The sequence below is a fragment of the Arthrobacter sp. ok362 genome (assembly GCF_900102785.1).
In the GTDB taxonomy this organism is placed as follows: domain Bacteria; phylum Actinomycetota; class Actinomycetes; order Actinomycetales; family Micrococcaceae; genus Arthrobacter.
Genome location: NZ_FNGC01000007.1, coordinates 1 through 57,201, shown reverse-complemented (window position 1 = coordinate 57,201; position 57,201 = coordinate 1). Strand labels below are relative to the sequence as shown.

Genomic DNA, 57,201 nt, shown 5'->3' with positions numbered 1-57,201 from the left:
CGTCTTCGCCCTGCACGAGGACGAGCTCGAGGCCGCCGTCCAGGTCTTCCACGTCCGCGGCGGCCGGATCCGCGGCCAGCGCGGCTGGGTCGTGGAAAAAGTCGAGGACTCCACCACCCCGGAACTGGTCGAACATCTGCTCCAGCAGGTCTACGGCGAGGAAGCCGGGCTGCAGGGCAGGCTGCCCCGGGAAGTCCTTGTGCCCACCGAACCCAGCAACGCCACGGAGCTCGCGCAGTGGCTCAGCGGCCTGCGCGGGGCCCGGGTGGACGTCCGCGTGCCCCAGCGCGGAGACAAGGCAGCCCTCATGTCCACGGTCCGCGAGAACGCCGAGCACGCCCTCAAGCTCCACAAGTCCCGGCGCGCCGGCGACCTCACCATGCGCTCCCAGGCCCTGCAGGAAATCCAGGAAGCCCTTGAGCTTCCCGTGGCGCTGCTGCGGATCGAGTGCTTCGACATCTCGCACGTCCAGGGCACCAACGTGGTCGGCTCCATGGTGGTGGTGGAGGACGGCCTGCCGAAGAAGTCCGAGTACCGGAAGTTCGCGGTAACCGGAGCCGCCGCCACCGACGACACCGCGGCCATGCACGACGTGCTGACCCGCCGGTTCCGGCACTACCTCGAAGAGAAATCGGAGAAAAGCGAGCAGGCAGCGGCAGCGGCCAAACCGGCACACCAGGCCGCGCTGGACGCGGCAACCGCCGCGGCGGTCTCTGACTCCACCACCCCGGCGCCGCGAAGCAAGTTCGCTTACCCGCCCAACCTCGTCGTCGTCGACGGCGGCAAACCGCAGGTCAATGCCGCTGCCCGGGCGCTGGCGGAGCTGGGCATCGAGGACGTGTATGTGGTCGGCCTGGCCAAACGGCTCGAGGAAGTGTGGCTGCCGGAGAGCGATTTCCCAGTGATCCTGCCGCGCGCCTCCGCCGGCCTGTATCTGCTGCAGCGGATCCGCGACGAGGCCCACCGCTTCGCCATCACCTTCCACCGGCAAAAGCGCGGCAAGGCCATGACAGCCTCCGCGCTGGACAGTGTGCCCGGGCTGGGTGAGTCGAAACGCAAGGCCCTCCTGGCCGAGTTCGGCTCCGTGAAGAGCATCAAGGCTGCAACGCAGGAAGAACTCACTGGTGCCAAGGGGATCGGTCCGTCCTTGGCCGCCGCAATCGTCCGGCACTTCAACACCGACGGCGGCGAGGAGGCCGCCACGGTTCCTGCCGTCAACATGACCACCGGCGAAATCCTCGACGCTTAGCTAGCGCCGCCAAACTTAGCTAGGGTAAGGACTTGGGTATCGGCATGGCCGCGGCATCACCGCGGCCCGCGCGCAAACCTGATCGGAACAGCAAATCGCACAGGCAGAGATGGGGCTTCACTGATGGCAGAGTCGACGGCAGGATCCGAGAGGGATGCGGACGGCATGACGCCGGTTAAACCCATCGAGGCGGAACTGCTCGTAGTGACCGGAATGTCGGGAGCCGGCCGGAGCACCGCCTCGGACGCCCTTGAGGACCATGGCTGGTACGTCGTGGAAAACCTGCCGCCGCAGATGCTCGGCACGCTCGCCGAACTCGTGTCGCGGACACCGCACTCGATGTCCAAGCTCGCCGTCGTGATGGACGTCCGGAGCAAGGAACTGTTCGTGGACATGCGCGCGGCCCTCCGCGCCCTGGAAGCCACCGGCGTGAGCTTCCGCGTGCTGTTCCTCGACGCCAGCGACGACGTCCTGGTGCGCCGCTTCGAGCAGGGCCGCAGGCCCCACCCGCTTCAGGGCGGCGGCCGGATCCTCGACGGCATAGCGGCCGAACGCGAACTTGTCCGTGAATTGAAGGAAACCGCCGACATCGTCCTGGACACCTCCTCCCTCAACGTCCACGGTCTCGCCACCGCGATCACGGAACTTTTCAGCGAGACCGGGCCGGTGGCGCTTCGCCTGAATGTCATGAGCTTTGGCTTCAAGTACGGGTTGCCGGTGGACGCCAACTTCGTGGCCGACGCCCGCTTCATCCCCAACCCGCACTGGGTGCCGCAGTTGCGCCCGCACACTGGGCTGGATAAGGACGTCAGCGACTACGTGCTGGAGGCCCAGGGCGTCGGCGACTTCGTGGAACGCTACGTACTGGCCCTCGAACCGGTCCTGGACGGCTACCGGCGGGAGAACAAGCACTACGCCACCATCGCCGTGGGCTGCACCGGCGGCAAGCACCGCTCCGTGGCGGTCGCCGTCGAGCTCTCACGGAGGCTGGCGCAATATCCGCGCGTCACCGTGACCACGACGCACCGGGACCTGGGCCGCGAGTAATGGCGCTGCTGACCGGCCCGCTGCCCCTTGTGCCGCCCGCCAGCGCGGCATTTGCCAGCCAGCAGGACAAAGGCCCCTCCGTCGTCGCGCTCGGCGGCGGCCACGGCCTCTCCGCCTCACTGTCTGCCCTGCGCCTGCTGACCTCCGAGCTCACCGCGATCGTCACGGTCGCGGACGACGGCGGTTCCTCCGGCCGGCTCCGTGAAGAGTACGGCGTCCTGCCGCCGGGCGATCTCCGCATGGCCTTGTCCGCGCTGTGCGACGACACCGACTGGGGCCGCACGTGGCGCGACGTCATGCAGCACCGCTTCGCCCCCGGCCAGGGCCGCGGCGGGTCCCTCGATGAGCACGCCATGGGCAACCTCCTGATTGTCACGCTCTGGGAGCTCCTGGGCGACACCGTTGCGGGCCTCAAATGGGCCGGCGCCCTGCTCGGCGCGCGCGGCGAAGTCCTGCCGATGTCCAGCGTCCCGCTGACCATCGAGGGTCAGATCCGGGTCACCGCCCCGGACGGCACCACGGCACTGCAGACCATCACCGGCCAGGCCAAGTGCGCCGTGGCAGGGTCCCTGGAGCACGTCCGGCTCCTGCCCGAGAACGCACCGGCATGCACGGAAGCACTGACGGCGATCGAGCTGGCCGACTGGGTGATCCTCGGGCCGGGCTCCTGGTACACGTCCGTGCTGCCGCACCTTCTGCTGCCCGAAATGCGTGAGGCCCTCTGCAACACGGCCGCCCGCCGCTGCCTGACGATGAACCTCGCCACGGACACCAAAGAGACCGCCGGCATGACCGCCGCCGACCACCTCCGCGTGCTGCGCGAGTACGCGCCGGACTTCACAATCGACGTCATCCTGGCCGACCCGGCGTCGGTCCAGGACCTGCCCGACTTCGAGGCGGCGGCAGGAATGCTCGGTGCCGAGGTGGTCTTGGGTAAAGTGGGGGCGTCTGGTCGCCGTCCGGTCCACGATCCGTTGCGGCTGGCGACGGCGTACCACGATATTTTCGGGAACAGTTAGGAAAGGTGCCATGGCACTGACAGCATCAGTCAAGGAAGAACTTTCCCGTCTGGACATAAAGAAGTCCTCGGTCCGCAAGGCCGAGGTATCGGCCATGCTCCGCTTCGCCGGCGGGCTGCACATCATCTCGGGCCGGATTGTGATCGAGGCCGAAGTCGACCTCGCCTCGACCGCCCGGCGGCTGCGCGCCGCAATCGCCGAGGTGTACGGCCACCAGAGCGAGATCATCGTCGTCTCGGGCGGCGGCCTGCGCCGCGGCAGCCGCTACGTGGTGCGCGTGGTGCGCGACGGTGAGGCCCTGGCCCGCCAGACCGGACTGCTGGACGCCCGCGGTCGCCCCGTGCGCGGCCTTCCGTCAGTTGTGGTGAACGGCTCCGCCTCGGACGCCGAGGCTGTCTGGCGCGGCGCCTTCCTGGCGCACGGCTCGCTCACCGAGCCCGGCCGCTCCTCGGCCATGGAAGTCACCTGCCCCGGCCCCGAATCGGCCCTGGCCCTCGTCGGCGCCGCCCGCCGCCTCGGCATCCAGGCCAAGGCCCGCGAGGTCAGGGGAGTGGACCGTGTGGTGATCCGCGACGGCGACACGATCGCCGCGCTGCTGACCCGGATGGGCGCCCACGACGCGCTCATGGTCTGGGAGGAGCGCCGCATGCGCAAGGAAGTCCGCGCCACGGCCAACCGGCTCGCCAACTTCGATGACGCCAACTTGCGCCGTTCCGCGCAGGCCGCCGTGGCCGCCGGTGCCCGGGTGGACCGTGCCCTGGAAATCCTGGGCGACGACGTCCCGGACCACCTCAAGTACGCCGGCGAGCTCCGGGTCGCGCACAAGCAGGCCAGCCTGGACGAACTGGGCCGCCTGGCCGACCCCATCATGACCAAGGACGCCATCGCCGGCCGGATCCGCCGGCTCCTGGCCATGGCGGACAAGCGGGCCCAGGACCTCGGCATCCCGGGCACGGAAGCCAATGTGACACCGGAAATGCTCGACGACTAGCCCGCCCCTAGAATCAACACAGGTAAATGCCGGGAATGGAAATACCCGGGAGCCGCGGCGGGTTGTTGCCGTTGGATCCCACCGCAATCTTCCGGATGCCCCGCATCCGGATGCACAATCCGAGAGTTACCGAACCGGACAACCCGTCCACGACATTGGAGGATTTTGTGACCGAGTACGTACTGCCCCAGCTCGACTACGACTACGCAGCGCTGGAACCGCACATCTCCGCGAAGATCATGGAGCTGCACCACAGCAAGCACCACGCCGCCTATGTAACCGGCGCCAACAACGCCCTCGCCCAGCTGGCCGAGGCGCGCGAAAAGGGCGACTTCGCCAACATCAACCGCCTCTCCAAGGACCTCGCGTTCCACACCGGCGGCCACATCAACCACTCCGTCTTCTGGAAGAACCTCTCCCCGGACGGTGGCGACAAGCCCGAGGGCGAGCTCGCTGCGGCCATCGACGACGCCTTCGGCTCGTTCGACGCATTCCGTGCCCAGTTCAGCGCCGCGGCGCTGGGCCTGCAGGGCTCCGGCTGGGGCTTCCTGGCCTACGAGCCCATCGGCGGCAACCTCGTCATCGAGCAGCTCTACGATCAGCAGGGCAACGTCGCACTCGGCACCACCCCGCTGCTGATGCTGGACATGTGGGAGCACGCCTTCTACCTGGACTACGTCAACGTCAAGGCCGACTACGTCAAGGCCTTCTGGAACATCGTGAACTGGGCCGACGTCGCCAAGCGCTTCGACGCCGCCCGCAAGAACGCGACGGGTCTCATTACCCCCTAAGGGGTGACGGGATCGACTTCCGTCTGTAACAAACCTCACATTACGGGCCGTTCGGCCCGAAATGTGGACGGACTGCCCCTGCACTTGCGGGGGCAGTCCCGGTTAAACGTAAGATGGATCACGGAAGGCGGTTAGCCTTCAGCAATGTGGCTGGTCGCCCTCCGATCTGGTAATTATCTCTGCCCAATGGCGTGCGGGATCTGTTAGATGGCTTGAACGCCTTCTCAACTAGTCGTGCTCGCAAGAGCACCAAGGAGACTGAAAACGTGACGACCCGTATTGGTATCAACGGCTTTGGCCGTATCGGCCGCAACTACTTCCGCGCCGCCCTCGCACAGGGCGCTGACCTCGAGATCGTTGCGGTCAACGACCTCACCAGCCCGGAAGCCCTCGCTCACCTCTTCAAGTACGACTCCGTGGGCGGCCGCCTGGCCGAAACCATTGAGGTCAAGGACGGCAACATCGTCGTCGACGGCAACATCATCAAGGTCCTCGCCGAACGCGATCCCGCGAAGCTGCCCTGGGGCGAGCTCGGCGTCGACATCGTCATCGAGTCCACCGGCTTCTTCACCAAGGCCGCCGATGCGCAGAAGCACATCGACGCAGGCGCCAAGAAGGTTCTGATTTCCGCCCCCGCCTCGGATGAGGACATCACGATCGTGATGGGCGTCAACGACGGCCTGTACGACAGCGCCACGCACCACATCATCTCCAACGCTTCCTGCACCACCAACTGCCTCGGCCCGCTGGCCAAGGTCATCAACGACGCCTTCGGCATCGAGCGTGGCCTGATGACCACCATCCACGCGTACACGGCCGACCAGAACCTGCAGGACGGCCCGCACAAGGACCTCCGCCGCGCCCGCGCCGCCGCCATCAACATGGTGCCCACCTCCACGGGTGCCGCCAAGGCAATCGGCCTGGTCCTGCCGGAGCTCAAGGGCAAGCTCGACGGCTACGCCATCCGCGTGCCCGTCCCCACCGGCTCCGCCACTGACCTGACCGTCACGGTCTCCCGCGAAACCACCGTCGCTGAAGTCAACGCCGCCCTCAAGGCAGCATCCGAGACCGACGAGCTCAGGGGCCTGCTGACCTACACCGACGAGCCGATCGTCTCCTCGGACATCGTCGGCGACCCGGCGTCGTCCATCTTCGATTCGGGACTGACCAAGGTGATCGGCGACCAGGTCAAGGTTGTGTCCTGGTATGACAATGAATGGGGCTACTCCAACCGCCTCGTGGACCTCACGGAGCTTGTCGCGTCCAAGCTGGGCTAGGGTAAGACTCATGACATTCCACACCCTCAACGAACTGATCGCTGATGGTGTCCGCGGGCGGTACGTTCTGGTCAGAAGTGACCTGAACGTGCCGCTCGACGGCTCTACAGTGACTGACGACGGCCGCATCAAGGCCTCCCTGCCAGTGCTGGCGAAGCTCACGGACGCCGGTGCCCGCGTGCTGGTCACAGCACACCTGGGCCGCCCCAAGGGCGCCCCCGACGAGAAGTACTCACTCAAGCCCGCGGCCACGCGGCTGGCCGAGCTTGCCGGGTTCAAGGTCTCACTTGCCGGCGACACTGTCGGCGAGTCGGCCAAGGAGCTTTCCGCCGCGCTGCAGGACGGCGAAGCGCTGGTCCTGGAGAACGTGCGCTTCGACGCGCGCGAGACCTCCAAGGCCGACGCCGAACGCGGCGCCTTCGCGGACGAGCTCGTCGCCCTCACCGGTGACGACGGCGCCTTCGTCGATGACGCCTTCGGGGCCGTGCACCGCAGGCACGCCAGCGTGTACGACGTCGCCACGAGGCTGCCGTCCTACCAGGGCGACCTCGTCCGCACGGAGGTCGAGGTGCTGCGAAAGCTCACCACCGACACCCAGCGGCCCTACGTCGTTGTCCTCGGCGGTTCCAAGGTCTCCGACAAGCTCGCTGTCATCGACAACCTCCTCGGCAAGGCGGACACGATCCTGGTGGGCGGCGGCATGCTGTTCACCTTCCTCGCCGCCGCGGGCCACAAGGTCGCGGGCAGCCTGCTCGAAGAGGACCAGATCCCGGTCGTCCAGGACTACCTGAAGCGGGCCGCGGACGCCGGTACCGAGTTCGTCGTGCCCACTGATGTTGTGGTGGCCGCCAAGTTCGCCGCCGACGCCGAGCACGAGACCGTCGCTGCCGAGGCCATCGAGTCAAGCAGCTTCGGAGCCCAAGGCATCGGGCTGGACATCGGGCCGGTATCGGCAGCGGCGTTCGCGGAACGGATCAAGGGCGCCAAGACGGTGTTCTGGAACGGGCCCATGGGCGTGTTCGAATTCGCGGCCTTCGCCGGCGGTACCCGGGCCATCGCCCAGGCGCTGACCGAGACGGACGCGTTCACGGTGGTTGGCGGCGGCGACTCCGCGGCAGCGGTCCGGACACTCGGCTTCGCCGATGACCAGTTCGGCCACATCTCCACCGGCGGCGGCGCCAGCCTGGAGTACCTTGAAGGCAAGGAACTCCCGGGCCTGAGCGTCCTCGACCGTTAGAAGCACTGACCGGTAGAAGCAACAGCGGCTACCAGGCCATCGAGCCGGCAGGGTGCCTTCCGCAAGGAACCGGGCGCCCTGCCGGCTGCTCTCATACATCAAGCACTCTTGGAGATCACGTGACCACGTCAACCAACGGTAAATTCGACCGCAAGCCCTTCATCGCCGGCAACTGGAAGATGAACATGGACCACGTCCAGGGCATCACCCTCCTGCAGAAGCTCGCGTGGACCCTGTCCGACGCCAAGCACGACTACAGCCGGGTGGAGGTCGCCGTCTTCCCGCCGTTCACGGATCTCCGCGGCGTCCAGACCCTGGTCCAGGGCGACGAGCTCGCCGTCGCCTATGGCGGCCAGGACCTCTCCCAGTTCGACTCCGGCGCCTACACCGGCGATATTTCCGGACAGTTCCTGGCCAAGCTCGGCTGCAGTTACGCCCTGGTCGGCCACAGCGAACGCCGCACCATCCACAATGAGTCCGACACCGTGCTCAACGCCAAGACCAAAGCCGCCTTCCGGCACGGCGTCACCCCCGTCCTGTGCGTCGGGGAAGGCCTTGAGGTCCGGCAGGCCGGCACCCACGTGGACCACACGCTCGCCCAGCTCCGCGCCGGCGTCGAAGGCCTCACCCCGGAGCAGGCTGCCGAGCTCGTTGTTGCCTACGAGCCCGTCTGGGCCATCGGCACCGGTGAGGTTGCCGGTCCGGAGGACGCGCAGGAAATGTGCGCAGCCATCCGTGCCGAACTGTCCACCCTCTTCGGAGCCGACGTCGCCGCCAAGACCCGCCTGCTCTACGGCGGCTCGGTCAAGGCCAACAACGCGGCCTCGATCCTGAAGGAACGTGACGTGGACGGCTTGCTGGTCGGCGGTGCCAGCTTGGACGCTGCCGAGTTTGCTAATATTGTCAGGTTCGAGAGTCACCTGCTGACGGATTAGTCCGGACACAGCCTGACCCCCGCAATCCAATCCTTCTGAAAGGCCGTCGTGGACGTTCTTCATGTCATTCTGCAGGTCCTCCTGGGCATCACGAGCCTCCTGCTGACGTTGCTCATCCTGCTCCATAAGGGACGCGGAGGCGGCCTGTCCGACATGTTCGGCGGCGGCATGAGTTCGGGCCTGAGCTCCTCCGGTGTCGCCGAGCGGAACCTCAACCGGTTCACGGTCATCCTGGGCATCACCTGGGGGGTCGTGATCATCGCCTTGGGCCTGCTCATGCGGTTCAGCACGGGCGCCGATTCCTAGGACGCCCGTCCGAAAACTCCATAAGGGGTCCTTAAGGCCCTCCCGGCATCGGGAACTCCCAACCTAAACTGGCGTCTTGCACACGTCCGCCAGCCAAGTAGCCAGGAGTTCCCGATGCTGCATTCTGCTTCCGGATTCAAGGGAATCCGTGTGGGCGCCACCGAAGGGGCATCTCCCCGCCATGAGCCACTGAACGGGGCCGGCGTACGCCAGCCCCGTATTCGTGTTTCCTTCCGGTGCGCCAAGGGCCATGAAACCGCGCTCGTGTTCGCCCAGCTGCCGGAGGAGCAGATCCCCGGCGTCTGGGACTGCCGGCGCTGTGGCGGGACCGCAACCCGCGACGAGACAAAGTTTGCCCTGGAGGAAGCGCCGACGGAGGGCTTCAAGACGCACCTGGAATACGTTAAAGAGCGGCGCTCCAGCCAGGACGCCGAAGACGTGCTGGCCGGAGCGCTGGAACGGCTACGCGCCCGACGGGCCCTTCCGGACGAGCTGCTCCGGGACCCGTGACGCGGCGTTTTCGTCAATCAGCCACAGGGTTTCCCGCCGGCCGCGCGGCCCAGCCGCGGGAACCTGCACGGGATTGGCGCCGGCCAGCGCCAGCCCCACGGCGCCGGCCTTGTCGTCGCCGGCCACCACCATCCACACCTCTGATGCCGTATTGATCGCCGGCAACGTCAGCGACACCCGCGCCGGCGGCGGCTTGGGGGAGTTGTGGACCCCTACGACGGTCAGTTCCTTCTCCCGGATACCGGCCTGCTCAGGGAAGAGGGACGCGACGTGCGCGTCCGGCCCGACTCCGAGCAGGACGATGTCCAGGCGGGGAAGCCGCGCCGGATGTTCCGGCCTGTCATCGGACATGTCCGCGGCGTGCTCGGCGGCCGCCGCCTCGGCGAGGCGGCGCGCATAGTCCGCCGCGGCTTCATCCGGGCTGTCGAAGTCATCGGTGGAACCGGGCACATGGACGCGCGCCGGATCAACACTGATATGGGACAGGAGCGCGGCCTGGGCCTGACGGGCGTTGCGCTCGGCGTCGTCGGCCGACACGAAGCGCTCGTCACCCCACCAGAAGTTCACCTTCGACCAGTCGACGGCCGGCGCCGCCGGTGACTCGGCCACAGCCTTGAGGGAGCCGATGCCCATTGTGCCCCCGGTAAGCACCACCGTGGCCTCGCCGTGCCGGTCCTGGATATCCACGAGCTTGGTGATGAGGCGGGCTGCGATCGCAGCCATCAGGACGGTCGAGTCAGGATGGATGCTTACTCTCGGGTCAGCGCTCACTGGGACGGACACTCCTTAGATTGGTACGTGGCAGTCCCATAGTAATCACTTCGCCGAAAACTTCGTCCGGATCCAGGCGGCGGAGTTCTTCGGCCAGGCAGTCCTTGAGGCTGCGTCGCGGCAGTGAGATCCGCTGCGCGGGCTGGCCGGGCTGCGTCAGTTCCGCGATGGTGAGTCCGGGCCGGAAGAGCTGGACGTCGCCGCCGGGCCGGGTCAGCCGGACGCGGCGGATCCCGGTTCCGGCCGGGTCCGCCACGATCGTCACGGGGACATCCAGGGCGAGGGTGAGCCAGGCCGCGAGCAGCACGGTGCTGGGGGAGTCCGAGGCGCCCTCGACGGCGACGGCCGTCACCGGCGAGTCGTCCACCTGGTCCAGGACCGCGGCCAGCTGGATGCGCCAGTTGGTCAGGCGGGTCCAGGCGAGGTCGGTGTCGCCGGCCTTGTAGGTGCGGCGGATGTTTTCCAGCGCCGCGACCGGGTCGGTCTCATTGGCCGAGTCGGTGATCCGGCGGTGCGCGATGCCCCCGATCGAGGTCTGGCACGCATTCCTGGGAGCGCCGTGCGGCCACCAGGCCACGATCGGTGCGTCCGGGAGCAACAGGGCCGCGACGAGGGATTCGCTTTCCTCGGCGAGTTCGCCGTAGCCGCGCAGCAGGATGACCTCCGAGGCCCCGGCGTCGCCGCCGACGCGGATCTGGGCGTCCAGCCGGGTCGGGGCCGAGGCCCCGGCGTCAGCCAGGACGATAATCCGGCACGGGTGTTCCCGGCTGGCCTCGTTGGCGGCCTCGATGGCCTCCTCCTCGAGCCCGGAGCGGGTGACCACCACAAGGGTCAGCACCCGGCCCAGGGCGATCACGCCGCCCTGCTCGCGCAGGGCCATGATCTTCTTGGAGATCTTGGAGGTGGTGGTGTCGGGAAGATCTACGATCATGGCCTTCTCCAGGTTCGTCCGTCGCGGGCAAGGAGCTCGTCGGCCGAGGCGGGGCCCCAGCTGCCGGGAGCATAGGGCTGGGGCTGTTCATCGAGGCCGGCCCAGTACTCCTCGAACGGGTCCAGGATCTTCCAGGAGAGCTCGACTTCCTGGTGCCGGGGAAACAGCGGCGGCTCGCCGAGGAGCACGTCCAGGATGAGGCGTTCGTAGGCTTCGGGGCTGGACTCGGTGAAGGAGTGGCCGTAGCCGAAGTCCATGGTGACGTCGCGGACCTCCATCTGGGTGCCCGGGACCTTGGACCCGAACCGGATCGTGGCGCCTTCGTCGGGCTGAACCCGGATCACCACGGCGTTCTGGCCGAAGTCGTCCTCGCCGTGGTCGGTGAACAGCAGGTTCGGCGCGCGTTTGAACACGACGGCGATCTCCGTCACCCGGCGGCCCAGCCGTTTGCCGGCGCGCAGGTAGAACGGCGCTCCGGACCAGCGACGGGTGTTGATGTCCACCCGGATCGCGGCGAACGTCTCGGTCTTGGAATCGGCCGGGATGCCCTCTTCCTCCAGGTAGCCCAGGACCTCCTCGCCGCCCTGCCAGCCGCCCGTGAACTGCCCGCGGGCGGAGTGGGTGGAGAGGTCCTCCGGGAGCCGGACGGCGGAGAGGACCTTTTCCTTCTCGGCCCGCAGGTCATCGGCGTTGAAGGAGATCGGCTCCTCCATGGCCGTCAGGGCCAGGAGCTGGAGCAGGTGGTTCTGGATGACGTCGCGGGCCGCGCCCACGCCGTCGTAATAGCCTGCCCGGCCGCCGGTGCCGATGTCCTCGGCCATGGTGATCTGGACGTGGTCAACATAGTTGGCGTTCCAGAGCGGTTCAAAGAGCTGGTTCGCGAAGCGCAGCGCCAGGATGTTCTGCACCGTCTCCTTGCCCAGGTAGTGATCGATCCGGAAGACCGCGTCCGGCGGGAACACCGACTCGACGATGTCGTTGAGCTGGCGGGCCGACTCGAGGTCGTGCCCGAACGGTTTTTCGATCACGACGCGGCGCCAGTTGTCACCCGCAGCCTGGGCCAGGCCGTGCTTGGAGAGCTGGCGGCAGACCTGCTCGAAGGCCTTTGGCGGGATTGAGAGGTAGAACGCGTGGTTGCCCCGCGTCCCGCGCTGCTCGTCGAGCTCATCGATCGTTTCGCTGAGCCGCTTGAACGCCTCGTCGTCGTCGAACTCGCCCTGCACGAAGCGGATGCCCTCGGAGAGCTGCTTCCAGACCGTTTCATCGAACGGGGTGCGGGCGTAGGCCTTGACGGACTCCTTGACCTCCGCGGCGAAGTCCTCGTTCTCCCACTGCCGGCGGGCAAAGCCCACCAGGGCAAAGCTCGGCGGCAGGAGCCCGCGGTTGGCGAGGTCGTACACGGCCGGCATGAGCTTCTTGCGGGCGAGGTCCCCGGTTACCCCGAACAGGACCAGCGACGCCGGCCCGGCAATACGGTTCAGACGGCGGTCACGGGGGTCCCGGAGCGGATTGCGCCGCCGGCCGGCCGTGTTCCTGCCGCCATTGTAGGTTTCTGGCATGGTTGCGTGGGTGCCTTAGCTTTCAGTGGAGGATGCGGCCTGGCCGGCAAGGGAGGTGACGAGCTCCTGGAGCTGCTTCACACCCGCAGGGCGGTCGGTCAGGTGCAGTCGGAGGACCGGGCGGCCGTGCTCGGACAGAACCTGGGCGTCGCCTGCGGCCTGCGCCGAGATCAGCTCGCCGAACGTAAAAGGCCGGTCCGGGATGGCGAGGTCCGTGGCTGAAGCGGCGGTGACCTGCAGGAAGACGCCGATCGCGGGGCCGCCCTTATGGAACTGGCCGGTGGAGTGCAGGAACCGCGGGCCCCAGCCGAACGTGACCGGGCGCCCGCTGACTGCTGCCAGCTCGTCCCGGACACCCTCGAGGTTCGCGTAGGCGAGCCGGTCGAAATAGGCCTGGACGCTGAGGTAGCTGTCCGGGCCGAGTTCGCCGAGGAGGGCGCTGACGGCTTCTGCCGCGGTGGCGGCGCCGCCGAGCCATTCCCCGCCGCGCACCTCGATGGCGCCGTCGGTAAAGTTCGCCGGCGTCGGCTCGGGCTGTGCGTCCAGCAGGCCGCGGGCCGCGATCTTGGCTGCCTCGACGTCGGGCTGGTCGAACGGGTTGATGCCCAGCAGCCGGCCGGCCACGGCGGTGGCGAACTCCCACACCATCATCTGGGTGGCCAGGCCACCGGCAATGGCGACCTCGTTCTCGCCAAGCTGCACGTCGGCATCCGCCGCGACGAGCCGGACGACGAGGACATCGGGAGCGCCAAGGATGGCTTCCGGGGAGGCCGGACCGGCCACGACCGGGAGCACGCCGGTGCCGAGCTTGCCGGTGGATTCGGCGATGAGCTGTTCGGCCCAGTCGGCGAAGCCCACGATCCCGGATCCGTCCTCCGCGATGACGATCTTGTTGCGCAGCGGGTTGGTGCCGCCCAGGGCGGTACCGAGGGCGAGGCCGATGTTGTCCTCCGAGTCCTCATTGAGGATCTCGGCTGCTTCTTCCGCTTCGACCAGGAAGCCCTGGATGTCCACGCCGGCCAGCCCGCAGGGGACCAGCCCGAAGGCGGTCAGGGCTGAGAAACGGCCGCCGACGTTGGGGTCGGCGTTGAAGACGGCGCGGTAGCCGGCTTCCCTGGAGGCCTTGTCCAGCGGCGAACCCGGGTCGGTGACGATGATGATGCGGCTCTTCGCGTCGATCCCGGCATCGGTGAACGCCTGCTCGAAGATCCGGCGCTGGGAATCGGTTTCCACGGTGGATCCGGACTTGGACGAAACGACGATGGCCGTTTCGGTCAGCCGGTCCGCCAACGCGGCACTGACCTGTTCGGGGTCAGTGCTGTCAAGCACAGTCAGCTCGACGCCAGCGGTGCCCGCGATGACTTCAGGCGCCAGTGAGGAGCCGCCCATGCCGCAGAGGACGATCCGCGTAACGCCCTCGGCCTTCAGCGCATCGCGGAGTTCCAGGATGTCGCTGACCACCGGCTGGGAGACGGTAGCCGCCTCGACCCAGCCCAGCCGGACAGCGGATTCCTGCTCTGCGTCCGGGCCCCACAGGGTGTGGTCCTTCGCGAAGATACGGGTGGCAATGCGGTCCTCCAGCAGTGCCGGGAGGTGCTGCTCATGTGCCTGGCGGGCTGCGCCGGTGGCGTCGTAGCTGAGTGTGCTCATGGTGGGTTAGGAAGCCTTCCGTGCAGAGGCCAGGGCGCCTTCGACGTCACCCAGCAGTTCCTTCCAGCTGGCCACGAACTTGTCCAGGCCTTCGGATTCGAGCAGTGCGACAACTTCGTTGTAGGAGATCCCGAGCGCATCGAGGGAGTTCAGTGTGGCGTTGGCGTCGTCGTAGCCGCGGGAGACGGTGTCGCCCGTGACGGTGCCGTGGTCGAACGTCGCGTCGAGGGTCTTCTCCGGCATGGTGTTCACCACGCCGGGGGCGACGAGTTCGGTGACGTAGAGGGTGTCCGGGTAGGCCGGGTCCTTCACGCCGGTGGAGGCCCAGAGCGGGCGCTGCGGCAGGGCGCCGGCCTCGGCCAGGAGGGCCCAGCGTTCGGTGGAGAAGAGCTCTTCGTAGACCTGGTAGGCCAGGCGGGCGTTGGCCAGGCCGGCCTTGCCCTTCAGCGCCTTGGCTTCGTCGGTGCCGATGGCGTTGAGGCGCTTGTCGATTTCGGCATCGACGCGGGAGACGAAGAAGGACGCGACCGAGTGGATCTTGGACAGGTCGTGTCCGTTGTCCTTGGCCTGCTCGAGGCCGGACTGGAAGGCGTTGATCACGGCGCGGTAGCGTTCCAGGGAGAAGATCAGGGTCACGTTGACGCTGATGCCCTCGGCCAGGGTGGCCGTGATGGCCTCGAGGCCTTCGAGGGTTGCCGGGATCTTGATCAGGACGTTGTCCTTGTTGACCTTCTTGTACAGGTGCTTCGCTTCGGCGATGGTGCCGGCGGTGTCCCAGGCCAGACGGGGGTCAACCTCGATGGAGACACGGCCGTCGACTCCCTTGGTGGCTGCGGCGACGGGGGCGAACAGGTCGCAGGCGTCAGCCACGTCGGTGGTGGTGATTTCGAAGACGGTCTCTTCAACGGTGGCGCCGGCGGCGGCCTGGGCGGCGATGACGGCGTCGTAGTCGTGGCCGGTGGTGATGGCGGCGTGGAAGATGGACGGGTTGGTGGTGACGCCAACGACGTTCTTCTCTTCGATGAGCTTGCGCAGGGTGCCGGTCTGCAGGCGGCCGCGGGAGAGGTCATCGAGCCAGATCGAAACGCCGGCGTCGGAGAGCTGCTGTGTGGGGGTAGTCATGTCATAACTCCTGGAAATCATGGGTTCCGGGGGACAGGGCCCCCGGAACCGCGGTGTTGGATCAGTTTGTGAGGCCGGCCAGGGATTCCTTGGCGGCGGCGGCGACTGCTTCAGCCGTAATGCCGAATTCCTGGAAGAGGCGCTTGTAATCGGCGGACGCGCCGAAGTGCTCCAGGGAGACGGAACGGCCGGCGTCGCCGACGAATTCCTTCCAGCCCAGGGCCAGTCCGGCCTCGACCGAGACGCGTGCCTTCACGGCCGGGGGCAGCACGGCGTCGCGGTAGGCGGCGTCCTGCTTGTTGAACCACTCCACGCAGGGCATCGACACCACCCGGGTGGGGATGCCCTCGGCCTGCAGGGCTTCGCGGGCGTTGACGGCCAGCTGGACCTCGGAGCCGGTGCCGATCAGGATGACCTGGGCTTCGACGGTGTCGCCGTCCTTGGATGCCTCGGCCAGGACGTAGCCGCCCTTTTCGACGCCGGCGGTGGAGCCGAAGGTGTCGCCGTCGGCCTGGCCCGTGCCGCGGGCCCAGGTGGGGATGTTCTGCCGGGTCAGGACGATCCCGGCGGGGTTTTCGTGGTTTTCCAGCATGGCCTTCCACGCCGCGGCGACCTCGTTCGCATCTCCCGGGCGGACGACGTCCAGGCCCGGGATGGCCCGCAGGGATGCGAGCTGCTCGACGGGCTGGTGCGTGGGGCCGTCCTCGCCCAGGCCGATCGAGTCGTGCGTCCAGACATACAGCGACGGCACGCCCATGAGGGCGCCGAGCCGGATCGCGGGGCGCTGGTAGTCGGAGAAGATCAGGAACGTGCCGGAGAACGCCCGGGTCCGCCCGTGCAGGGAAATGCCGTTCACGATCGACGCGGCCGCGTGCTCGCGGATGCCGAAGTGCAGGACCCGGCCGTAGGGGTTGCCCTTCCACGCCGCGGTGGACCGGGACGTGGGGATGAACGACGGCGAGCCTTCGATCGTGGTGTTGTTCGACTCCGCGAGGTCCGCGGAGCCGCCCCAGAGTTCGGGCATGACCGGGCCGATCGCGTTCAGGACCTTCCCGGATGCGGCCCGGGTAGAGACGTCCTTGCCCGCTTCGAAGACCGGCAGGGCGGCCTCGAACTCGCCCGGGAGCTTCTTGGCTTCGACGCGTTCCAGCAGGGCCGCGGCCTCGGGGTTAGCCGCCTGCCACGCCTCGAACGAGGCCTGCCAGTCGGTGCGGGCAGCGGCGCCGCGGTCCTGAACGGCCCGGGCGTGTGCCAGGACGTCCTCGTCGACCTGGAAGGCGCGTTCCGGGTCGAAGCCCAGGACCTTCTTCAGGGCCGCGACTTCCTCCGCGCCCAGGGCCGAGCCGTGGATCTTGCCGGTGTTCTGCTTCTTCGGCGCCGGGTACCCGATGATGGTCCGCAGCGAGATGATGGAGGGCTTGCCGGTTTCGGTCTTCGCGGCGAGCAGCGCGGCGTGCAGCTCGGCCACGTCCTCTTTGTATTCGCCGGTCCGGGTCCAGTCGACGCGCTGGGTGTGCCAGCCGTAGGCCTCGTAGCGGGCCAGGACGTCTTCGGTGAACGCCACATCGGTGTCGTCCTCGATCGAGATGTGGTTCTCGTCGTAAATCACCACGAGGTTTCCCAGTTCCTGGTGTCCGGCGAGTGACGATGCCTCGGAGGTCACGCCTTCCTGCAGGTCGCCGTCGGAGGCGATCACCCAGATGGTGTGGTCGAACGGGCTCGTGCCGGCGGGAGCGTCGGCATCGAAAAGACCGCGCATCCGGCGCTGGGAATACGCGAAGCCGACCGCGGACGCCAGGCCCTGGCCCAGCGGGCCGGTGGTGATCTCCACACCCTTGGTGTGCTTGTATTCCGGGTGGCCCGGGGTCAACGAGCCCCAGGTCCGCAGCGCCTCCAGGTCCTTCAGTTCCAGCCCGTAGCCGGAGAGGAACAGCTGGATGTAAAGGGTCAGGGACGTGTGACCCGGGGACAGGACGAACCGGTCACGGCCCAGCCAGTCCGGGTTCGCCGGGTCATGGCGCATCAGCTTCTGGAACAACAAGTACGCGGCCGGAGCCAGACTCATTGCCGTCCCCGGGTGGCCGTTCCCGACCTTCTCCACCGCATCCGCGGCCAGCACCCGGACCGTGTCCACGGCGCGCTGGTCCAAGGTAGTCCATGACAGTTCTTGCTCTTCCAAATGTGGCACGAAAACCGGGCCCCTCTCTGTGCTGACGGCCGGAGGTACGCTCTCTTTCCCGCCCGGGCACAGTTCGGTGCCCGCTGCGGTTCGTACCAGCCGTTCACCATCGAAACGTTGATCTATCATTCAGACGCAGATGCAGAGCCGCCTGTTCCGGCAATTGCCTGTAGGCGTGCCCGTGTGCGCTGACCTAATGACAGCCTAGTCCCATTCCACTTGGTGGTCAGCGTATATCTCACCAATTGGACGGGATTTCGCTTATATGAATCACCGTCCGCGGTTGCGCCGGTGAGCAGGCGTTAACGCGCCGGAATCATGGGCGCTGCCCGGCGGTCCTGTTGCCCGGAGCACCACGGTATGATGGGTGGTGGCCTTCGACTGGGGCAAAGACACGGGCGTGCGCCGAGCGCGGAGCCCGATCCGCAGCAAAGCGCGTTGCGAAATCCACCCGGGGCTGCCCAGCCAGACAGAACTGCACAGCCAGACAGAACAGAGTGACTGCCACCGTGAGCACAACTAATACGCCGCTGAACGCCTCCCCGGCCTCGGGAAGAATGGGCTTCGGCCGCAAAGCCAGGGCCTATCTGGCGCTCACGAAACCCCGCGTCATCGAGCTCCTGCTCGTCAGCACGCTGCCCACCATGATCTACGCCGAACGGGGCTTCCCGTCGATCGGCCTGATCCTGGCGACGCTTGTGGGAGGGGCATTCGCGGCAGGCTCCGCAGGCGCCTTCAACTGTTACATCGACCGCGACATCGACAAGCTCATGCACCGGACGGAGAACCGGCCGCTGGTCACCGGTGAGGTCACGCCCAGGGAAGCACTCATCTTCTCCTGGCTGCTGGGCGCGGCGGCGATCGCCATCCTCTGGTTCGGGGCCAACCCGCTCTCCGCGTGGCTGGGACTGGGCGCCATCGTCTTCTACGTGGTTATCTACACCATGATCCTCAAACGACGCACGGCCCAGAACATTGTCTGGGGCGGCGCCGCCGGGTGCTTCCCGGTCCTGATTGCCTGGGCCGCCGTCACCAACACCGTCGGGTGGCCCGCCGTCGTGCTGTTCATGGTGATCTTCCTCTGGACTCCGCCGCACTACTGGCCGCTGTCGATGCGCTACGGCGAGGACTACCGCAACGCCAACGTGCCCATGCTGGGCGCCATCGCCGGTGCGAAGGTGGTCTCGGTGCAGGTGGTCCTCTACGCGTGGGCCATGGTGGCGTGTTCGCTGCTGATGATTCCCGCCGGTGGCGCCGGCTGGGTCTACACGGTGACCGCCGTCGCGGCCGGTGCCTGGTTCCTGTACGAGTCGCACGCCCTGTACAACCGTGCCCAGGCTGGCGACGTCTCCAACAAGGGGGCCATGAAGGTCTTCCACGGCTCCATCAGCTACCTGACCCTGCTCTTCATTGCCCTGGCCGTCGACCCGTTTGTCGGTTCGGCCGTCATGGGCGGCTAGGGCCTCGGAGCCAGTGATCGACCGCAGCGATGTACTTCAGGCAGAGAGCCGCATCAGCGGCTACGTGCGGCGCACGCCTTTGCTCCGCGGAGGAACCGCTGCGGCTCCTCTCTGGTTCAAATGCGAGTTCCTGCAGCACACCGGCGTTTTCAAAGCCCGGGGCGCCTTCAACCGGCTCCTCGCTGCCCGGGAGCGCGGGGAACTCGACCCCGGCGTCGGCGTGGTGGCGGCGTCGGGCGGTAATGCAGGCCTGGCGAACGCCTTTGCTGCCGCTGCACTCGGCGTTCCGGCGACTGTGTTCGTGCCGGAGAACGCCCCGCGCGTGAAGGTCGAGCGTCTTCTCGGGTACAACGCAACGGTCCGCCAGGTCGGCGCCGAGTACGCGGAAGCCTTCGCCGCCGCAACGGACTACGTGGAAGAAACCGGCGCCCTCTTCTGCCATGCGTACGACCAACTCGACATCGCAGCCGGCGCAGGCACCGTCGCCGAAGAGATCCTCCAGGACGAGCCCAGCATCGACACGATTGTGGTCGCCGTCGGCGGCGGAGGCCTGTATGCAGGAGTCGCCGCGGCGGCCGAGGGCCGGGCGCGCGTCGTCGCGGTTGAACCCTTCAACATCCCCACGCTGCACGCGGCCCTGGCCGCCGGCCACCCGGTCGATGTGGCCGTTTCGGGAGTCGCCGCGGATTCCCTCGGTGCCCGGCGGGTGGGCGAGATCGCCTTCGACATCGCGTCGCGCGTCCCTCCGACCTCCGTGCTGGTGGACGATGCAGCCATCGTCGCCGCCCGGTCGAAGTTGTGGAGCGATTACCGGATCCCCGCCGAATACGGCGCGGCGGCGGCGTTTGCTGCTCTCACGTCCGGGGCATACACGCCCGGCGACGGGGAACGCGTGGCAGTGATCGTCTGCGGGGCGAACACAGATGTTTGCACGCTGGAGGACCATCCCGACGCCGGCACCACAGGTGAACCTGCCTAGTCCGCGGATGTCTCCCGGCCAGGCCCAGTTGAAGTCTGCCGGGAAACGGCGGCGCTGCCGGCCTTGCGCGCATCCCGCTGGTCCCGGTGGTCCCTGTCGGAGTAACGCTGGTCGAAGCGTTCCCGCGCCATCCGTCCCAACCTTTCGACAGTGTGCCAGCTGATGACCGCGATGAGCAGGGTCAACGCGATGGCCGACACCGCCACGAGCGGCGGCAGATCGGCCGTCGAACCGCCATTGAGCCAGAGAATGACGACGTAGTTCCACAGGTACGCGGCGTACGACACGGTGCCCAGCATCTGCACCGGCCGCGTCCATTTCGGCATCACTGCGGCGCGGGAGGCGGCCAGGGCGACCAAAACGGCTGAGGCAGCCATAGCCAGCGGGCCGCCAATGAAGATGAAGACCGGCGTTTCGTTGGCCTTGGGGAAGAAGACCAGCGACGCCAGGACGGCGACGGAACTGAGCAAGGCCACACACCTGAGGAGGCGGCCGGCGAACCAGCTGAACACGTGGACCCTGTACAGCCGCAGGGCCGATCCGACGATCAGTCCCAGGCCCCACGTTGTCGGCAGCGCGTAGACAAGTGAGTGGAGTTGCGGGGCCAGGTTCACCATTGCCAGCACGCTGGCCGACATGAGAAACAGGACGACGGCGGCAGAGCAGCCAATCAGCCGGCCCTGCCGGTTGCGCCGGAGGGCGAGCACGAGCAACGCCGGCCAGATCAGGTAGAACTGTTCTTCCACCGCCAGCGTCCACAGCGGTCCGATCGCCATGCTGACGTCGAAAGGCAGGGGCAGGTCTTTGAGGTAGCCAAGGCCGGCGAGGACGGTGTACCCCACGATTCCCTTGGACCGGTCCCCGAGGACGTCGGTGGCCATTTCGACGATCGCGTACACGCCCAAGAGGGAGATCAGTGCCGGCATCAACCGAAAGGCCCTGTGCGCATAGAAACGGCCGTACCGAATTTTTCTGTGCCGTTCGATGTCCCGGACCAGCACATTTGTGATCAAGTAACCGCTCAGCACGAAGAAGGCAATGACACCAACGATGCCGGCGCCTTCAAATTTGCCCGGCCAGGCATGTCCCAGCAGCACGGCGCCAACGGCCGCACCGCGAAGCACGTCCAGGCCGTCCAGGCGTGGGCGCGGTGCCGTTTGTTGGGCCGCCTTTGCAGACCTTTCGCCGACTGGTATCGCCACTTATCCTCCGGTGCCTCTATCTGGCCAGTTCCGATTCCAGCTGCATCAAGGCAAAACCGGGCCATCCTACTTTCCATGAATGCGATTGCCGCGCCAGTCCTGCGCCGTCTTCAAGTATCCCCGACTGGGCCGGACGAAACCTGACCCCGACCGCCAACCTGACCCGTCCACCGTCCGCGTACCCGGCGATCGGCTGCGATTCCAGGCCCTTAGGGCCGGGGGGTACAAGGTCCAGTATTCCCAAAGTTCCACCCACCCGACAAGTGACCGGGCAGTAACTAAGCGTGTTCCACCGCCCGCCGGCGGCTTCTGCTGTGCGATCAGAGGTTGTGGGCCAGCACTTCGAGCCCGATCACCAGAAGGCTCAGCACAACCTCGGCGAACATGATGGCGGCCTTGTGATGGAGCGGGATCTCGAGGCGCCGGATCGCGAGGAACCCGACGACGGCCAACGAGACAACGAGGACTACCACTGCCCACCCGAGAGCAACCGCCGTCGTCAGGAGCCCAAAGCCGGCCGCCGCCAGCAGAAGCAGGGGAGTCACCAGAACGCCGAGACCGTCCGCGCTGACCGCGATCATATGGTGCAGTTCGTCACCGGTGGGGAGCTTCGAATGAACGGTCAGGTGGCTCAGGAGATCGGCGACGAAAATCCCCAGCAGGGAGCCGACCACCACGATGCTGAGGGTGGCCGCCGCGGCTGCGGGCGTGGTCTCGTCCGCGTGACTCCGAAGCGCCAACACCACAGCCAGGCTCGTGAAGATGATGTAGACGCGTTCTTTGAGGCTCGCCGCGCGTTGGGTGGCTGAGGGTGAAGGAGGCACGGTCGGTTCTGTGGCTTGCATTTGAGAAGGCCTTCCGGTCAGCGTCACGGGGACGAACGAAAAGAGCCCACCGCCGCGACGATCCATGTCCATGCCATCTCATAGTCCACCCGGAAATCCCGTCAAGGCCAGCCCCCGAGCGGTGGATGCGGTACTGACGTTCGTTGCCGCAGCGCCCGGACCGCCGCGCGGACAGCAAACGCGGGGCCACTCACGGCCCATTCCTTTCGACATTTTCGGATGGGCGGTAAATGACCCCGCGTTGCTTTGTTGAGGGGCGCCTCGACTGGTTAATCCACCGGGCTGGAGCGGGCGAGGTCCGCGGCGTTGGTGGCCGCGCTCATCAGCAGGGCCGCCGCCAGCATGTGCGCGCCGACGAGCAGCGCCGGGATGCCGTTGTAGTACTGCGTGAAGCCGATGACGGCCTGCAACACTGTGACGCCCAGGAGCATGAACACCGCTGAGCGGAACGGCCCCGGAATCCGCCCGCGGACCACAAGGAACAACGCGAACAGCGCGCCGGCGGTCACCAGATAGGCGGGCACTGCGTGGATGTGCGCGAACAGGTCCCAGTCGAGATCGTTGCGCGGGGCGTTCGCGTCGCCGGCGTGCGGGCCGGCACCGGTCACCACCACGCCGAGGCAGACGGCCACGGCGGAGAGAAGCGCGACGGCGGTCATCACCGGGCGCGCGGCGCCCGGCAAGGCGGGAAGCTGCACGGTCCTGGCCTTGCCGGTTCGGCCGTAGGCCCGGTTCACCAACAGGGTCGCGAGGACCACGAGCGCCATGGAAACGAGGAAGTGCAGGCCCACAACCCACGGGTTCAGCTGGGTCAGCACCGTGATGCCGCCGATGACGGCCTGGGCCGGGATGCTCGCGAGCAGGCCGAGGGCCAGCAGGAAGAGGTCCCGGCGTTCCTTGCGCAGGTTCCACAGGTAGACGAGCATCATCACAGCGACGGCTGCCAGCGCGAACGTCAGGAGCCGGTTGCCGAATTCAATGATTCCGTGGAGCCCCATTTCCGGGGTGGTCGCCAGGGATGCTTCCGTGCAGCGCGGCCACGTGGGGCAGCCGAGGCCCGAGGCGGTCAGCCGCACGGCGCCGCCGGTCACCACCAGAAGGATCTGGCCGATCAGGGACAACACCGCCAGCCGCTTGATCCTGTTGTCTACGCGGACGGGCAGCCGGGAGGTGAACCCGGAGACGATCCGGGGAGTTCGTGACGCCGTGCTCACAGTTTTCTCAATTCCACTTGAACCAACGGGTTGCTGCGCCGCCGGCGATCGCCGTCCAGAGCAGCAGGACAAGCACGGCAGCACCATTGACGCTGCCGTACAGGAAAGCATCCCTCAGCGCCTGGCCCAGCGCGCCGGAGGGGAGGAAGTGTACGACGGCCTGCGACAGTGCAGGGAGCCGTTCGGCCGGGATGACGATCCCGCCCAGCGCGCCGAGGAGGATCCAGAGCAGGTTGGTGATAGCCAGGGTCGCCTCTGGCCGGACCGTCCCTGCGACCAGCAGCCCGAGTGCGGTGAAAGCGGCTGCCCCGAGCACCAGGATGGCCAGACCGGGCAGCCAGCCGGCGGGGTTGGGCTGCCAGCCCAGCATGAGGGCCACCGCCGTCACGATGAGCACCTGCAGGAACAGCACGGCCAGGACGGCCAGGACCTTCCCCGCAATCAGTCCGGTGCGGCCCAGGGGAGTAGTGGAAAGAAAGCGCAGGACGCCGTAGCGGCGGTCGAAGCCGGTGGAGATGCCCTGCCCCGTGAAGGCGGTGGACATGGCGCACAGGGCCAGGATGCCAGGCACAGCGACGTTGATGCGGCTCGAACCGAGTCCGTCCAGTAGCGGCGTCACGGTCAGGCCGACCATGGCCAGTAGCGGCAGCACGATCGCGAGGATCAGCTGCTCGCCGTTTCTGAGCATGGTGATGGTTTCGTACTGCCCCTGCAGCAGGATGCGGCGCAACAAGGAAGCGGGGGCGCTGCCATGTGCGGTACGGGGCGCGCTGCCGCGGTGTGCGCTCTCCAGAGGGGCGCCACCTGTTACGCGGGTCATCGGATCTCCCTTCCGGAGATGTCCAAAAAGACGTCCTCGAGGCTGCGGGCTTCAAGGCTCAGGGAGCTGGGCATGATCCCGCGAGCGGCCCACCATGCGGTGATCGCGGCGAGGTCCGCGGGGCTCAGGGCGCCGGTCGCGGCGTAACTGCCGGCCCGCGCCTCGGTGACGTCGACGCCGTCGGGCAGCACGCCGGTGAAGTCCAGGCCGGGTTCGGTTTCGAACAGCAAAGTGCGGATGTGCTCGGATGCGTCGCCGGCGGGCAGCTGGTGCCGCAGGAGCTGCGCGACGGTGCCCTCGGCGACGTTGCGGCCGGCGTCGATGATGTAGACATAGTCCGCGAGGCGTTGCGCGTCGTCCATGAGGTGTGTCGTCAGGACGATGCCCATGCCGCTGTTCCGCAGTTCGGAGATGAGATCGAAGACCATTTGGCGGGACTGCGGGTCCAGGCCCGCGCTCGGCTCGTCGAGGAAAAGAACCTCCGGATTGCCGACGAGCGCCGCGGCGAGGGCGAGGCGCTGTTTCTGCCCGCCGGAGAGGCGCCGCACATTGGTGCGGCTGAAGGAGTCGATCCCCAGGCGTCCGATGAGCTCATCTACCGGCCACGGGTCCTGGTACATGCCGGCGATGTGCCGCAGCAAGGGGATGGGCCGGGCCGACGGCGGCAGTCCGCCGTCCTGCAGCATGACCCCCACGCGGGCGCGGAGCCCCGCGCCCGCCGAATCCGGGTCCTGGCCCAGTAGGCTGATGGCGCCGGCGGTGCGCTTTTGCAGCCCCTGGGCGCATTCGATGGTGGTGGTTTTGCCGGCGCCGTTGGCACCAAGCAGGGCCGTGACCTGGCCGCGTTCGGCAATGAGGGAAAGACCGCTGACCACGCGCAGCATCTTGCCGTCGAGGGTGGGCAGTGGACCAACATCCTTGACAAGCCCGCTGATGGTCAGAACGGGGGATTCGGGAGATCGCACCAAAACATTCTACGCGATGTAGTACGTCGCCTCCCCAGCGGGGCGGCATCCGCAGGCAAGCCATGCCTTACTGGAACACGGGAGTAAATTACGACATGATTGTGTTGTGTATTCCATGAGTTTATCTGCGTCCGCAGCCCCGTCCGGGCGCGGCGCCGCGCGCGTCGGGTCCGCCCGGGCACACGTGGCGCCCGTTCCCGACGTCGTTCCCGCGGCCGCCGGCAGCCACACCCACGACGCCGAAGAACGCACGCGTGACCGCGTCCTGAACGCGGTGCTGGAGCATGGGCCCATCAGCGCAGCCGAACTCGGCGACCTCCTGGGCTTTACCCCGGCTGCCGTGCGCCGCCACCTCGACCACCTCGCGCGCAGCGGAGTGATTGAGGTCAAACGGGTTGCCCGCGCCGGCGCCGGTGCCGGACGGCCTGCCCGCCGCTACGTCCTGAGCTCTCAGGGCCAATCGACGCTGGGCAACGACTACCTCGACATCGCCTCCGTCGCGTTGCGCCGCCTGGGTGAGGCCGCCGGGCCCGAGGCAGTACGGCAGTTCGCCGTCGAGCGCTTTGCCGACATGGAGCGCCGGTACGCACCCGAGATCGAGCAGGCCGGACCGGACATCACGGCCCGGGCCCAGGCTCTCTCCGAGGCGCTGAGCCGCGACGGTTTCGTGGCGTCGGCGCAGTCACTTGTTGCGAAGGCGCCGCTTCCGGCCGCGCTCTCCAGCGTCCAGCTGTGCCAGGGGCACTGCCCCATCCAGCATCTGGCCGCCCAGTTCCCCGTGTTCTGCGACGTGGAGACCGAAGTGTTCGCCCGGCTGGTCGGCGTCGATGTGCGCCGGCTGTCCACACTGGCGCGCGGCGGGCATGTCTGCACCACCCACATACCTACGGGCCGACCGGCCGCCGTCGGGACTCCCAGTCCCGCAGCCCCGGTCAGCCCGGACGAAGTATCCAACCATCTCCAAGAAAGGCCGTGATGACGGACCAACTATCAGAGAAGAAGGTTGCTGGCTCTACTGTGATTTCGGAGATTCTGGAAAAGAATCCCGAGCTCCACGGAATCGGCACTTATGAGTACGGCTGGGCCGACAAGAACGACGTCGGCGCCAACGCCCGCCGCGGCATCGATGAAGACGTTGTCCGCGACATTTCGGCCAAGAAGAACGAGCCGGAATGGATGCTCGACCTCCGCCTCAAGGGCCTGAAGTACTTCGACCGCAAGCCCATGCCCACCTGGGGCGCGGACCTGTCCGGCATCGACTTCGACAACATCAAGTACTTCGTGCGGTCCACCGAGAAGCAGGCCGCAACGTGGGAAGACCTCCCAGAGGACATCCGGAACACGTACGAGAAGCTCGGCATCCCGGAAGCCGAGCGCAGCCGCCTCGTCTCCGGCGTCGCTGCCCAGTACGAATCTGAGGTCGTCTACCACCAGATCCGCGAGGACCTGGAAGCCCAGGGCGTCATCTTCCTGGACACGGACACTGCGCTGCGCGAACACCCGGAGATCTTCCAGGAGTACTTCGGCACCATCATCCCGGTGGGCGACAACAAATTCGCCTCGCTGAACACGGCCGTGTGGTCCGGCGGCTCCTTCGTGTACGTGCCCAAGGGCGTCCACGTGGACATCCCGCTGCAGGCCTACTTCCGCATCAACACGGAAAACATGGGCCAGTTCGAGCGCACGCTGATCATCGCGGACGAGGACTCCTACGTCCACTACATCGAAGGCTGCACCGCGCCGATCTACACCTCGGACTCGCTGCACTCCGCCGTCGTGGAAATCGTCGTGAAGAAGGGCGCCCGCGTCCGCTACACGACCATCCAGAACTGGTCCACCAACGTGTACAACCTGGTCACCAAGCGCGCCATCTGCGAAGAGGGCGCCACGATGGAGTGGATCGATGGCAACATCGGCTCCAAGGTCACCATGAAGTACCCGGCCGTCTACCTCGTGGGCGAAGGCGCCAAGGGCGAGACCCTGTCCATCGCGTTCGCCGGCGAAGGCCAGCACCAGGACACCGGCTCCAAGATGGTCCACATCGCGCCCAACACCAAGAGCTCGATCATCTCCAAGTCCGTGGCCCGCGGCGGCGGCCGCGCCGCCTACCGCGGCCTGGTCCAGGTCCGCGAAGGCGCCAAGCACTCGGCCAACACGGTCCGCTGTGACGCCCTGCTGGTGGACACCATCAGCCGGTCGGACACATACCCGTACATTGACATCCGCGAGGACGACGTCACCATGGGCCACGAGGCCACGGTCTCGCGCGTCAGCGAAGAGCAGCTGTTCTACCTGATGTCCCGCGGCATGCGCGAAGACGAGGCCATGGCGATGATCGTCCGCGGCTTCATCGAGCCGATTGCCCGCGAACTGCCGATGGAATACGCCCTCGAGCTGAACCGACTGATTGAACTGCAGATGGAAGGATCGGTCGGTTAATGACTGACATCACTACTGAAAAGGCCCGCATCGGCGCGCCCTCAGCCCAGCCGTTCATCAACGGTTTCACCGAGGAAGGCGAAAGCCTTTCACCGCTGAACGCAGCGGAGTCCAAATCGCCGCTGGCCGGCGAAGCCGTCAAGCGCCACTCGCACGGCGGCGGCGTCGGCGTTCCGGACAGCTCACGCGCCGGCCGCCTGACCTCCTACAAGCTGGCGGACTTCAAGGCGCTGACCGGCATGGAAGAGGACTGGCGGTTCACCCCGCTCAAGCGCCTCCGCGGCCTGCACACCGAGGTCCTCAATGGGGCCGCGCCGTCCGTGAGCGTCACCGCCCCGGACAGCGTCAAGGTTGAGACCGTCGGCCGCGACGACCGCCGGATCGGCTCCGCCGCCATCCCCGAGGACCGCGTCTCCGCGAACGCCTGGGAGAACTTCGCCGAGGCCACCGTCATCACGGTTCCGTCCGAGGTCCAGGTGGAGGGTGAGGTCAGCGTACTGCTGGCCGGCCAGGGCACCGAGGCTTCCGCGCAGCACATCGTGATCGTCGCGGAAAAGTTCTCCAAGTCCGTCGTCGTCCTGGACCACCAGGGCACCGCCGTCGTCTCGGAAAACGTCGAAATCCTCGTTGAGGACGGCGCGCAGCTGACCGTCATCTCGCTCCAGGAATGGAACGACGACGCCGTGCACGCCTCCTCCCAGCAGATCAAGCTGGGCCGCGACGCCAAGTTCAAGCACATCGTTGTCAGCCTCGGCGGCGACCTCGTGCGAGTCACGCCCTCGGCACGCTTCACCGCCCCGGGCGCCGAAGTGGAACTGTTCGGCCTGTACTTCGCCGACGCCGGCCAGCACCTCGAGCAGCGCCTCTTCGTGGACCATGCGGTGGCCAACTGCAAGTCCAACGTCCTGTACAAGGGCGCCCTGCAGGGCCGCAACGCGCATACCGTGTGGGTGGGTGACGTTCTGATCCGCAAGGAAGCAGAAGGCACCGACACCTACGAGGCCAACCGCAACCTGGTCCTGACCGACGGTGCCCGCGCCGATTCCGTGCCGAACCTGGAAATCGAAACCGGCCTGATCGCCGGCGCCGGCCACGCCAGCGCCACCGGACGTTTCGACGACCAGCACCTGTTCTACCTGATGGCCCGTGGCATCCCGGAAGACGTGGCCCGCCGCTTGGTGGTCCGCGGCTTCCTGAACGAGATCATCCAGAAGATCAACGTCCCGGCCATCGAGGAGCGGCTCACGGAAGCCGTCGAGCGCGAACTCGCGGCAACGAACCACTAGCGCGCAGCACTAGAGAACACGGAATACATCAATGACTGAACAGCCAAAAGGCGAGCTAGTCTGCAACGCCAGCGAGATCCAACTCAAGCAGGCGCTGCGGATCCTGATCGATGACTACCCCGTAGCCATCGTGAAGGACTCGATGGGGGAGATCCACGCCATCGGCGACACTTGCTCGCACGCGGACATCTCCCTCTCCGAAGGAGAAGTTGAAGGCTGCAAGATCGAGTGCTGGGGCCACGGTTCCCAGTTCGACCTGCGCACCGGCGAGCCGCTCCAGCTGCCAGCCTATGATCCTGTGCCCGTGTTTGCCGTGACCGTCCTGGATGACGAGGTCTACGTGGACTTCACCAACGTCCTGAACGGCGCCGAGGCTCCAACCTTCAGCTAGCTGCCTGCAGCTGGCAACTCGCACAAGAAAACTTATCGCCAAGAAAACGCACAGTGCCGGAGGGCACCGTGCAGAGGAGAACAAGACATATGTCGACTCTTGAGATCAAGGACCTGCACGTCAGCATTGACACCGAGCAGGGCACAAAGGAAATCCTGAAGGGCGTCAGCCTGATTATCCGGACCGGCGAAACGCACGCCATCATGGGCCCGAACGGTTCCGGCAAGTCCACGCTGGCGTCCACCATCGCCGGGCACCCGCGCTACAACGTCACCTCCGGCACCATCACGCTGGACGGCGAGGATGTCCTCGCAATGAGCGTGGACCAGCGCGCCCGCGCCGGCGTGTTCCTGGCCATGCAGTACCCGGTCGAGGTCCCGGGCGTGAGCATGACCAACTTCCTGCGCACCGCCAAGACCGCGATCGACGGCGAAGCACCCAAGCTGCGCACCTGGACCAAGGACGTCAAGGCTGCCATGGCGCAGCTGCGCATCGACGCCGACTTCACCCAGCGCAACGTCAACGAGGGCTTCTCCGGCGGCGAGAAGAAGCGCGTGGAGATCCTCCAGTTGGAACTCTTCAAGCCGAAGTTCGCCATCCTCGACGAGACCGACTCCGGCCTCGACGTCGACGCGCTCAAGGTTGTCTCCGAGGGCGTCAACCGCGCCCACGGCGAAGGCAACATGGGCACCCTGCTCATCACGCACTACACCCGGATCCTGCGCTACATCAAGCCCGACTTCGTACACGTGTTCGTTGATGGCCAGGTTGTGGAAGAGGGCGGCCCGGAGCTCGCCGACCGCCTCGAAGAAGAAGGCTACGACCGCTACGCCACCGGCGCGGGGGCGGTCACCATCGCTGCTGCTGACGCTGCAGCCCAGGCGTAGTTAGGACTCTGCGATGACCGAACTCAATGTGGCCCGCACGGGCCTCGAGGATGTCGAAGAAGCGCTCAAGGATGTGATCGACCCGGAGCTCGGGGTCAACATCGTTGACCTGGGCCTGCTGTACGGTCTGAAGTACTCAGACGACGACGGCGCCCTGCTGATCGACATGACGCTCACCACCGCCGCCTGCCCGCTCACCGATGTCATCGAGGAGCAGGTCGGCAAGGCCCTGGACGGGATCGTCGATGAATGGCGGCTCAACTGGGTGTGGATGCCGCCATGGGGTCCGGAACGGATCACCGAGGACGGGCGCGATCAGATGCGCGCCCTGGGCTTCAACATCTAGATCCCCACGCATAGCTCCAAGCACCGACGGGCCGGCACGGCCCGGGCAGTGAACGACGGCGGCCCCACCTCACCGAGGCGGGGCCGCCGTCGTCTTCCCATCCGGCGTTCCCGTCTGGCCGTTCCCTTATCGCCTTGGCGGTGGTCTGATAAAGACAACAAGTCCACGCGGCTTCGGACCCGGCACACTGTCGAACAGGGGGCACACCGGAATGGATGCCACTGCACCACCGCGGCCGTCCGGTGCGGGCGGGGACTTTGTGGTTGTTGAGGACAGTGGCGAGTTCTCCTACTACCGCTCCAAAGAAGCCCTTCTGGCCGACTTTGAGTACGTCGGCGAGGCTCGGTGCATCATTGACCGCAGCGCCACCACGTACCGGCTCGAGATGGACGAAAACCGCCACATGCGCATGGGACCGCCCCTGGGATCCGTGGAATTCCATTGGCTGCGCCAGTCCCTGGCCGACGCCCGCGACGTGCATCCCGAGGGGCACCGGCTCCAGCGTGCCGACGCCGCCGGGCTCGCCGGGCTCGTGGCCGGACTGTTCGAGACCCTGCAGCTGGAGCGCGGAACGGATGCCGAGCTGGGGCTTTGGAGCCTGGACCTCGACGGACTTGCGACGCGCCGAAATGCACTGGCCGACGTCGACCACCTCCTGGCCGGGAACGACCGGCTGGAGACAGTCCGGGTGACCGACCCGTTCGGGCACGAGTACCGCCCGGTGTGGCACCCCAAGCACCGGCACCTGGGCCACGCCGGATTCCTCAGCTACGTCGAAGTCCCGGTCCGACGCCGGACGCGAGGCGGATGAGGCCACGCCCGATGGGGCTAGGGCTCTGGGACTGAGGCTTTGGGGCTAGGGCTGTGCCACCGCAAACGTGTCGCACTTGTTGATGTCCCCGGTGGTGTAGCCCTGGTAGAACCACTTCTGCCGCTGCGCACTGGACCCGTGGGTCCATGCCTCCGGTGAGACGCGGCCCGTGGCGGCCTTCTGGATGCGGTCGTCGCCCACGGCCGACGCGGCCGACAGGGCATCCTTCACGTCCTGGTCCTTGAAGGGTTCGAGGTAGGGCTGGCCAGTTTTGGGGTCCGGCTGCGTCGTTGCATAGTGGGCCCACAGCCCTGCGTAGCAGTCGGCCTGGAGCTCAACCCGGACACCCCCGGAGCCGGGGCCCTGGGGATCCCGCTGCGCTTGGTCCAGGTTGCCGAGCAGGTTCTGGACGTGGTGGCCAAATTCGTGGGCCACCACGTATTCCTGGGCCAGCGGTCCGCCGGAGGAGCCGAACCGGTCCACGAGCTCCTGGAAGAAGCCGGGATCAAAGTACGCCGTGGTGTCAGTAGGGCAGTAAAACGGTCCTACTTCTGAAGTGGCGGCGCCGCAGCCGGTGTTGGTTGCGCCGGTGAAGATCACGGCCTTGGGTCGCGGGTATTTCGTGTTGTACTGGGCGAGATACGCCGGCCAGAACGTGTTCAGGCTGTTGACGGTGCCGGTGATCCTGCAGTCGAGGCGGGCGTCGGCGTCGGCACCGGTCCGGCAGGCGGGGGCAGAGCCTTGGCTTTGCGACTGGGGGTCCTGGGTGGTACCGGACAGGCCCTCGAGAAGTTGGGGATTGATGCCGAAGAGGGCAGCGAGCAGCAGGATGATGCCGCCGCCGATCCCGCCGCCAATCATGGGGCCGCGGCCCATCCCGCGGCGGTCCTGGACCTGTGACGGATCCAGCGGGGCGTTGTCGTTAAAGCTCATGAAGTCACAATATCCCGCACAGGCCGCGGGGGCGCCCGGCAACGCTAAAGTTGGTTCGATGCCTTTTCTCGACAGACTCCAGCGCTGGGCCGATGACCGTCCCGACGAGACAGCCGTCGTCGTGGCCGGAGAGCACCTCAGCTGGTCCGGCCTGCGGGATAAAGCGGCGGCGCTGGTGCCATCGGCGCCTGCCATCACCGTGCTGTCGGAGCAAAATTCAACCCGCTTCGCCGTAGCGTTTGCGGCGGCTGTCGCTGGTGAGCGGCAGTGCGCCGTGTTGGACCCGGCCTGGCCGCAGCAACTGCAGGACGGCATCACCGTCCGCATCGCCAGCACGGAAACGGGTTTGGCGGAAGCCCCGGGGCCTGCCCCGGCGGGGACCGAGCTGGGCACCGGGCTCGTTGACGGGCCGCCTGACACCTCGTTCCTGATCGGCCTGACCTCCGGCACCACCTCGGTGCCCAAGGCGTTCACCCGCTCGCGGCGGTCCTGGCAGGAATCATTCGAGGCCTCGATTGAATTCTTCGGGCTGACGCAGGACGACAAATCCCTGGCCCCCGGCCCGCTCGCGGCAAGTCTGAACCTCTACGCCCTCGCCGAATGCCTGTACGCCGGCGCGGAATTCCACAGCCTGGACCACTTCGACGTCGGCGCCGCCCACGCGGCGGTCAGCCACGACGGCATCACCCGCCTGGTCCTGGTGCCCACCATGCTCCGGCTGCTGAGCGAGCGCGGCCTGGCCGGCGGGGTCGATGCCTCCGGTATCCGCAGCATCATCTGCGCCGGTTCCAAGCTGGACGCCCGCACACTGGAAGCGGCCCGGCGCTGGGCCCCCAATGCCACCATTTTCGAATACTACGGAGCGTCCGAGCTCAGCTTCGTCTCGGGCGCCGGGTTACGTCCGGGTGAACCCGTTGAGTCGGGCGGGACCGGCATCGGGAAGCCGTTTCCCGGCGTCGATATCCGCATCCTGGACGATCGCGGCGCCGAACTCCAGGACGGCAGCGACGGCAACATCTGCGTCCGCAGCGGCATGGTCAGCAACGGCTATCTATGGGGTGACGACGGCCAGGCGCTGCGCTGTTTCAACGGCTGGTACACCGTCGGGGACCAGGGGTACCTCTCCGGCGGGACCCTGCACATGCTGGGCCGCCGCTCCGACATGATCATCACCGCCGGCACCAACGTCTACCCGCACGAGGTCGAGCTGGCGCTGGCCTCCGTCCCCGGCGTTGCGGCGGCCGTGGCCGCCGGCATGACCGACGACCTTCGCGGCCAGCGCGTGGTGGCCGGTGTGGTGCCCTCGCACGGGGCGGTTACCGCCACCCAGCTGCGGTCCGGGATCGACGACGTGCTGGCCCGAAACAAGCGCCCCCTGGAGTACTTCGCGCTGACGGAGCTGCCCCTGACGGACCGGGGCAAGATCAGCCGGCAGCTGCTGCTCGACTGGGTAGCCCGGAACGATCCTAGAATTCGGCGCCTTGGCTGAGCCGCGCGGGGGCACAGGGCCGTCTCCACTCGGGCTGCCATTCCAAGGACCGTCGTTCCCCGGGCTGCTGCCGGAGGACCGGCAGCCGGTGATCATCGCTGCGCGCCGGACGCCGCTCTGCCGGGCCAACGGGGCCCTGAAGAAGCTGCGCGCCCACGAACTCCTGGCTCCGGTGCTCCGCAGCCTGCTCGCCGGCGCCGGCACCGGTGCCGGCCCCGCCCCGGAGTCGGTGGCCGACGTCGTGATCGGCAACGCTGTGGGCGGCGGGGGGAACGTGGCCCGGCTCGCCGCGCTGGAGGCCGGACTGCCCGTCACTGTCCCCGGCGTCACTGTGGACCGGCAATGCGGCTCCGGTCTCGACGCGATCGTCCTGGCCTCCCGGCTGGTCGCGGCGGGCGGCGGCGGCCTGTATCTTGCAGGCGGCGTGGAGAGCATCAGCACGGCTCCGCTCCGGGCCCACCGTAACGACGACGGCAGCCCGGACTATTACAGCCGGGCCCAGTTCGCCCCTCTCAGCCTCGGCGATCCCGACATGGGCGTGGCGGCCGAGAACGTCGCCGCCCACTTCGGCGTCAGCCGGGAACGCCAGGACGCCTTCGCGCTCCGCAGCCACCACCGTGCCCTGGCCGCCGCCGCTGCCGGGAGGTTCGACGGTGAAATCGTGCCCCTCGCTGCGGGCTCCGAGGCGGTCGCGGAAGCCGACGACGGTCCCCGGCCGAGTCTTGGCCCGGCCCTGATGGCCCGTTTCCCGCCCGTTTTTGCCAGCGGCGGAACGGTAACGGCCGGGAACTCGTGCTTCGACGCTGACGGCGCAGCCGCCGTGGCCATGACGTCCGTGGAACATGCCCGGCGCCTGGGCGCCGCGGACGGGTTGCTGGTGCTGGGAATCGACACCGCCGGGGTGTCGCCGCAGCTCCTGGGCATCGGCGCGGCCGCAGCAGCCGAAAGGCTCCTAGGGGCACACGGCCTGACGGCCGCGGACCTGGGCCTGGTGGAATTCAATGAGGCCTTCGCCGCCCAGACGCTCGCCTGCTTTGACCAGTTGGGCATCGACCCGGAGCAGGCCAACCTCGACGGCGGGGCACTGGCTCTTGGTCACGCCTATGGGGCCTCGGGCGCGGTGCTGGTCACCCGGCTGCTGGCACAGGCGCGCAGGTCCGAGCAGCCGGGCCAGCTAGCCCTGGCAATGATCAGCATCGCAGGCGGCATGGGCACGGCCGCGCTGCTGGGGTACTCGCGCTTCACCTAGCCCCCGGGGGGACATGCCCATTCTTCGCCGCGTCCGATGGACATATGGGCCACATGTCCACTGGCTGCGGGCAGGGGAGGACATGTCCATCTGCCCGGTGCGCACATGCCCTGCCCTGGCAATGCCGAAGGGACATGTCCATGCTTGGGCGCGAGGAGTGGGCATGCGGCCATATGTCCACTCGGTGCTGCCAGGGGAGGGCATGTCCATCTGCCCGGTGCGCACATGCCCTGCCCTGGCGCTGGGGACGGGACATGCCCATTTTTGGGCGCTAGGAGTAAGCATGCAGCCATATGTCCACTCGGTGCTGCCACGGGAGGGCATGCCCACTGACCAACCCCACGCGGCAGCCAGTCCGCGGGCAACCAGAGCAGGACATGTCCATTCTTGGGCGCGGGGAGTGGACATTAGGGCCGTATGTCCAGCGGCTGCGGCCACGGGAGGGCATGCCCATTTTCCGAACCTGCGGCGCAGCTCCTCAGCGGGCAGCCTGATTGGGACATGCCCATTCTTCGGCGCGAGGAGCGGGCAACCAGAGCAGGACATGTCCATTCTTGGGCGCGGGGAGTGGACATTAGGGCCGTATGTCCAGCGGCTGCGGCCACGGGAGGGCATGTCCATTGGCCAACCCCACGCGGCAGCCAGTCCGCGGGCACCGAGGGCCTAGTCCTCCGGGTCCTCCGGCTCACCCAGTCCCCGGGCGGCGAGGGCTTCGCCGGTCTGCCGGGCGAAGGCCACCGTGCTGATGAAGACGGGCAACACAAGAGCCCTCGGGTTGCGTTCGAGCCCGCGGGCCCGGGCTGAGTCGCGCACGTCCATGTAGGCCCCGGCAACGAACGGGATGCTGCGGAGCATGATCGCAATGGTCAGGGCGAAGCGTTCGGGATCCGCACCGAAGCGCCGGAACGGCCGGGCCAGGGACGCCACCCCGTCGAGCAGCGCCTGCACCGGGGTGGTGGCGGTCAGGATTGAGGCCGCGACAACGCAGACCAGGACGTTCAGCACGATCCGGGCGGCCGTGGGCGCGCCCAGCTGCCACCACTGGAAGAGGCCGATCGCCAGGAGTACCGGTAGGACAGGGCGCACTGCGCGAAGCAGCCTGGCCGGGCCTGCCCCGCTGAGCAGGAACAGCCCGCACAGCAGTGTCATTACGACGGCCGACACGGCCCAGTCGGCGATCAGGAACGACGCCATTCCGCAACCAACGACCAGCAGGAACTTCAGCCACAGCGGCGCCCGGTGGATCAGGGACGAGCCCGGCACGTACGCTGCGAGGAGGAGGCCGTGGCTGCTCACGCCTTCTCCAGTCCGGCCCGCTCAGGCCGCCCGCCGGCCTGCTCCGGCACGGCCAGCTCGCCACCGAGCCCGCCGAGCCCGCTACCGGCCGGCCCGCCACCAGGTGCAGGCAGGCCCGCAGCGCTCAGGTCACGGTAGTGCGCGACGGCGGCCGCCGCTCTGCCGTCGAACACCACCTTCCCGTCGTCCACTACCAGGACGCGGTCCATGTCCCGGGCCAGCTCGAGGTCGTGGGTGGACAGAATCACCTGCTGGCGGAGCCCGGCGAGCGTGCGTCGCAGGAGTTCGCGGTTGCGGAGATCCAGCAGTGTGGACGGCTCGTCCAGGACCAGCACCTGAGGATCGACCGCCAGGACCGCGGCCAGCGCCAGGAGCTGGCGTTCGCCGCCGGAGAGCTCGTAGATGCTCTGGTCCGCCAGCGGCAGGAGGCCGAACCGGTCCAGGACTGACTCCGCGTGGGCCCGGCGCGCCGCGGCGTTGCGGATGGAGCGGCGCAGGGACAGTTCCACATCCTCGCGCCCGGTCGGCATGACGAGCTGGGAGAGCGGATCCGTGAAGACAAAACCCACGCGCCGGCGGACCTCCCGGACCGCGCGGACGGTATCGGCGCCGTCGACCCGCACCGTGCCATCACTGGGCGGCACGAGCCCGTTGAGGAGGCGCAAGAGGGTGGACTTGCCGGAGCCGTTGGCCCCGATCACCCCGATCCGCCGTTCCGTGAGGTTCAGCGAAAGCTCCTCGAGCAGCGTCTTGGGCGCGGGGCGGCCATCAACCGATACCCGCACCGTCACGCGGTCCAGCACGATGCCGCTCACGGGCGGGTGTCGGCCGTCCGGACGCGGCGGAGCAGCAGATCCGGGAAGGCCTTGTGCAGCGCCAGGGCGATGCTGACGGCCAGGACGTTCTTGATGATGTCGCCGGGATAGAACGCAAGATCGGCGAGAAAGGCTTTGGAGAAGTCCAGCTTGGCGTTGACCATCATGCCCAGGATGCCCAGGCCGTGGATGAAGATGATGCTGCTCACCATGGCGGCGGCGAACAGGAGGATGGGGCGCAGTTTGCCGGTGCGTTTGGCGGTGCGGGCCAGCACGACGACGGCCAGCCAGCCTACGGCCGTGGCGGCCAGCAGGAAGCCGATGATGTAGCCGGCGGAGGGGCCGGCGAGGACGCCCAGCCCGCTGCGGCCGCCGCTGAAGATCGGCAGGCCCGCGAAACCCAGGAGCAGGTAGAGGCCGACGGCGGCGAAGGCCCGGGCCGGGCCGAGGGCCAGCCCCGTGAGCATGACGGCAAGGGTCTGCAGCGTGATGGGCACGCCTAGCCCGCCCACGGGAATGGCGGCGATCAGCGCCGAACCGGCCACAAGGGCGGCGAAGACCGCGATGAGGCCAAGGTCGGTGGCATTCCAGCGGCTCCGGCGGCGCGGTGCCCTGGCTTTTGTGGGATTCTCGGTTTGCGTCATGGTGTTCCTGTCGGGTGCTGCTGCGGACATCGGACTCGTAATATCGACTGTACGGTCGCGGCGGGGCGGGTTTTTTGTAGGCGCCCCACTAACCGGCGGCCCGGATGCTGGAGGGCACCGCCAATGACGACAGCCAGGGCATCGCGCCGGCGGCTGGCTCCCGCCATATCAGCCCATGTCAGCGAGACAGGGTGGTGCCGGTAGACTTGTAGAGGCCGTGCTCTCGCACCGCCCTGCCCCGGCCCCGCCCAGACTCCACCCGTTGTGCCGCGGCATTCCCTGTTGTGAAAGGCCTTAGCTGCATTGATTACCGTCCAGGATCTCGAACTGCGCGCCGGCGCCCGCCTCCTCATGGACCAGGTGAGCTTCCGGATCGACAAGGGAGACAAGATCGGTCTGGTCGGCCGTAACGGTGCAGGCAAGACGACGCTGACCCGGGTGCTCGCGGGCGAGGGCCTGCCCGCCGCGGGCAAGGTAACCCGCACCGGCGAAATCGGCTACCTGCCGCAGGATCCGCGCACCCCGGACATGGAGCAGCTCGCGCGGGACCGGATCCTGTCCGTCCGCGGCCTGGACATTGCCGTGGGCAAGCTCCGCCTGGCCCACGAAGAGATGGCCAGCGAGGACGCCGCGGTCCAGCGCAAGGCGATGAACCGCTATGACCGGCTGGAATCCGAGTTCCTGGCCGCCGGCGGCTATGCGGCCGAAGCCGAGGCGGCAGCGATCTGCTCGAACCTCGCCCTGCCGGACCGGCTGCTGAACCAGCCGCTCAAAACCCTGTCCGGTGGGCAGCGGCGCCGTGTGGAGCTCGCCCGCATCCTGTACTCGGATGCCGAAACCATGCTCCTTGATGAGCCCACCAACCACCTCGACGCCGACTCCATCTCCTGGCTCCGTGAGTTCCTCAAGAACCACCAGGGCGGCCTGATTGTGATCAGCCACGACACCGAACTGCTGGAAGCGACTGTTAACAAGGTCTTCCTGCTGGATCCCAACCGCGCCCAGATCGACTTCTACAACATGGACTGGAAGCGTTACCTCACCCAGCGCGAAACGGACGAGCGTGCCCGCAAGCGTGAGCGGGCCAACGCGGAGAAGAAAGCCCAGGTCCTCATCGACCAGGCCAACAAGATGCGCGCCAAGGCCACCAAGGCCGTCGCCGCGCAGAACATGGCCAAGCGTGCCGAGCGTCTGCTGGGCGGCCTTGAAGCCGTGCGCGCGACCGACCGCGTGGCAGCCCTCCGCTTCCCGGATCCGTCACCCTGCGGCAAGACCCCGCTCACCGCGGATGGCCTCAGCAAGTCCTACGGCTCGCTGGAGATCTTCACAGACGTCGATCTCGCGATCGACCGCGGCTCCAAGGTGGTCATCCTGGGCCTCAACGGCGCCGGCAAGACCACCCTGCTGCGCATGCTCGCCGGCGTCGACAAGCCGGACACCGGCGAAGTCGTGGCGGGCCACGGCCTGAAAGTGGGCTACTACGCCCAGGAGCACGAGACGCTCGACGTGGACCGCAGCGTCCTGCAGAACATGCGCTCGTCCGCCCCGGACATGAACGACGCGGAAGTACGCAACATCCTGGGCTCGTTCCTGTTCTCCGGCGACGACGTCGACAAGCCCGCCGGTGTGCTCTCCGGCGGCGAGAAGACCCGACTGGCGCTGGCCACCATCGTGGCCTCGAGTGCGAACGTGCTGCTGCTCGATGAGCCCACCAACAACCTCGACCCCGCCAGCCGCGCCGAAATCCTCGGGGCCCTGAGCAACTACACCGGCGCCGTCGTCCTCGTGAGCCACGATGAGGGCGCCGTCGAGGCCCTCAACCCGGAGCGCGTCGTCCTGCTGCCCGACGGCATCGAGGACCACTGGAACGAAGACTACCTGGACCTGATCACGCTGGCGTAGGGCGCCGGGGCCGCCCATCAGGGCGCCCGGGTCAACGCCCAAAACGGCCCACAACTGGGGGTCAGTTGACCTAACGGACCGGCATTTCTTCCGCGCCCGTGATCCTGTGCAGGTCTTCGTAGCTGATGGAGAACATCGAGTTGTGATCGCCTGCCCCTGCCCAGAGCACGCGGTGGACTGACAGGGACTCGTCCAACAGGGTCCGGATCTTTTCCGGGTGGCCTACCGGGGCTACGCCGCCTACCTCCTGGCCGGTGTGTTCCAGGACGAACTCGGGGGAGGCGCGGCGGATCTTGCCCGTGCCCAGCTGCTCGGCGACCTTGCGGACGTCCACCTTGGCCACGCCGCTGGCCAGGATCAGCAGCGGAGCGCCCCCAAGATCGAACACCAGGCTGTTGGTGATCGCCGCGACGTCGCAGCCCAGCGCCGCGGCCGCGGCGGCCGCCGTCGGGACTTTTGAATCGAACACTGTCACGGTGTCTTTGGCACCCAGGGCGGTGAGGGCACGCTGCACGTTAGCCACCGGTCCGGGAAAGGCATCAGGGCGCACCGCTTAGAACCCCTGGGCGTCGAGGATGGCGTCTTCCTCTTCTTCCGCCGTCGCGTTCTTGCGCTTGCGCGGAGCGGGACGGCGCCGCACGGCCGGGCCGCTGGAGTGCAGGAACACGCCGCCGGCGGCATCGGCTTCGGCGTCCTCCGCGTCAATCGCGGCGTTGCGGGCCTGCTGCCGGGCCGCGTAGCCGAACCCGACGAACATCAGCACGCCGAACGCGAACCACTGCAGGGAGTAGGAAAGGTGGGTACCTTCATCGGTGGAAGGCTTGGGGAACGGGAACGGCATGTCCTGCACCGCCGGCGACTCGGAGGCCAGCTGACCGTAGGCGCCCGTGAGCAGCGGATAGCCGAGCTGCGCGGAATAGGCGGCGAGGTCGATCGAGGCCAGTTGGCCGTCAGGGGCGCCGCGCTGCAGCTCAGGCTCGGCCGGCTTGAGGCGGGCAACCACTGTCACCGGACCCCGGGGCGGCGCTGGCACTGAGTCGGGCCGGCCGGGGGTGTTGTTGCCGATGGGCAGCCAGCCGCGGTCAACCACCACGGTTTCGCCGGACTCGAGCTTGAACGGAACCACCACCTCGTAGCCGGGCTGGCCGTTGAGCGGGCGGTTGCGGACGATGCGCTGGCCGTCGGCGTCGTAGCTGCCCTTGAGTTCCACCTGGGTCCATTCCCGCTCCGGGTTCAGCCGGCTGAATTGGTCCCGGACACTGGCGAACGGCACGGGGTCGGCCGAGTAGTTGGAGACCACCCGGTTGATTTCGGCCAGGGTTTCGGCGCGACGGTCCATCTGCCACCGGCCCAGTCCGACGCAGCCCGCAGCGAAGATCGCGGCCAGCAACAAGTACCCCAGCCATTTACTGGAGAAGAGAAAGCGGTACATTCAGCCGATCCTGCCTGACGGGTCGATTGGCGCGGTCTCTGCGGAGAGGTGGACGGTCTCTGCGCCGAGGGCCACCGTCTCTTTCCACAGTCCGCGTGTCTGGAGATAGTCCTCAAGCCAGACGCGGTGCTCACCGCAGGCCAGCCAGATCTTGCGCCGCTCCGCGGTGTGGATCTTGGGGTTGTTCCACAGCAGCTGCCATTCCGCCGCCGTGCGGCAGGCTTTCCGGGAGCAGACGGTGCCGGGGGCCGCAGCGGGGTCGCCGCCGGTCCCGGCCAGGTCAAAGAGGTTCATGAAGCGGCCCGTCCGTGGTCGTCGTCGTCGTTCTCATCATCCATCAGCTCGCCCTGCAGCAGCCTCTCCGGGCCGTCTCCGCCGTCGGCCGGGTACGGCCCGGCCGTTCCCGTGGGATCCGGGGCGTCCAGCTCCGCGAGGAGAGCATGGTCCAGGAGGGAGTCACTGTGGATTTCCGCTTTGTCGCTGCCGTTGGCGATCACCACCGCAACCCAGGGCAGTAAGACGGCCCCCAGCACCGGGATCAACTTGAACCAGCCATCCACCACAAAAATCAGGATCAGGCAGACCATGCGGATGCCCATGGCGACGGCGTACTTGATCATCCGTTCGCGCATCTCGTCTGAGTGCGCAGCGGCGGCGTCCGTGATGCTGTGCACCTCGGTACCGCCGGACTCGGCGTCCGGCCTTCCAGGCACATGCGCACCGGATCGGTTTTTGAGTGTCACGGCTGTTTGATCACGCTCCCAAGGCTTAGTCCAATTCTCTCACCATCGGCGGAGCCGCCCAAACGGGTGCGAACCGGGCGCTAAGATCGGAGGCAGGAAAAATCCAGCCCCCAGCGCGGCCCTCCCTGCCGCAGAATCCCGGAGCCCCATATGTCTGAGACACCCACCACCGGCCGCAGCGTTTTGATCACCGGCGGAAACCGGGGGATCGGCCTGGCCATCGCCGAGTCCTTCCTGGCCAACGGTGACAAGGTGGCGGTGACCTTCCGCAGCGAATCGTCGCTGCCCGAGGGCATCCTTGGGGTCAAGGCGGACGTCACCGACGAAGCTTCGATCGACGCCGCGTTCGCGGAAGTCGAAGCCGCCCAGGGCCCTGTGGAAGTACTCGTGGCCAACGCCGGCATCACCAAGGACACCCTCCTGATGCGCATGAGCGAGGACGACTTCACCTCGGTGATCGACACGAACCTCACGGGCGCCTTCCGGGTGATCAAGCGCGCGTCCAAGGGCATGATTCGGGCGCGCAAGGGCCGCGTGGTGCTCATTTCTTCCGTTTCCGGCCTGTACGGCGCTCCGGGCCAGATCAACTACTCCGCCTCGAAGGCCGGCCTGGTGGGCATCGCCCGGTCGCTCACCCGCGAGCTCGGCGCGCGCGGGATCACCGCGAACGTGGTCGCGCCCGGGTTCATCAACACGGACATGACGGCCGAGCTGCCCGAGGCCACGCAGAAGGACTACCTGACCAAGGTGCCCGCCGGCCGCTTCGCCGAGGCCTCCGAGGTCGCCAACGTGGTTCGCTGGATCGCCAGCGACGAGGCGTCCTACATTTCGGGTGCGGTCATTCCGGTCGACGGCGGCCTCGGAATGGGCCACTAGCCCGGGCGACGCCGGACACGGAACACTGCGGACGACGGCGGTATCCGCCGCCGTCCGCAGTCCGCCGCGCTGGGCCTTTTTGCCCTTGGCACCGGAACGCCGGGAGCGTGTAATGGCCTCACAGCCCCCGACCATGCCACGGCAGGGGCGTGGACCCAGGAGGAAAATCATGAGTGATCTCAGCAAGTGGACGCCCTCGGACATGCTGGAACCGGTCCGCCGCTTCCTTGACGGTGATCTGTCCATAGCGCCAGGGATCAAGATCGAACAGTTCCAAGAGGGCAACACCTTAGTGGTTAGGGCGGAAGTGCCCGGGATCGACCCCGACCAAGACGTCGACGTCTCGGTCAGCGAGGGCACGCTCCACATCGCGGTGCAGCGGGAGGAAAAGTCCGAGCACAAGAGCAAGACCGGCTACCGATCGGAGTTCCGTTACGGCCGGTCCGCCCGGACCATTGCGCTTCCCGCGGGGGCGAAGGAAGAAGATATTACCGCCACGTACAAGGACGGCGTCCTGGAAGTCCGCGCACCGGCTCCCGAGGTAGTGACTGGGGAAACGACGACGAAGATCCGTATCGACCGCAGCTGAACCAACCGCCGGCGCGTTCCGGGCATGACATGTCGGGAACTACGCCGCCGGGGCTTCTTTGTGGATGCTGAACAACTGCAATGGCGCGATCCGCTGGCATGATGGATTGCAGACCCACAGTGTTTGGACGTTTGGAACAAAAGGAGCTCGTATGGGACTGCTGGAGAACAAGACTGCGATCGTGACCGGTTCGTCGCGCGGAATCGGCGCCGAAGTCGCCAAGATCCTGGCCGCCGAAGGCGCGGCCGTCGTCGTGAACTACCGCCAGAAGGCGCCGCGCGCCAACAAGGTTGTCGCGGAGATCGAGGCCGACGGCGGCCGCGCTGCGGCCGTCGGGGCGGACCTGACCACCCAGGAAGGCGTCCAGGCCCTCGCCAGCGCCGCAATGGAGAACTTCGGCTCGCTCGACCTCCTGGTCCTCAATGCCTCCGGCGGCATGGAGACCGGGATGGAAGAGGGCTACGCGCTGAAGCTGAACCGTGACGCCCAGGTGAACATGCTCAACGCCGCCGTGGCACTCATGCCCGAACGCTCGCGCGTGGTCTTCGTGACCAGCCACCAGGCCCACTTCATCGACACGGTGCCCACCATGCCCGACTACGAGCCCGTGGCCCGCAGCAAGCGTGCCGGCGAGGACGCACTCCGGGCACTCGTCCCGGCATTGGCTGATAAGGGGATCTCGCTCGTCGTTGTCTCCGGCGACATGATCGAGGGCACCGTCACGGCCACCCTGCTTGACCGGTCCAACCCCGGCGCCATCGAGGCCCGCCGTGCCGAGGCCGGCAAGCTGTACTCGGTCAAGGAGTTTGCTGCGGAGGTCGCCAAAATGGCCACGGCCGACGTCGAGACCGGCCACACCGAATACGTCGGCGGCGCCGACTACTTCGATAAGACCGCAGATAAGACCGCAGACAAGACAGCCGACACGAGCTCCAGCTAGGAGCGAAGGCCGCCAGAGGCGCCGAGAAGGCACGTGGGGGCAATGTTTAGTCAAAACATTGCCCCCACGTGCCTTCTCGCGGTTAACGCATCAGACCCCCGCGATGTACCGCACGGCGTCTAGATAGGGAAGGTTGACGGCGGCGTCTGCGGCGGCACGGACGGCTGGCTTTGCGTTGAAGGCGATGCCGATCCCGGCGGCGCCAAGCATGTCGAGGTCGTTGGCGCCGTCACCCACGGCAATGGTGTGTTCCATCGGGATACCCTCGGCGGCGGCCCACTCGCGCAGGTACTTTTCCTTGGCCGCCCGGTCGATGACGTCGCCGAGTACCTTGCCGGTCAGTGCGCCGTCGACGATTTCGAGTTCATTGGCGATCCAGTAGTGCAGCCCCAGGCTTTCGGCGATCGGCCGGAGGATCTGGTTGAACCCGCCGGACACCACGGCCACCGCATGGCCGGCGGCCTGAAAGGCCGCCACGAGCTCCGCGGCGCCCTCGGTCAGCCTGACCTCGGCGCGGACCGACTCGATGACGTCCGCCGGCAGTCCGGCGAGGACAGCCACCCTGGCGTGCAGGCTCTGGGCGAAGTCCAGCTCGCCGCGCATGGCCGCCTCCGTCACCGCTGTCACTTCCTCGCGCTTGCCGGCGTAGGCGGCCAGGAGCTCGATCACTTCCTGCTGGATGAGGGTCGAGTCCACGTCCATGATCAGGAACTTTCGCGGCGCGCTGCGCAGTCCTACGGGAACCAGCGCCGTGTCCACGCCGTCGATGCCGGCGGCCGCCAGCACACGGCGCGGCCCGTCCAGCCGGGCTCCCGAAACCTGAACGGCTGCCGCGCTTTCGGGCGCCAGCCCGCCGTCCAGTTCGGCTTCCAGCGCGCAGTCCGCCGCATACACCTCGAAACGGGCGTCGCCGGCGCGGGTTTCGGCACCGACGCTCAGCCCCGCGGTTGTCAGGAGCGAACGCAGCCGCTGGATCTCGGGAAGGGACAGTTTCAGGCCGTAGCTCACTGCGGTCACGTTCGAACTCATGGCCTCAATCCTAGCGAGCAGGCGTTGGGCGGCCCGAATTCGTTGCGCCCGGGCCGGCGCCGCGTGACGCTGCACGGCGGCCCGCGGCGCCGGTTATCAGTCGTCCGCTTTTTTGTCCTAGTGTCTACTCCTATGAGTGATGTTCTTGAAATGGCCGGCGTCAGCGTGGTACGTGGGGCTAAGACGCTCCTGGACAAGGTGGACTGGCAGGTCAAGGAAGGCGAACGCTGGGTGATCCTGGGACCCAACGGCGCCGGCAAGACCACACTCCTCCAGCTGGCCGCGGCCCGGATCCACCCGACCTCCGGAATGGCGGGCATCCTCGAGGAAGTCCTCGGCGCCGTCGACGTCTTTGAGCTCCGGCCCCGGATCGGTCTGTCCTCGGCTGCACTGGCCAGCCAGATCCCTGAACACGAGAAGGTCCTGAACGTGGTGGTCACCGCCGCCTACGGCGTGACCGGCCGCTGGCGCGAAGGCTACGAGAAGAACGACGAGCGGCGCGCCTTTGGGCTTCTGAACGAGTGGGGGATGGGCCCGCTGCTCAACCGCCCCTTCGCCTCGCTTTCCGAAGGGGAACGCAAACGCGTCCAGATCGCCCGTGCCCTCATGACCGATCCTGAGCTCCTGCTCCTGGACGAGCCGGCCGCCGGACTCGACCTCGGCGGGCGCGAGGACCTGGTCCAGCGCCTGAGCGAACTCGCCCGCGACGACGCCGCCCCGGCAATCGTCCTGGTCACCCACCACCTCGAAGAGGTGCCGCCGGGCTTCACGCACGCGATGCTCATGCGCGACGGCGGCGTAGTGGCCTCCGGTCCGCTGCCGGAGGTCCTCACGGCCGAAAACCTGAGCGAAACGTTCGGCCTGCCACTGGACGTCACCGTCAACGCCGGCCGGTACACCGCGACCGCCAGCCACTGACGGGGCCGCTGACCCCGCGTGGAGCTCCTCAATAGCGCCTTCATTTTCTTCGCCGGGCTGTGGGCGGGCACCATCAACAGCGTCGTCGGATCCGGCACCCTGGTCACGTTCCCGGTGCTGATCGCCCTGGGCTATGCCCCGGTCACTGCGTCCATCAGCAACGCCATGGGGCTCGTGGCCGGCAACGCCACCGGCGCCTGGGGCTACCGGAAGGAGCTCGAAGGCCGCGGCAGGCAGCTGCTCCGGCTCCTGCCGGCCTCGCTGCTGGGTGGCGTCACCGGCGCCTACCTGCTCCTCCACCTGCCAGAGAAGGTCTTTTACTACGCCGCACCCGTCCTGATCGTGCTGGCCCTGCTGATGGTGGTCTTCCAGCCGCGGCTCCAGCGGTGGGTGAAGAACCGCGAGGAAAACCCTGAGCACGCTATCCGGGACCGCCGCCACGGTGTCCTGCTGGTGGTGCTCGTATACCTGGCCGGCGTCTACGGCGGCTACTTCGTCGCGGCCCAGGGCATCTTGTTGGTTGGCATCCTGGGCGTTTTCATGACCGGGACCATCCAGAACGCCAACGCGATGAAGAACTTCCTGGTCCTGGGCGTGAACGTGATCGCCGCCGGCTCCTACCTTTTGTTCGCCTTCGACCGGATCGACTGGCGCGTGGTCGGACTGATCGCCGTCAGCTCGCTGATCGGCGGCTTGATCGGCTCCAAGGTGGGGCGCCGGCTCTCCCCGCCGGTCCTGCGCGCGGTCATCTTCGCCCTGGGCCTGGTGGCACTGGGTTTCATGATCGCCAACCTGTTCAAATAACCCCCTCGAATAGCCTCCCCGAAATGATCTGCCCGTGACCTTTCACTACCTCGAATCCGCCGACGACCCGCGGGTTTCCGACTACACGCAGCTCACTGACGTGCACCTGCGCAAAGTCCGGGAACCGGCCGAGGGCCTGTACATCGCCGAGTCCTCCCGCGTCCTGCGCCGGGCGCTGGCCGCGGGGCACCGGCCGCGGTCCTTCTTCCTTGCCGAGAAGTGGGCCGAGGACCTGGCGGATGTCTTTGAGCAGTACCCGGACGTTCCGGCCTATGTCGGCTCCGCGGCGCTGCTGGAGGAAATCACCGGCTTCCACCTGCACCGCGGCGCCATGGCCGCCATGCACCGGCCGGCCCCGGTGCCGCTGGCGGATCTGCTCGCCGGAGCCCGTCGGGTTGCCGTGTTGGAGGACATCGTGGACCACACGAACGTCGGGGCCATTTTCCGCTCGGCCGCGGCCCTGGGCGTGGACGCCGTCCTGGTCTCGCCGCGCTGCGGGGATCCGCTCTACCGCCGCAGCGTGCGGGTCAGCATGGGGACCGTGTTCCAGGTGCCGTGGGCCCGGCTCGAGGACTGGGCGGCAGGCCTGGCCGCGCTGCAGGAGCAGGGCTTCACCGTGGCGGCCATGGAGCTCACGGATGACGCGGTGGACCTCGACGTGCTCGCGGCCCGCCGCCCGGAGCGGCTGGCCCTGGTGCTGGGCACGGAAGGCGCGGGCATGAGCGCAGGCACCCTCGCCGCCGTCGACCTCGCCGTGAAGATTCCGATGCGCCGGGGCGTCGATTCGCTCAACGTCGCCGCGGCGTCGGCGGTTGCGTTCTGGGAGCTGCGTCCGAAGGACTGAGGCGAGGCACTGCCGCGCTGACGTGCGCCAATGGTGTTCGTCAGTGGTCCTGCTATCGGCTATCATTGATAGCTGGCCGTCCGGTGATTTCCGCCGGCCATCCCATTCATACCTGGCAACTGGCAAAATCCAGTTGTGCGAACAAAGGTCCAATTATGAAGTCTAATACTCACCCGAAGTACGAAGCTGTTGTTTTCAACGACCTGGCTTCCGGCGTCAAGTTCCTGACCAAGTCCACCGTGTCTTCTTCGAAGACCATCGAGTGGGAAGACGGCAACACCTACCCGGTCATCGACGTCGAAATCTCCTCTGAGTCGCACCCGTTCTACACGGGCAAGCAGCGCATCATGGACTCCGCAGGCCGCGTCGAGCGCTTCAACGCTCGCTTCAAGGGCTTCGGCGGCAAGAAGTAACTTTCTTCCCCAAGGTCTGATGGAAAGCCCGCACCGGCAACGGTGCGGGCTTTCTGCGTCCCTGGCTTCGTTCTGGTTCCCCGAGTTACCGGTTCAAAGTTTCCCGGGTTCCCGGTTGAGGGTTCCCCGGGTTCCCGGATGCATGCGGCAGGATGGATGTCATGACATCCCATCCCGTGGCCACCCCTCCCAGCACTGACGACGGCGGCGGCCGTCACCACGGCGAGTACAAGGTTCCGGGTGGCAAACTCGTAGTCGCCGATTTCGACGTCGTGGACGGCGTACTGGCCCACGTTTCGCTCAGCGGGGACTTCTTCCTGGAACCGGACGAGGCGCTGCCGGAGATCAACCGGGCCCTCACCGGGCTGCCCGTCGATACAAGTGCCGCCGACATCGCGGACGCCGTGACGGCGGCCCTGCCCGAAGGCACCGTGCTGTTCGGTTTTTCCGCCGACGCCGTCGCGGTCACCGTCCGCCGCGCCCTTGCGAAGGCCACCGGCTGGGCGGACCACCACTGGAACATCATCGCCCCGTCTATCCTGCCCACCCACGTGAACGTCGCCCTGGACGAGGTCCTAACCGAGGAAGTCGGCGCCGGGCGGCGCAACCCCACCCTGCGGTTCTGGGACTGGGAGGAGCCGTCCGTGGTGATCGGCAGCTTCCAGTCCGTCCGCAATGAACTCCACCCCGAGGGGGTGGCCCGGCACGGCATCAGCGTGGTCCGGCGGATCAGCGGCGGCGGAGCGATGTTCATGGAGGCCGGGAACTGCATCACCTACTCGCTCTACCTGCCGCAGACCCTCGTGGACGGCATCAGCTTCGCGGACTCCTATCGTTTCCTGGACGCCTGGGTGATGGCGGCCCTGGAAAAAGTCGGCATTAGCGCCTTCTACGTGCCGCTCAATGACATCGCCACGGAGCACGGCAAGATCGGCGGGGCGGCGCAGAAGCGGCTCGCCAACGGAGGGATGCTCCACCACGTCACCATGAGCTACGACATAGACGCCGAGAAAATGGTGGAGGTGCTGCGCATCGGCAAGGAGAAACTGTCCGACAAGGGCACCAGGAGCGCCAAGAAACGCGTGGATCCGCTCCGCCGCCAGACCGGCATGGCCCGGACCGAGATCGTCGCAGCCATGATGGACGTCTTCGCCGAACGCTACGACGCGACGCCGTCCGTCCTCACCGACGCCGAGTTGGAGGCCGCCCGCCGCCGCGTAGAGGTTAAGTTCGGCACCGCGGAGTGGCTGCACCGGGTTCCCTAAAAAGCCTGCTCCTTATCAGCCTTCATCCCCATCGATTGCTCCCCACCGGCCCCCTCGCCTCGCAAGCTCGGCCAGGGAATCCTGCCGGCGTGGGCCCAGCTGCCGTTTTCAGCCGTCAAAAGGGCGGTTACGGAGCAGTCGACGGGGCTAGGGCAGGTGCCGTCAGCGCCTGTGCCCTGAGGGAGCGGTGCAGGTGGCTGCGCTGTTCGATGATGATCCGGCGGAGGGCGCGCGGCGCGTCGGGGTGGGCGGCCAGCCAGTGGTCGGTGCGGACTATCACGGCGTGGGTCTCGGGCGTTCCGCCGTGGCCGTCGAGGTCCTGTCCCGCAGGATAGAAGCCGCGGACAATCCGGCTGGCGATCTCAATGCTCCGGTCCGCCCAGACCTGCTCGAGCGACTCGAAGTACGGGTCGATGAACCCGGCCAGCAGCGAGGCCGCCCCGGTGTTGAACCCGGCGATAGTGGCGCTCAGGAGCTGGTTGGACAGCCCCGTGCCGTGGACGGCGGCTTCCCAGGCTGCCGCCTTGACGGACGCCTCGGGGCGGGCGGCCAGGGCCGTGGCGTGCCCGGACTTGCCTGCCGCCGTGTTGTCCCGGGCCAGCTCCTGGTCCAGTTGCTCCTGTGAAGCCTGGCCGTTGGCAGCCAGGCCATGCCAGAGATTCCAGCGCAGTTCGGCGTCCACCGCAAGACCATCGATCACGGTGCTGCCGTCCAGGATGCCCCGGAGCAGGTCGAGCCGGCCGGCGTCGTACCGGCTGGTCGCGGCGAGGGTCCGGGCCCAGGCCAATTGCTGGTCGGAGCCCGGCGCCGCCGCCTGCAGCTGTTCGGCGGCCGAGGTGAGGAAGCCGCGGCGCACGGCGTTCCGCTGGCCCCGGGGTACGTAGCGTTCGACCGCCGTCGAGGCGTTGCCCAGCACGTTGAGCAGGACGCCGATTCCCGGTTCCGCGGGGCCGAAACGCTGGACGGCGTCGACGTAGAGGGAAGCCGGTGTGGCGGCATCGCGGGCCGAGTCCCACAGCGCGGTCCAGCACAGCGCCCGCGCCATGGGGTCCTTGAGCTTGTCCAGGGAGTCGCGGACAGTGGCCTCGGAGCGCGGGTCGAGCCGGACCTTGGCGTAGCTGAGGTCGTCGTCGTTGACCAGCAGCAGGGCGGGCCGTGGTTTGCCGGCCAGTTCGGTCACGTCGGTCCGGCCGCCGCTGACATCGGTCTCGACGCTGTCCGTGCGGATCAGGGCGCCGGCGTCGTCAAAGTCGTAGAGGCCGATCCGCAGCCGGTGCGGCCGGGGCTCCTGCCTGCCGGTGGTGGGATCCACGGCGTCCTGCTGGACGGCGACGGAACCGAGCGCGTGCCCGTGCCCGGTGATCTCACAGGAGAGGGTGGAGATGCCGGAGGTCTGGAGCCATTGGCGGGCCCATTCGCCGAGGTCGCGGCCGGATGCCGCGCCCAGTGCCGCCAGCAGCTCGGCAAGGGTGGTGTTGCCGTAGGCGTGCTCCCGGAAGTACTGGCGGGAACCGGCAATGAAGGCCTCGAACCCGACGTAGGCCACGAGCTGCTTGAGCACCGAGGCGCCCTTGGCATAGGTGATGCCGTCGAAATTCTGCTTCGCGGCCTCAAGGTCCGGGATGTCGGCAACGATGGGGTGCGTGGTAGGCAGCTGGTCCTGGACGTAGGCCCACGCCTTGCGGTTGTTGGCGAAGTTCACCCACGCCGTGTCCCAGTCCGTGGTCCGGTCCACGCCCAGGGTGCCCATGTAGTCGGCGAAGGATTCCTTGAGCCACAAATCATCCCACCACTTCATGGTGACGAGGTCGCCGAACCACATGTGCGCCATCTCGTGCAGGAGGGTGTTGGCACGGGCCTGGTATTGCGAATCGGCGGCCCGGGAGGTGAAGACGTAGCTTTCGGTGAAGGTCACCAGGCCCGGGTTTTCCATGGCGCCGAGGTTGTACTCGGGCACGAACGCCTGCTCGTATTTGCCCCACGGGTAGGGAAAATCGAAGAGCTCGTTGAAGAAGGTCAGCCCGTTTTTGGTGAGGCGGAACAGGGCGTCGGCGTCGAAGGACACGGCCATGGAGGCGCGGCAGTAGAGCGCCAGCGGCACGTCCAGGACCGTGCCGTCGCCGAGCGTGCCGCTCCAGGCGTCCTCGGCCTTGAAGTACGGTCCGGCCAGGACGGTGGTGATGTAGGTGGACATCGCCTTGGTGGGGGCGAAGTCCCAGCGGCTCGTGGCGGGATCGGAAGTTAGCTGGGTGCGCAGCACCTCGGCGCCGTTGGAGGACACCTGCCAGTCGGAAGGGGCCATGACGTGGAAGGTGAACTCGGCCTTCAGATCGGGTTGCTCGAAGTTCGCGAACACCCGGCGGGCGTCGGCGGGTTCGTACTGCGTGTAGAGGTAGCACTGGCCGTCGGCGGGGTCGACGAAGCGGTGCATGCCCTCACCGGATGTGCTGTAGAGCGCTGTCCCCGTGATGGTGACCTGGTTCTCCGGCTGCAGGTTATCGAGCCGGACCCGGGAACCGTCCACGACGTCGGCGACGGCGAGGCCCTTGCCGTTGAGGAAGACGCTGTGCACACTGTCCGCGATGAAATCCACGAAGGTCGATGCTCCGGGTTCGCTGGCCGAGAAGGAGATGACGCTGCGGCTTGTGTAGCCGGCGACGTTCGGGTCGGCTGCCTGCCGGACGTCAAGGGAGACGTCGTAGCTGTGCGTGGTGATAAGGGCGGCGCGGGCCGCGGCCTCGTCGCGGCTCAGATTCTGGTTTGACACCCAGCTATCTAATCACGGGAGCGTGTGCGCCGAATCACCCCGGCGGGAACATGAGGCAGGCGGCCGCCAGGCCCAGCAGGGCGATCAGCAGCCAGGACGCCAGCGCGGCCAGCAGGGCGCGTGCGCCGGTGTGCAGCAGCTGCCCCACGCGGACGGCGGAGCCCAGCCCGAACAACGCCATGCCCAGCAGCACGTCCTGGAGGGCGGCGGCCGCGTCCAGGACCGCGGGGGAGAGCCACCCGGTAGTGCGCAGGCCCGCCAGCGCCACGAATCCGATGACGAACAGCGGGATCACTGGCGGGCGCTTGGCGCCGTCGGCTGCGGTGCCCAGCCGGTGGTGGAACCCCGCAGCGGCGACCATCGGCGCCAGCAGGATCACCCGTGTGAGTTTGACGACGACGGCGACGGCCAGGGCCGCGGCGCCCGCGGTCTGGGCAGTGGCGACCACCTGCCCGACGTCGTGCACCGAGGCGCCGGTCCACGCCCCGAAGAGCTCCGGGCCGAGGCCCAGCAACCGCGCGAGCAGGGGCAGCACCCCGATCGCCAGCGTTCCGCACAGGGTCACGAGCGCCACGGGCAGCACGGTTTCCTCCTGCCGGATTCTCCGCACCGCGGCCATCGCCCCGATCGCTGACGCCCCGCAGATGGCGAAGCCGGTGGCCACCAGCAGCGATACGCGGGGGGGAAGCCGGAAAAGCCTGCTGATACCGTACGTGCCAGCGAAGGCGGTCAGCACCACGGCCGTCACGAGCAGCAGCGCAGCCCAGCCCAGGCCCAGCACATTGCCGAGGCTGACTTTCAGCCCCAGCACCACGATCCCGGCCCGCATGAGGTGCTTGCCGGCGAAGTCGAGGCCGGGACGCGCCGGCCCGGCGGTCCACCCCGCCACGCCGGGCAGGTTTGCGGCCAGGAGCCCGAGGAGCACGGCAATGGTCATTGCCGGCAGCGCGGGGAGCAGCAGGTGGACACCGACGGCGGCGGCGACGGCGGCTGCGGCGCCGATCAGGCCTGGCGCGGCCGCAGCCGCGGATTTCTTGGGGGGCACGCCCCTACATTGCCGTACCCGGCCGGAAAAACCGTAACCGTGGCCCGCCCGGCAGGCGGTCCCGGATCACCGGCAGCGCGCCGCGGGCCGTCGAAATGATTTCGTAACGAAAAAGTGGTTGGCTAGTGACCATGTCTGACCTATTCCAGGAGTACTCCGCGGCCGCCGGCCGAACCGGCGCCTACGACGAGATGTTTGCCCCCGGCCAACAGGCCCGGAAGTCCTACGGGCAGGTGGCCATGGCCCTGCGTGAACTTTCGTTGGCTGACGTCAGCGCCCGCGCCGATTCCATGGCGCGCACCTTCCTGGACCGGGGCGTGACGTTCGACTTCGCGGGCGAGGAGCGGCCCTTCCCGCTGGACATCGTCCCCCGGGTGATCCCCGCCGAGGAGTGGGGTGTCCTGGAACGCGGTGTGGCCCAGCGCGTCCGCGCCCTGGAAGCCTTCCTCAATGACGTCTACGACAAGATGACGGTGGTGTCCGACGGCGTCATCCCGCGCCAGCTGGTCACGACGAGCGCGCACTTCCACCGCCAGGTGCACGGCTTTGAGCCGGCCGGCGGCGTCCGCGTCCACATTTCCGGAATCGACGTCGTCCGCGACGCCGCGGGCACCTTCCGCGTTCTGGAGGACAACGTGCGCGTGCCCTCGGGCGTGAGCTACGTCCTTGAGAACCGCCGGGCCATGGCCAAGGGCCTGCCCGAGGCTTTCGGCCAGCAGCTCATCCGCCCGGTCGAGGAGTACCCGCGCCGGCTACTGTCGGCCCTGCGGAAGACGGCGCCGTCCGGCGTCGATGATCCCACCGTGGTGGTCCTGACCCCGGGCGTGTTCAACAGCGCCTACTTCGAGCACACCCTGCTCGCCGGCCTGATGGGTGTCGAACTCGTCGAGGGCCGCGACCTCATCTGCCGCGGCAACCGGGTCTACATGCGCACCACGGCGGGCGAGCAGCGCGTGGACGTCATCTACAAGCGCATCGACGATGAATTCCTGGACCCGCTGCAGTTCCGCGCCGATTCCATGCTCGGCTGCCCGGGCCTGGTCAACGCCGCCCGCGCCGGCGGTGTCACAATCGCCAACGCCGTGGGCAACGGCGTCGCCGATGACAAGCTGGTCTACAGCTACGTGCCCGACCTCATCCGCTACTACCTGAACGAAGAGCCCGTGATCGCCAACGTGGACACGTTCCGGCTGGAAGAGAAAGATGCCCGGGAGCACGTCCTGGACCGCCTGGACGAGCTCGTGGTCAAGCCCGTGGACGGCTCGGGCGGGAAGGGCCTGGTGATCGGCCCGGACGCGTCCAGGGATGAACTCGACGCCCTGCGCAAACGGATCATCGCCGACCCTCGCGGGTGGATCGCCCAGCCAGTGCTGCAGCTGTCCACCGTGCCCACGCTCAGCGGCGACAAGTTCGGCCCCCGCCACGTGGACCTGCGCCCGTTCGCCGTCAACGACGGCGAGGACGTCTGGGTGCTCCCCGGCGGACTGACCCGCGTGGCGCTCAAGGAGGGCTCGCTGATCGTCAATTCCAGCCAGGGCGGCGGCTCCAAGGACACCTGGGTCCTGGCCGACTCCCCGCAGGTTCCCGTCGAAGTGATCCCGCGGCCCACCATCGCGGTCCGCGAGCGTGTTTCCGTCTGGCCGGTGGAGAGCAACTGGCGCGACAGCCAGAAAGAGCAGCAACAGCAGCAGCAGAGTTCTGACGCGCAGGAGGTAACCGCGAATGCTTAGCCGTATTGCCGAGTCACTTTTTTGGATCGGCCGCTACGTGGAACGGGCCGACGGCACCGCCCGGATCCTCGACGTCCACCTCGAGCGGCTCAACCATCTGCCGATGGAGGAACAGCGCAGCGTCGCGCAGGAACTCCTCGCCGTCATGGGCGCCCGCGCGCAAAATGAGGATTTCGGCCTGCCCGAACTGCTCAACGCCCTCGCCTACGACAAGCAGAGCGCCACGTCCATTGCCGGATCCCTCGGCGCGGCCCGGGAAAACGCCCGCCGCGCCCGCGAGACCGTCTCCTCCGGACTCTGGGAAAGCCTCAACACGACCTACTACGGGCTGAACCAGCACCGCAAGGACGTGGTGGGCACCTACCGCTTCTGCAACTGGGTCCTGGAGCGCACCGCCATGGTTAGCGGCCTGGCCGACACCACCGTCAGCCACGATGAGAGCTGGCAGTTCCTGGTCCTGGGCCGGTCCCTGGAGCGGGCCGACATGACCGCGCGCATGCTCTCCACCCGCGATGTCCTCTCGGCCGGCATGTCCTGGGTGAACATGCTCCGCTGCGCCGGCGCCTACGAATCCTTCCTGCGGACCCGCCGGGCGGCGTTCGGGGACCAGCACGCGGCCGAATTCCTGCTCCTGGACCGGCTGTTCCCGCGGTCCATTGTCTACGCCCTGCGCGACGCCGACGAGTGCCTGGCGAAGCTGGACCCCTCGGCCCAGCGCGTCGGCTTCATCAACGACGCCCGCCGGATAGTCGGCCAGGCCCGCACCTTCCTGGAGTTCCACCGCACCGATGACCTCATGTCGGAGCTGCCGGAGCACATGGAGCGTGTGCAAAAGGCGGTATCGCAGGCCTCGGACGCCATTTCCCGTAAGTACTTCAATCAGGCAGACGAGCTGGCCTGGGTGGGAGAAGTTTCATGACCCGGCTGAACATCGTCCACAAGACGGCCTACAAGTACAACAAACGCGTCACCCTGTCCTACAACGAGGCCCGGATGACCCCGCTGACGGACCCGCAGCAAGTGGTACTGGAGTCCTCCATGAAGGTGTCGCCCTCGCAGGCGGCCATGAGCAGCTACCGCGACTACTGGGGCACGCGCGTGACGGCTTTCGACATGCAGATGCCGCACGAGCACCTCGAAGTCCTGTCCACCACCACCGTTGAGGTGCACCGGGTCGAGAAGATCGCAGCGGAGGCCGACATCGTCGGGTGGGACGCCCTGGCCGCCCCGGAGACGCTCAACCAGTTCAGTGACTGGATTCCGCAGTCCCAGCTGACGGGTCCCGGCTCCGAAGTGCTCGCCATCATTCCCGGAGTTGTGGAGGGAAAAACACCGCACGAGGCGGCCATGGCGGTCTTTGACTGGATGCGGGGCGAAATGGCCTACATGTTGGGCTCCACCGGCGTCACCACAAACGCCGAGCAGGCCTGGAACCAACGGCAGGGCGTCTGCCAGGACCTGGCACACCTCGCCATCGGCTCACTGCGCAGCTGCGGCATCCCGGCCCGCTACGTGTCCGGCTACCTTCACCCCCGTTCGACGGCGGACCTCGGCGAGACAGTTGCCGGCCAATCCCATGCGTGGCTCGAGTGGTGGGACGGCGAATGGCGGAGCTGGGACCCGACCAACCACAAACCGGCGGGGGACTTCCACGTCACTGTAGCCCGGGGCCGCGACTACCGCGACGTTCCGCCGCTCAAGGGCATCCTGTCCGGCGGCGGGGGATCGGCCCTCACCGTCAGCGTGGAGATCACCCGCCTGGCCTAAACCGCCGCCCACGTTGCGCTATCAGATCGGGCTGCTCTGAAGCCCTCAGAGCAGCTGTGGAGTCTCATGACTTAATGGACATTTCTGTCTCAAGACATCGTGGACAGTGTGTCTCAGGACATCGTGGACACTCTGGCCGGTTTTGCTCGGATCATGAGCAAAATGCAGCCCGATATCAAGATCCGGCACTTGGTGGCGACATGGCCTGACGACGCTGAGAGGGGTGCGGTCACACAGTTCTGCCGGCGTCACAGGGTGTCCCGGGCCTGGTTTTACAAGGTCCGGGCCGCGGCTGCCGCCGACGGGCCGATCAAAGCCATGGAAACGGCCTCGACCAGGCCAGCGACCAGCCCGGCTAAGGTCGATACCTCGCTGGCGGAGTTGGCTCTCGCGACCCGGGAATCCCTCAAGAACCTCGGCTATGACCACGGACCGCTGAGCGTCGCCGCAAAACTGCGCCGCCAAGGGGTCCAACCGCCATCACGTGCCACC

General features: G+C 67.4%; 55 protein-coding genes and 1 pseudogene (1 of these 56 only partly in view). 34 read left to right on the top strand and 22 right to left on the bottom strand.

The window, feature by feature from the left end:
- The 10 genes from uvrC to BLQ10_RS10610 form a co-directional block, all read left to right on the top strand.
- A protein-coding gene (gene uvrC, locus BLQ10_RS10655) for an excinuclease ABC subunit UvrC (RefSeq protein WP_091561648.1) crosses the window boundary here: on the top strand, positions 1–1,249 show its 3' portion. The gene continues 770 nt to the left of window position 1, outside the view; 1,249 of the gene's 2,019 nt are visible here — the last part of the coding sequence; the start codon falls outside the window, past its left edge; it ends in the stop codon at positions 1,247–1,249.
- A 123-nt stretch (positions 1,250–1,372) separates the two neighbouring features.
- The gene (gene rapZ / locus BLQ10_RS10650; protein WP_091561646.1) at positions 1,373–2,296 is read left to right on the top strand and encodes an RNase adapter RapZ; all 924 of its coding nucleotides are present in this window, start codon (positions 1,373–1,375) and stop codon (positions 2,294–2,296) included.
- Positions 2,296–3,315: a gluconeogenesis factor YvcK family protein gene (yvcK, locus tag BLQ10_RS10645; protein WP_091561643.1), complete on the top strand. Its 1,020-nt coding sequence runs from the start codon at positions 2,296–2,298 to the stop codon at positions 3,313–3,315. The genes rapZ and yvcK overlap by 1 nt, the downstream gene beginning before the upstream one ends.
- Before the next feature lie 10 nt (positions 3,316–3,325).
- Positions 3,326–4,306, top strand: a complete 981-nt coding sequence (whiA, locus tag BLQ10_RS10640) for a DNA-binding protein WhiA (protein ID WP_091561642.1) — start codon at positions 3,326–3,328, stop codon at positions 4,304–4,306.
- 167 nt (positions 4,307–4,473) lie between these two features.
- The gene (locus tag BLQ10_RS10635) at positions 4,474–5,097 is read left to right on the top strand and encodes a superoxide dismutase (protein ID WP_091562023.1); all 624 of its coding nucleotides are present in this window, start codon (positions 4,474–4,476) and stop codon (positions 5,095–5,097) included.
- Positions 5,098–5,363: 266 nt separating this feature from the next.
- The gene (gene gap, locus BLQ10_RS10630) at positions 5,364–6,374 is read left to right on the top strand and encodes a type I glyceraldehyde-3-phosphate dehydrogenase (protein ID WP_091561639.1); all 1,011 of its coding nucleotides are present in this window, start codon (positions 5,364–5,366) and stop codon (positions 6,372–6,374) included.
- Positions 6,375–6,384: 10 nt separating this feature from the next.
- On the top strand, positions 6,385–7,611 hold the full coding sequence (pgk, locus tag BLQ10_RS10625; protein WP_091561637.1) for a phosphoglycerate kinase: 1,227 nt from the start codon (positions 6,385–6,387) through the stop codon (positions 7,609–7,611).
- 119 nt (positions 7,612–7,730) lie between these two features.
- On the top strand, positions 7,731–8,546 hold the full coding sequence (gene tpiA / locus BLQ10_RS10620; protein WP_091561635.1) for a triose-phosphate isomerase: 816 nt from the start codon (positions 7,731–7,733) through the stop codon (positions 8,544–8,546).
- Positions 8,547–8,594: 48 nt separating this feature from the next.
- Complete coding sequence (secG, locus tag BLQ10_RS10615) at positions 8,595–8,852, top strand: preprotein translocase subunit SecG (RefSeq protein ID WP_018772994.1); 258 nt, start codon at positions 8,595–8,597, stop codon at positions 8,850–8,852.
- 114 nt (positions 8,853–8,966) lie between these two features.
- Positions 8,967–9,362 carry an RNA polymerase-binding protein RbpA gene (locus BLQ10_RS10610; protein WP_091561633.1) on the top strand — a complete coding sequence of 132 codons (396 nt, stop codon included), beginning with the start codon at positions 8,967–8,969 and terminating at the stop codon, positions 9,360–9,362.
- Here BLQ10_RS10610 and pgl read toward each other — a convergent pair.
- The 6 genes from pgl to tkt form a co-directional block, all read right to left on the bottom strand.
- Positions 9,315–10,133 carry a 6-phosphogluconolactonase gene (gene pgl, locus BLQ10_RS10605; protein WP_091561630.1) on the bottom strand — a complete coding sequence of 273 codons (819 nt, stop codon included), beginning with the start codon at positions 10,131–10,133 and terminating at the stop codon, positions 9,315–9,317. The two genes, BLQ10_RS10610 and pgl, sit on opposite strands and share 48 nt — an antisense overlap.
- The gene (locus tag BLQ10_RS10600; protein WP_091561629.1) at positions 10,123–11,064 is read right to left on the bottom strand and encodes a glucose-6-phosphate dehydrogenase assembly protein OpcA; all 942 of its coding nucleotides are present in this window, start codon (positions 11,062–11,064) and stop codon (positions 10,123–10,125) included. Before BLQ10_RS10600 ends, pgl begins: the two co-directional genes overlap by 11 nt.
- Positions 11,061–12,623 carry a glucose-6-phosphate dehydrogenase gene (gene zwf, locus BLQ10_RS10595; RefSeq protein ID WP_091561627.1) on the bottom strand — a complete coding sequence of 521 codons (1,563 nt, stop codon included), beginning with the start codon at positions 12,621–12,623 and terminating at the stop codon, positions 11,061–11,063. Before zwf ends, BLQ10_RS10600 begins: the two co-directional genes overlap by 4 nt.
- 15 nt (positions 12,624–12,638) lie before the next feature.
- Positions 12,639–14,273, bottom strand: a complete 1,635-nt coding sequence (locus tag BLQ10_RS10590) for a glucose-6-phosphate isomerase (protein ID WP_091561625.1) — start codon at positions 14,271–14,273, stop codon at positions 12,639–12,641.
- 6 nt (positions 14,274–14,279) lie between these two features.
- On the bottom strand, positions 14,280–15,395 hold the full coding sequence (tal, locus tag BLQ10_RS10585) for a transaldolase (protein ID WP_091561624.1): 1,116 nt from the start codon (positions 15,393–15,395) through the stop codon (positions 14,280–14,282).
- Positions 15,396–15,456: 61 nt separating this feature from the next.
- A complete protein-coding gene (tkt, locus tag BLQ10_RS10580; protein WP_091561621.1) occupies positions 15,457–17,574 on the bottom strand; it encodes a transketolase in 2,118 nt (705 codons plus the stop codon).
- A 497-nt stretch (positions 17,575–18,071) separates the two neighbouring features.
- On the opposite strand from tkt, the gene BLQ10_RS10575 reads away from it, so the two are divergent.
- On the top strand, positions 18,072–19,034 hold the full coding sequence (locus tag BLQ10_RS10575; protein WP_091561620.1) for a heme o synthase: 963 nt from the start codon (positions 18,072–18,074) through the stop codon (positions 19,032–19,034).
- A gap of 13 nt (positions 19,035–19,047) precedes the next feature.
- A complete protein-coding gene (locus BLQ10_RS10570; protein WP_091561618.1) occupies positions 19,048–20,013 on the top strand; it encodes a threonine/serine dehydratase in 966 nt (321 codons plus the stop codon).
- On the opposite strand, the gene BLQ10_RS10565 is transcribed toward BLQ10_RS10570, so the two are convergent.
- The 5 genes from BLQ10_RS10565 to BLQ10_RS10545 form a co-directional block, all read right to left on the bottom strand.
- Complete coding sequence (locus BLQ10_RS10565) at positions 20,010–21,215, bottom strand: acyltransferase family protein (protein ID WP_254785507.1); 1,206 nt, start codon at positions 21,213–21,215, stop codon at positions 20,010–20,012. The two genes, BLQ10_RS10570 and BLQ10_RS10565, sit on opposite strands and share 4 nt — an antisense overlap.
- Positions 21,216–21,535: 320 nt before the next feature.
- The gene (locus tag BLQ10_RS10560) at positions 21,536–22,060 is read right to left on the bottom strand and encodes a hypothetical protein (RefSeq protein WP_091561616.1); all 525 of its coding nucleotides are present in this window, start codon (positions 22,058–22,060) and stop codon (positions 21,536–21,538) included.
- Between the two features lie 269 nt (positions 22,061–22,329).
- The gene (locus BLQ10_RS10555; protein WP_091561614.1) at positions 22,330–23,274 is read right to left on the bottom strand and encodes a COX15/CtaA family protein; all 945 of its coding nucleotides are present in this window, start codon (positions 23,272–23,274) and stop codon (positions 22,330–22,332) included.
- Positions 23,275–23,281: 7 nt separating this feature from the next.
- Entirely contained in the window at positions 23,282–24,094 is an 813-nt protein-coding gene (locus BLQ10_RS10550) for an ABC transporter permease (RefSeq protein WP_254785506.1), read from the bottom strand.
- The gene (locus tag BLQ10_RS10545) at positions 24,091–25,059 is read right to left on the bottom strand and encodes an ABC transporter ATP-binding protein (protein ID WP_091561611.1); all 969 of its coding nucleotides are present in this window, start codon (positions 25,057–25,059) and stop codon (positions 24,091–24,093) included. Before BLQ10_RS10545 ends, BLQ10_RS10550 begins: the two co-directional genes overlap by 4 nt.
- Positions 25,060–25,174: 115 nt before the next feature.
- On the opposite strand from BLQ10_RS10545, the gene BLQ10_RS10540 reads away from it, so the two are divergent.
- From BLQ10_RS10540 to BLQ10_RS10510, 7 genes are all read left to right on the top strand, one after another.
- Positions 25,175–26,035, top strand: coding sequence for a helix-turn-helix transcriptional regulator (locus BLQ10_RS10540; protein WP_091562016.1), 861 nt, complete (start codon positions 25,175–25,177; stop codon positions 26,033–26,035).
- A complete protein-coding gene (gene sufB, locus BLQ10_RS10535) occupies positions 26,035–27,498 on the top strand; it encodes a Fe-S cluster assembly protein SufB (protein ID WP_091561608.1) in 1,464 nt (487 codons plus the stop codon). The genes BLQ10_RS10540 and sufB overlap by 1 nt, the downstream gene beginning before the upstream one ends.
- A complete protein-coding gene (gene sufD / locus BLQ10_RS10530) occupies positions 27,498–28,784 on the top strand; it encodes a Fe-S cluster assembly protein SufD (protein ID WP_091561607.1) in 1,287 nt (428 codons plus the stop codon). The genes sufB and sufD overlap by 1 nt, the downstream gene beginning before the upstream one ends.
- A gap of 31 nt (positions 28,785–28,815) precedes the next feature.
- Positions 28,816–29,175, top strand: coding sequence for a non-heme iron oxygenase ferredoxin subunit (locus tag BLQ10_RS10525; RefSeq protein WP_091561605.1), 360 nt, complete (start codon positions 28,816–28,818; stop codon positions 29,173–29,175).
- A gap of 89 nt (positions 29,176–29,264) precedes the next feature.
- Positions 29,265–30,062 (top strand): Fe-S cluster assembly ATPase SufC, encoded by a 798-nt coding sequence (sufC, locus tag BLQ10_RS10520; RefSeq protein WP_091561602.1) that lies wholly within the window; start codon positions 29,265–29,267, stop codon positions 30,060–30,062.
- A gap of 13 nt (positions 30,063–30,075) precedes the next feature.
- Positions 30,076–30,408, top strand: coding sequence for a metal-sulfur cluster assembly factor (locus BLQ10_RS10515; RefSeq protein WP_091561601.1), 333 nt, complete (start codon positions 30,076–30,078; stop codon positions 30,406–30,408).
- A 211-nt stretch (positions 30,409–30,619) separates the two neighbouring features.
- Positions 30,620–31,219 (top strand): hypothetical protein, encoded by a 600-nt coding sequence (locus tag BLQ10_RS10510; protein ID WP_091561598.1) that lies wholly within the window; start codon positions 30,620–30,622, stop codon positions 31,217–31,219.
- Positions 31,220–31,264: 45 nt separating this feature from the next.
- Here BLQ10_RS10510 and BLQ10_RS10505 read toward each other — a convergent pair whose 3' ends face one another.
- On the bottom strand, positions 31,265–32,152 hold the full coding sequence (locus tag BLQ10_RS10505; RefSeq protein WP_091561596.1) for a KPN_02809 family neutral zinc metallopeptidase: 888 nt from the start codon (positions 32,150–32,152) through the stop codon (positions 31,265–31,267).
- A gap of 58 nt (positions 32,153–32,210) precedes the next feature.
- Here BLQ10_RS10505 and BLQ10_RS10500 point away from each other — a divergent pair, with 58 nt between their 5' ends.
- Complete coding sequence (locus BLQ10_RS10500) at positions 32,211–33,641, top strand: class I adenylate-forming enzyme family protein (protein WP_091561593.1); 1,431 nt, start codon at positions 32,211–32,213, stop codon at positions 33,639–33,641.
- A 34-nt stretch (positions 33,642–33,675) separates the two neighbouring features.
- On the top strand, positions 33,676–34,890 hold the full coding sequence (locus tag BLQ10_RS10495; RefSeq protein ID WP_091562014.1) for a thiolase family protein: 1,215 nt from the start codon (positions 33,676–33,678) through the stop codon (positions 34,888–34,890).
- A 663-nt stretch (positions 34,891–35,553) separates the two neighbouring features.
- Here the strand turns inward: BLQ10_RS10495 and BLQ10_RS10490 are convergent.
- The 3 genes from BLQ10_RS10490 to BLQ10_RS10480 are packed head-to-tail and all read right to left on the bottom strand — an operon-like array spanning position 35,554 to position 37,645.
- On the bottom strand, positions 35,554–36,186 hold the full coding sequence (locus BLQ10_RS10490) for an energy-coupling factor transporter transmembrane component T family protein (RefSeq protein WP_091561590.1): 633 nt from the start codon (positions 36,184–36,186) through the stop codon (positions 35,554–35,556).
- Positions 36,183–37,001 (bottom strand): energy-coupling factor ABC transporter ATP-binding protein, encoded by an 819-nt coding sequence (locus tag BLQ10_RS10485; protein ID WP_254785505.1) that lies wholly within the window; start codon positions 36,999–37,001, stop codon positions 36,183–36,185. The genes BLQ10_RS10490 and BLQ10_RS10485 overlap by 4 nt, the downstream gene beginning before the upstream one ends.
- Positions 36,998–37,645, bottom strand: a complete 648-nt coding sequence (locus tag BLQ10_RS10480; RefSeq protein WP_091561588.1) for a biotin transporter BioY — start codon at positions 37,643–37,645, stop codon at positions 36,998–37,000. Before BLQ10_RS10480 ends, BLQ10_RS10485 begins: the two co-directional genes overlap by 4 nt.
- 303 nt (positions 37,646–37,948) lie before the next feature.
- Here BLQ10_RS10480 and BLQ10_RS10475 point away from each other — a divergent pair, with 303 nt between their 5' ends.
- Positions 37,949–39,547 carry an ABC-F family ATP-binding cassette domain-containing protein gene (locus BLQ10_RS10475; RefSeq protein WP_091561586.1) on the top strand — a complete coding sequence of 533 codons (1,599 nt, stop codon included), beginning with the start codon at positions 37,949–37,951 and terminating at the stop codon, positions 39,545–39,547.
- Between the two features lie 70 nt (positions 39,548–39,617).
- Here BLQ10_RS10475 and BLQ10_RS10470 read toward each other — a convergent pair whose 3' ends face one another.
- From BLQ10_RS10470 to BLQ10_RS10455, 4 genes are read right to left on the bottom strand one after another with little or no spacing between them, the layout of a single operon-like run.
- Positions 39,618–40,070: a YbaK/EbsC family protein gene (locus BLQ10_RS10470; protein ID WP_175558570.1), complete on the bottom strand. Its 453-nt coding sequence runs from the start codon at positions 40,068–40,070 to the stop codon at positions 39,618–39,620.
- Between the two features lie 30 nt (positions 40,071–40,100).
- On the bottom strand, positions 40,101–40,979 hold the full coding sequence (locus BLQ10_RS10465) for an SURF1 family cytochrome oxidase biogenesis protein (RefSeq protein ID WP_091561581.1): 879 nt from the start codon (positions 40,977–40,979) through the stop codon (positions 40,101–40,103).
- On the bottom strand, positions 40,980–41,273 hold the full coding sequence (locus BLQ10_RS10460; RefSeq protein WP_091561579.1) for a hypothetical protein: 294 nt from the start codon (positions 41,271–41,273) through the stop codon (positions 40,980–40,982).
- On the bottom strand, positions 41,270–41,722 hold the full coding sequence (locus tag BLQ10_RS10455; protein ID WP_091561577.1) for a DUF3099 domain-containing protein: 453 nt from the start codon (positions 41,720–41,722) through the stop codon (positions 41,270–41,272). The genes BLQ10_RS10460 and BLQ10_RS10455 overlap by 4 nt, the downstream gene beginning before the upstream one ends.
- Before the next feature lie 150 nt (positions 41,723–41,872).
- Here BLQ10_RS10455 and fabG point away from each other — a divergent pair, with 150 nt between their 5' ends.
- The 3 genes from fabG to BLQ10_RS10440 all read left to right on the top strand — a co-directional run bounded on the left by fabG (position 41,873) and on the right by BLQ10_RS10440 (position 44,127).
- Entirely contained in the window at positions 41,873–42,598 is a 726-nt protein-coding gene (fabG, locus tag BLQ10_RS10450; RefSeq protein WP_091561574.1) for a 3-oxoacyl-ACP reductase FabG, read from the top strand.
- A 169-nt stretch (positions 42,599–42,767) separates the two neighbouring features.
- Positions 42,768–43,187: an Hsp20/alpha crystallin family protein gene (locus tag BLQ10_RS10445; protein ID WP_091561573.1), complete on the top strand. Its 420-nt coding sequence runs from the start codon at positions 42,768–42,770 to the stop codon at positions 43,185–43,187.
- A gap of 151 nt (positions 43,188–43,338) precedes the next feature.
- Complete coding sequence (locus tag BLQ10_RS10440) at positions 43,339–44,127, top strand: SDR family oxidoreductase (RefSeq protein ID WP_091561571.1); 789 nt, start codon at positions 43,339–43,341, stop codon at positions 44,125–44,127.
- Between the two features lie 90 nt (positions 44,128–44,217).
- On the opposite strand, the gene serB is transcribed toward BLQ10_RS10440, so the two are convergent.
- Positions 44,218–45,156 (bottom strand): phosphoserine phosphatase SerB, encoded by a 939-nt coding sequence (gene serB, locus BLQ10_RS10435; RefSeq protein ID WP_091561569.1) that lies wholly within the window; start codon positions 45,154–45,156, stop codon positions 44,218–44,220.
- A gap of 132 nt (positions 45,157–45,288) precedes the next feature.
- Here serB and BLQ10_RS10430 point away from each other — a divergent pair, with 132 nt between their 5' ends.
- The 5 genes from BLQ10_RS10430 to BLQ10_RS10410 all read left to right on the top strand — a co-directional run bounded on the left by BLQ10_RS10430 (position 45,289) and on the right by BLQ10_RS10410 (position 49,400).
- A complete protein-coding gene (locus BLQ10_RS10430) occupies positions 45,289–46,074 on the top strand; it encodes an ABC transporter ATP-binding protein (protein WP_091561566.1) in 786 nt (261 codons plus the stop codon).
- An 18-nt stretch (positions 46,075–46,092) separates the two neighbouring features.
- Positions 46,093–46,878, top strand: a complete 786-nt coding sequence (locus tag BLQ10_RS10425; RefSeq protein WP_091561564.1) for a sulfite exporter TauE/SafE family protein — start codon at positions 46,093–46,095, stop codon at positions 46,876–46,878.
- 34 nt (positions 46,879–46,912) lie between these two features.
- Entirely contained in the window at positions 46,913–47,722 is an 810-nt protein-coding gene (locus BLQ10_RS10420) for a TrmH family RNA methyltransferase (RefSeq protein ID WP_091561562.1), read from the top strand.
- 155 nt (positions 47,723–47,877) lie between these two features.
- Positions 47,878–48,135: a type B 50S ribosomal protein L31 gene (locus BLQ10_RS10415; RefSeq protein WP_018772953.1), complete on the top strand. Its 258-nt coding sequence runs from the start codon at positions 47,878–47,880 to the stop codon at positions 48,133–48,135.
- 161 nt (positions 48,136–48,296) lie between these two features.
- Positions 48,297–49,400: a lipoate-protein ligase LplAB gene (locus tag BLQ10_RS10410; protein WP_091561560.1), complete on the top strand. Its 1,104-nt coding sequence runs from the start codon at positions 48,297–48,299 to the stop codon at positions 49,398–49,400.
- A 127-nt stretch (positions 49,401–49,527) separates the two neighbouring features.
- Here BLQ10_RS10410 and pepN read toward each other — a convergent pair whose 3' ends face one another.
- Together pepN and BLQ10_RS10400 are read right to left on the bottom strand one after the other, a co-directional pair.
- Entirely contained in the window at positions 49,528–52,167 is a 2,640-nt protein-coding gene (pepN, locus tag BLQ10_RS10405; protein WP_091561558.1) for an aminopeptidase N, read from the bottom strand.
- A 34-nt stretch (positions 52,168–52,201) separates the two neighbouring features.
- Positions 52,202–53,212, bottom strand: coding sequence for a YeiH family protein (locus BLQ10_RS10400; RefSeq protein ID WP_091561555.1), 1,011 nt, complete (start codon positions 53,210–53,212; stop codon positions 52,202–52,204).
- Positions 53,213–53,343: 131 nt separating this feature from the next.
- Here BLQ10_RS10400 and BLQ10_RS10395 point away from each other — a divergent pair, with 131 nt between their 5' ends.
- The 4 genes and pseudogenes from BLQ10_RS10395 to BLQ10_RS10380 form a co-directional block, all read left to right on the top strand.
- On the top strand, positions 53,344–54,942 hold the full coding sequence (locus BLQ10_RS10395; protein ID WP_091561552.1) for a circularly permuted type 2 ATP-grasp protein: 1,599 nt from the start codon (positions 53,344–53,346) through the stop codon (positions 54,940–54,942).
- Positions 54,935–55,861: an alpha-E domain-containing protein gene (locus BLQ10_RS10390; protein ID WP_090577845.1), complete on the top strand. Its 927-nt coding sequence runs from the start codon at positions 54,935–54,937 to the stop codon at positions 55,859–55,861. Before BLQ10_RS10395 ends, BLQ10_RS10390 begins: the two co-directional genes overlap by 8 nt.
- Complete coding sequence (locus tag BLQ10_RS10385; RefSeq protein WP_091561550.1) at positions 55,858–56,709, top strand: transglutaminase family protein; 852 nt, start codon at positions 55,858–55,860, stop codon at positions 56,707–56,709. Before BLQ10_RS10390 ends, BLQ10_RS10385 begins: the two co-directional genes overlap by 4 nt.
- 153 nt (positions 56,710–56,862) lie before the next feature.
- Positions 56,863–57,201: pseudogene (locus BLQ10_RS10380) on the top strand (IS481 family transposase); the annotation flags it as partial.

Coding starts and splice junctions, on each gene's coding strand:
- BLQ10_RS10440 (WP_091561571.1), top strand. CDS start 43,339: ATGGGACTGCTGGAGAACAAGACTGCGATCGTGACCGGTTCGTCGCGC.
- BLQ10_RS10505 (WP_091561596.1), bottom strand. CDS start 32,152: ATGAGCTTTAACGACAACGCCCCGCTGGATCCGTCACAGGTCCAGGAC.
- rapZ (WP_091561646.1), top strand. CDS start 1,373: ATGGCAGAGTCGACGGCAGGATCCGAGAGGGATGCGGACGGCATGACG.
- serB (WP_091561569.1), bottom strand. CDS start 45,156: ATGAGTTCGAACGTGACCGCAGTGAGCTACGGCCTGAAACTGTCCCTT.
- yvcK (WP_091561643.1), top strand. CDS start 2,296: ATGGCGCTGCTGACCGGCCCGCTGCCCCTTGTGCCGCCCGCCAGCGCG.
- BLQ10_RS10445 (WP_091561573.1), top strand. CDS start 42,768: ATGAGTGATCTCAGCAAGTGGACGCCCTCGGACATGCTGGAACCGGTC.
- BLQ10_RS10480 (WP_091561588.1), bottom strand. CDS start 37,645: ATGACGCAAACCGAGAATCCCACAAAAGCCAGGGCACCGCGCCGCCGG.
- BLQ10_RS10550 (WP_254785506.1), bottom strand. CDS start 24,094: ATGACCCGCGTAACAGGTGGCGCCCCTCTGGAGAGCGCACACCGCGGC.
- BLQ10_RS10610 (WP_091561633.1), top strand. CDS start 8,967: ATGCTGCATTCTGCTTCCGGATTCAAGGGAATCCGTGTGGGCGCCACC.
- BLQ10_RS10510 (WP_091561598.1), top strand. CDS start 30,620: ATGGATGCCACTGCACCACCGCGGCCGTCCGGTGCGGGCGGGGACTTT.
- BLQ10_RS10415 (WP_018772953.1), top strand. CDS start 47,878: ATGAAGTCTAATACTCACCCGAAGTACGAAGCTGTTGTTTTCAACGAC.
- BLQ10_RS10525 (WP_091561605.1), top strand. CDS start 28,816: ATGACTGAACAGCCAAAAGGCGAGCTAGTCTGCAACGCCAGCGAGATC.
- whiA (WP_091561642.1), top strand. CDS start 3,326: ATGGCACTGACAGCATCAGTCAAGGAAGAACTTTCCCGTCTGGACATA.
- zwf (WP_091561627.1), bottom strand. CDS start 12,623: ATGCCAGAAACCTACAATGGCGGCAGGAACACGGCCGGCCGGCGGCGC.
- BLQ10_RS10385 (WP_091561550.1), top strand. CDS start 55,858: ATGACCCGGCTGAACATCGTCCACAAGACGGCCTACAAGTACAACAAA.
- BLQ10_RS10600 (WP_091561629.1), bottom strand. CDS start 11,064: ATGATCGTAGATCTTCCCGACACCACCACCTCCAAGATCTCCAAGAAG.
- BLQ10_RS10465 (WP_091561581.1), bottom strand. CDS start 40,979: ATGTACCGCTTTCTCTTCTCCAGTAAATGGCTGGGGTACTTGTTGCTG.
- BLQ10_RS10460 (WP_091561579.1), bottom strand. CDS start 41,273: ATGAACCTCTTTGACCTGGCCGGGACCGGCGGCGACCCCGCTGCGGCC.
- sufC (WP_091561602.1), top strand. CDS start 29,265: ATGTCGACTCTTGAGATCAAGGACCTGCACGTCAGCATTGACACCGAG.
- sufB (WP_091561608.1), top strand. CDS start 26,035: ATGACGGACCAACTATCAGAGAAGAAGGTTGCTGGCTCTACTGTGATT.
- BLQ10_RS10540 (WP_091562016.1), top strand. CDS start 25,175: ATGAGTTTATCTGCGTCCGCAGCCCCGTCCGGGCGCGGCGCCGCGCGC.
- BLQ10_RS10560 (WP_091561616.1), bottom strand. CDS start 22,060: ATGCAAGCCACAGAACCGACCGTGCCTCCTTCACCCTCAGCCACCCAA.
- fabG (WP_091561574.1), top strand. CDS start 41,873: ATGTCTGAGACACCCACCACCGGCCGCAGCGTTTTGATCACCGGCGGA.
- BLQ10_RS10430 (WP_091561566.1), top strand. CDS start 45,289: ATGAGTGATGTTCTTGAAATGGCCGGCGTCAGCGTGGTACGTGGGGCT.
- pgk (WP_091561637.1), top strand. CDS start 6,385: ATGACATTCCACACCCTCAACGAACTGATCGCTGATGGTGTCCGCGGG.
- BLQ10_RS10395 (WP_091561552.1), top strand. CDS start 53,344: ATGTCTGACCTATTCCAGGAGTACTCCGCGGCCGCCGGCCGAACCGGC.
- sufD (WP_091561607.1), top strand. CDS start 27,498: ATGACTGACATCACTACTGAAAAGGCCCGCATCGGCGCGCCCTCAGCC.
- BLQ10_RS10390 (WP_090577845.1), top strand. CDS start 54,935: ATGCTTAGCCGTATTGCCGAGTCACTTTTTTGGATCGGCCGCTACGTG.
- tal (WP_091561624.1), bottom strand. CDS start 15,395: ATGACTACCCCCACACAGCAGCTCTCCGACGCCGGCGTTTCGATCTGG.
- BLQ10_RS10500 (WP_091561593.1), top strand. CDS start 32,211: ATGCCTTTTCTCGACAGACTCCAGCGCTGGGCCGATGACCGTCCCGAC.
- BLQ10_RS10515 (WP_091561601.1), top strand. CDS start 30,076: ATGACCGAACTCAATGTGGCCCGCACGGGCCTCGAGGATGTCGAAGAA.
- BLQ10_RS10590 (WP_091561625.1), bottom strand. CDS start 14,273: ATGAGCACACTCAGCTACGACGCCACCGGCGCAGCCCGCCAGGCACAT.
- BLQ10_RS10410 (WP_091561560.1), top strand. CDS start 48,297: ATGACATCCCATCCCGTGGCCACCCCTCCCAGCACTGACGACGGCGGC.